The sequence below is a fragment of the Clostridium tunisiense TJ genome (genome assembly GCF_000300195.1).
GTDB classification, from domain to species: Bacteria; Bacillota; Clostridia; order Clostridiales; family Clostridiaceae; genus Clostridium_J; species Clostridium_J tunisiense.
Map to the genome: position 1 here is coordinate 115343 of NZ_AMQH01000006.1, position 57671 is coordinate 173013.

Below are 57671 nucleotides of genomic sequence, written 5' to 3' on the forward strand. Positions count from 1 at the left end.
TCTTAAGGCTTTAGCTTCTATTTGTCTTATTCTCTCTCTTGTAACATTGAACTCTTTACCTACTTCTTCAAGAGTTCTTGCTCTACCGTCATCAAGTCCGAATCTAAGTCTTAACACTTTTTCTTCCCTTGGAGTTAATGTGCGTAATTGACTAATTAATTGTTCTTTTAACATAGTGAAGGCTGCTGCTTCAGCTGGTGCTGGAGCGTCATCATCTGGAATAAAATCACCTAAATGGCTATCTTCCTCTTCACCTATTGGAGTTTCTAGAGATACTGGTTCTTGAGCAATTTTCATTATTTCTCGAACTTTATCTACAGACATATCCATGTGTTTTGCTACTTCTTCTGGTAATGGTTCACGTCCTAGTTCTTGAAGTAACTGTCTTGAAACTCTAATTAATTTGTTTATGGTTTCTACCATGTGTACAGGTATTCTTATAGTCCTTGCTTGATCTGCAATAGCTCTAGTTATCGCCTGTCTTATCCACCAAGTAGCATAGGTACTGAATTTAAAGCCTTTTCTGTAATCAAATTTTTCTACAGCTTTTATAAGACCTAAGTTTCCTTCTTGGATTAAGTCAAGGAATAACATTCCTCTTCCTACATATCTTTTAGCTATACTTACAACAAGTCTCAAGTTTGCCTCTGCTAATTTTTTCTTAGCATATGCATCTCCTTCTTCAATCCTCTGAGCTAACTCCATCTCTTCCTCAGAGGAAAGTAGAGGTACTTTTCCTATTTCCTTTAAATACATTCTTACAGGGTCATCTATAGCTATACCTTCTGGTATTGAAATGTCTATTTCTTCTTCTTCTTGAACATCGCCTACTACATCAATATCCATTGATTCAAGAACTTCGTAGATTTTCTCTATTTGCTCTGGGCTTAAATCTACATCCTCTAGTTCATCCATTATTTCTTTATATGTTAGAGAGCCTTTTTTCTTTCCCTTTTCAATTAGGGTTTTTACAATTGTTACTTTTGTATTTTTATCTTTCATATCTTTTGTTTCTTTTGTTTCTTTTGTTTCCTTTATGTCTTTTATGTCTTTTATGTCTTTTCCGTCTTTCATCACATTACCTCCTTTCTAAGGTTTATACGTTACTTATTTCCTTTTGTATAGTTATCAGTTGTTGCGCCAAATCCATAGATTCCTCTACTAACCCTTTGGACTCACATATCCTAATTTTGCTCATAATCTCTTTCTTCGACTCCTCTAACTTAAATTTTTTAATCTCTCTGATACAATCATGAATCATTCTCTCCACATCGTATTCGCCTAATTTAACTTGGAGTTCTTGTATATTTATCCATTCTTTTGTGCATTCACTATTCTCTGCACATTTTGTATCGATTTTAGAATTTCTTTCATCATCAGGCAAGTGATGATAATTTACTATTAAGTCATAAATCGTTCTATGACTTTCTACAATAAAGTCTTCTCTATTTATTAAGTTTGTAATAATCTTTAAAAATTCCTTATCCTTGAGCATAAGCTTCAAAAGGGTTCTTTCACCTTTCACATAAGCAGGCTCTAAATATAATTTTTGCCCAAAATCTACATTAATATTAGTTTTTTCTTCGTTTTTTGAAGTTTTTTTGTTAATCTCTCTTATTGTCTCCAAAATAGACTCTTCACTTACTCCAGCTTTTTGAGCAACTTGTTTTACATACACTTCTCTTTCAATAGGTTGAAGTGTTGCAAGTATATTTGCTACGTTGTTCACGTATTTTATTATCATTTCTTTATTCAAGAAATTTATTCCATCTTCTGCTTTTTTTAGTCTATAATCAATAAGAGGTAGTGCATTATTTACAAGCTTTAAAAAAGCTTCTTTTCCATTAGCTTTAATATACTCATCAGGATCCTTACCTTGTGGCACTTGTAATACCTTTATATCAAAGTTCTCCTTTTTCAAGATTTCAAGTCCTCTTAAAGTTGCATTTTGCCCTGCAACGTCTGCATCAAAGGAAATTATTACCTTATCCACATATCTTTTTAAAAGCTTAGCTTGATATTCTGTTAAAGCAGTTCCTAAGGTTGCTACCACATTAGTTATTCCGTGTTGATGAAGGGATATACAGTCCATATAGCCTTCTACTATTATTACTGTTCTATCCATATTAGTCTTAATTGCAAAATTTAATCCATAGAGGTGTATTCCTTTTCTAAATAACGGGGTTTCTGGTGAATTTAAATATTTAGGTTTAGAGTCATCTAAGACTCTCCCTCCAAAACCAATAACCTTACCGTTATAATCAAAAACAGGGAAAATCACCCTATTCCTGAATCTATCGTATATTGACCCCTTAGGACTTTTTACCACAAGTCCTAAATTAAGCAATTCTTCCTCTTTAACACCCTTGGCTTTTAAATAATTTCTAAGGTTATGCCAACCATCAAAGGCAAAGCCAATTCCGAACTTCTTTAAAGTTGAATCATTAATACCTCTATTTTTAAAATATGAATAGGCCTTTTCATCTTTCCTTAAGTTATTATAAAAGAACCTTGCTGCTTCTACATTTATATTGTACATTTTGTCAAATTTAGCTCGCTCTATTTTTTTGTCGTTATTTTCCTCAATGTCAATTCCTATTCTTTCAGCAAGAACTTTTACAGCTTCTGGGAAGGTTACATTCTTTGTTTTCATAACAAAACTTATGACATTTCCAGCCTCTCCGCATCCAAAACATTTGTAAATTTGTTTATCTCTTGATACAGTAAAGGAAGGTGTTTTTTCATGATGAAAAGGACACACGCCGATATAGTTTCTTCCTGTATGTTTTAATCTCACTACATCTGAAACCACATCTATTATGTCATTTTGTTCTTTTACCTTTTGTATGACTTCTTCTGAAAACACTTAACGATTTCACCTGCCTATAAAGTCCATACCTTTTCAATTTCGACAAAAAGTCTTATATTCCTTCTTTTGTTTGAACTTTTTTTATTTTTTTGTAGTAATTGCTATTATTATATTCTGTACAAAGTGTCGTTTTCCTTCAAAAAATTAAATTTTTAATAAATAATATATGTTTTTTAATAAATATGCATGCCTTTAGTTACTAATAAGCTTACAATGCAACAACTTTTCTATTAATATTCCCTTAAACCATCTATAAGATAACATTTTTTTCAAAACCTTATAATCAAAATCTATACAAATGAGCCTTACTAATGGCCATTATTTATCTTGGTAAATATATATCATCAAATAAACTTAAGCAAAATTCATCACTCATTCCAGCAATGTAATCTCCAACACCTTGGGATAATCCTTCTTCCTTTGCAATTTCTCCATAAAACTTTGGAAGTTTCTCTGGGTGATTATAAAAATACTTATACACATGAGTTAGAACAAATTTCGCCTTATCTCTTTCCACTTTTAAAATATCCCCGTTATATACATTTTTAAACATAAAATTCCTAAGACCACTTAATGACTTTTCTACTTCACTAGATAAGGAAACTGAAGGGTTATAGTTTTTTATATTGGCAATTGTGTTATATATACAGTCTTTCACTAGAGTATCAATTCTATCTCCATGAGTTTTTCCAAGAGAACTTATATATTCTGCTGGTATTTCCCTTTCACTTAAAAGTCCAGCTCTTATAGAATCATCTATATCGTGGTTAACATAAGCAATCTTATCACTATACTTTACTATCTGCCCTTCTAAAGTGTAGGATCTTTTAGCTGTGGTTGAAAATCCACTATGATATAAAATGCCATCTAATACTTCCCCAGTGAGATTCAACCCTTTACCGTTTTTCTCAATTCTAGTTAATACTCTAACACTATGTTCATTGTGCTTGAAGCCTTGTGGTAACAATTCATTTAAAACCTCTTCTCCATTATGTGCAAAAGCTACATGTCCAATGTCATGTCCTAGGGCAATAGCTTCTATTAAATCTTCATTAAGACCTATGCCTCTACCTATAGTTCTTGCAATTTGAGCAACCTCTAGAGTATGGGTAAGTCTTGTTCTATAATGATCATTCCAAGTTTTAATATAAACTTGAGTTTTCATCTTAAGTCTTCTAAAGGATTTGCAATGTATTATTCTATCTCTATCTACCATATAACAAGTTCTTATATCATCTTTATTTTCTTCGACTTTTCTTCCTTTTGAATAAAATGAATATGCTGCCTCTGGTATTAATGTGTTTTTCTCAACACTTTCTATTCTTTCTCTAATATTCACAAAAACTCCTCCATAAAACTATATATATTTTTTTAATATATACAAAATGCAATAAAGATACTACTTAAATATATCTAATTCTATTCAGCATTCTCTTTTATATAAGTTGATCAAAATTATCTTACAGTGTATATATGTTCTAATAAATAAACTACATTATAACCTTTAGAGTCATCTATATTTGACAACTTCTTGGATGTAGAAAGTTAATTAGACCTTATATATAAATAATATTGGAACTTATATATATTCTTACTTAAATATGTAATATTTGTTACTACTTTAATAATATACTTGTATTATAAATAATATTATTATGATTAACTAGTTTTTAAAAAATTTAAGCTTAATTTTTATCATTCTGAGTTAGCTCTTTAACACCATTTTGGAAGCTTCAAGTTTGTCATCTTCTCTAAGTAGCAGTTGCTCAGTCTAGGTAAACTACTTTTGTGGCGGTTCAGATCTACTTTCAAAGTAGCTCCACAAAATGAACTTATTCATAACTTAATATGATTAAGCTTAATATTCTAGTGATTTTATTAAGCATATCTTTTATTAATTTATAATAGTTATCCTAGTGAATTTATGAATGAATGTTCCTTATTTATCTTTAGGGTGCTTTTTTTAATGTAGAAATAATATTCTAGTACTGAAAATATTTTTTAAGGGGTGTTGTTATGACTAGTATTGCTAAAAATAAAAACAATATAGAATTATTATCTGAAAAAAATGTAAAAAAATACGTGTTACCCTATTATGGTTTACATAATGCTGAGGTTTCTCAAGTGAAATTAAAGGATACTGACAAGCAAAGAGCAGTATATAGGGTATCTTATAAGGATAAAGAATACTGCCTTAAAAAAGTTTATTTCCCCCTAGAAGAACTTTTATTTGTCTACTCAGCTGTAGAATGGTTATATAGGTATGGAGTAAAAGTCCCTAGAATTTTATCCACCTTAAATCACAGTAGATATGTTAATTATGAAAATATGCTTTTCATTTTAACTCCTTGGATTGATGGTGACAAATGCGATTTTGATTCTATAAAACATGTACTTCTAACTAGCGGCAACCTTGGTAAAATTCATAAAGTGTCTCAAAATTTCAAACCAATCCTAGGTAGTTCAGAGAAAATTGGTTGCACTAACCCTCATAATTCTTTAAATAAACATTATAATAATTTAATGACCTATTCAAATTTAGCTTTTAAACATAACGACAAATTTTCTAGAATTTTTTTGGACAACATTGAAACAAGTCTTTTATTAGCTAAAACTTCTAATAATATTTCTAGCTCTATAAACCTTGATAACTTATCAAAATCTCTATGTCATAATGATTATGTTAGTAAAAATATTATTGTAGATAAAAATGACATTTGGGTTATAGATTTTGATAAATGTAAATACGACTTCTGTGCTCTTGATATTTCCTATTGTTTAAGAAGACTTCTAAGACGTGATGGAACAAAGTGGAATGTGGAATTAACTATAACTTTCTTAAATGAATATGAAAAACACAATCAGCTAACCATAGACGATTACAAGTATATTTTATCTTATTTAGCCTTTCCTCAGAAATACTGGAAAATCTCTAGAGATTACTTTGCAAATATTTCAAAATGTAATAAAAAAGCCTTTATATCTTTAATTGAAAAAGTTGTAGCTCAACATGAAGACCAACTTAATTTTGTTCGCAAGTTTACAGAGTACATCGAGTTTAAATTTGGTGAAACTCTATAAATAGCATATAAAAATATAGGAGTTGACTATTTAAAGCCAACTCCTTATTCTTGTGCTTAAAACCTTAAGTCTTCAATAAGTGAATTTAAACTCACCTTGTGAATAAACTTAGAAATTAACAACATCTATTATATGAATGTTACTATTTTCTTGGGTTTTTAACTTCTGCTTGAGCAGCAGCAAGTCTTGCAACTGGAACTCTGAATGGTGAGCATGATACATAGTTTAATCCTATGTTATGGCAGAACTCAACTGATGATGGGTCTCCACCGTGCTCTCCACATATTCCAAGTTTAATATCTTCTCTAGTTTGCTTTCCAAGTTTTACAGACATTTCAACAAGTTTACCTACACCAGTTTGGTCTAATCTTTGGAATGGATCTGACTCGTAGATTCCTTTGTCATAGTAATGCTTTAAGAAGTTACCAGCATCATCTCTTGAGAATCCGAAAGTCATTTGAGTTAAGTCATTAGTACCAAATGAGAAGAATTCTGCTTCTTTAGCAATCTCATCAGCTGTTAATGCAGCTCTTGGGATTTCTATCATTGTACCAACCATGTACTTAAGCTCTATTCCTCTTTCAGCTATTATAGCATCAGCAGTTCTTGTTACTATATCTTTAACATACTTAAGCTCTTTAACTTCTCCAACTAATGGAATCATTATTTCTGGAACTATGTCATAACCTTTTCTTGTTTTAACATCTATAGCAGCTTCTATAACTGCTCTTGTTTGCATTTCAGCAATTTCTGGGTAAGAAACAGCTAATCTACATCCTCTATGTCCCATCATTGGGTTGAACTCATGTAATGAGTCAACTGTAGCTTTTAACTCTTCAAAAGTTATTCCTAATTCTACAGCTAATTCTTTGATTTCCTCATCTACATGTGGTAAGAACTCATGTAGTGGTGGATCTAAGAATCTTATAGTAGCTGGTCTATCAACTAACTCTTCATAGATTCCTATGAAGTCTTGTCTTTGCATTGGTAATAATTTTTCTAATGCTGTTCTTCTTGAAGTCTCATCTTTAGCAACGATCATTTGTCTGATTGCCATAATTCTATCAGCTTCAAAGAACATATGCTCTGTTCTGCAAAGACCTATACCTTCAGCTCCGTATTTAACAGCTTGAGCTGTATCTCTTGGAGTATCAGCATTTGTTCTAACTTTTAAGCTTCTTATTTCATCAGCCCAAGCCATGAATGTTCCAAAGTATCCGCTTATTTCTGGCTCAACTGTTTTAATTTGTCCTGCATATACGTTTCCTGTGCTTCCATCGATAGATATGTAATCTCCCTCATGGTAAACAACTCCGCCAACTTCAAAAGTTTTAGCTTCTTCGTTAACTTTAATATCTCCGCAACCAGCTACACAGCAAGTTCCCATTCCCCTAGCAACAACAGCTGCGTGAGAAGTCATTCCACCTCTAACTGTTAATATACCTTCAGATGCAATCATACCCTCGATGTCTTCTGGTGAAGTTTCAAGTCTTACTAAAACAACTTTTTCTCCTTTTTCATGAGCAACTTTTGACTCTTCAGCTGTAAAGTAAACTTTACCACAAGCAGCTCCTGGAGATGCTGGAAGACCCTTTGCTATTACTGCAGCATTTTTCATGTCTGTAGCATCAAAGTTAGGATGTAATAATGTATCTAATTGTTTTGGTTCAACTTTAAGAATTGCTTCTTCTTTAGTTAACATTCCTTCTTCAACTAGATCAACAGCTATTTTAAGAGCAGCTTGAGCAGTTCTCTTACCATTTCTAGTTTGTAGGAAGTAAAGTTTTCCTTCTTCTATAGTGAACTCCATGTCTTGCATGTCTCTGTAGTGATTTTCTAATGTATTTACTATATCCATGAATTGTTTGTAAACTTCTGCATTTTCTTTTTCTAATTGCTCTATTGGTTGTGGAGTTCTGATACCTGCAACAACGTCCTCACCTTGAGCATTCATTAAGTACTCAGCAAATATTTTCTTTTCTCCAGTAGATGGGTTTCTTGAGAATGCAACTCCTGTACCAGAAGTTTCTCCTTTGTTTCCGAATACCATCTCTTGAACGTTAACAGCTGTTCCCCAGCTTCCTGGAATATCATTCATTCTTCTATAAACGATAGCTCTTGGGTTGTTCCAAGATCTGAATACAGCAGTTATAGAAGCTATTAATTGCTCTTTTGGATCGCTTGGGAATTCTTCTCCCTTAGCATTTTTGTAGAAAGCTTTGAATTTTTTAACTAACTCTTTTAAGTCGTTAGCATCTAATTCAGTGTCAAGTTTAACACCTTTAGCTTCTTTCATTTCATCCATGATTTCTTCAAAGTGTTTTTTCTCAACTTCCATAACAACGTCAGCAAACATTTGAATAAATCTTCTGTAAGAGTCATAAGCAAATCTTGGGTTTCCAGTTTTATTAGCCATAACTTCTACAGTATTATCATTTAATCCAAGGTTTAATATTGTATCCATCATACCAGGCATTGAAGCTCTTGCTCCAGATCTAACTGATACTAGTAATGGATTTTCTAAACTTCCAAATTTCTTTCCTGAAATGTTTTCTAATTCAGCCATTTTAGCATGAATTTGCTCAACGATTTCTGGAGCTATTGTTCTGTTATCATCATAATATTTGTTACAAGCTTCTGTAGTTACTGTGAATCCCTGTGGAACTGGAATTCCTATGCTTGTCATGTCAGCAAGGTTTGCACCCTTACCACCAAGTAAATTCTTCATTGAAGCGTCACCTTCACTAAAAAGGTAAACGTACTTTTTGTTTTCCATGGTATACACCCCTTAAATTTAATATCTATAGTTTAATAAATAGAGAGTTATAAACTCCTACTCATCTTCACCCATCGTAACGAATAATTGTGTTATTGTAGTCTTTGAAACTTTTCCTACTATTTTAAACACTTCTTTATTTTGTTCTACTACCTTTTGTACTACTGGCAAACTATCAACTTGTCGCTCTATTATCTTTTTTGCCGCATCTAAAACTGATTCATCTTCATATACATAAACTATATTTGGCATTCTAGTCATTATTATGCCAACTGGTACCCTGTGTATATCAACTGTTCCCATTACCATCTTAATAAAATCTTTTCTTGAAACTGCCCCCACTAGATTGCCATTGTTTTCTACAAACAGTGTACCAGCATCATTTAAGAAAAGATTTAAAATTGACTGATAAACTGTAGTTTCTTCTGATACTACAGTAGGTTTCGACATAACATCTTTAACTTTTATGTTTGTGAAACAAGACTTACTTATTTGTTCTGATGGTTTTTTCCCAAATATGTATCCAACCTTTGGTCTTGCTTCTAGGTATCCACTCATTGTCAGTATTGCAAGATCAGGTCTTAGGGCGGAACGAGTTAACCCTAACTTTGCCGCTAATGCTTCACTAGTTATAGGTTGATTTTCTTTTACTAATTTAATTATTTCTTCTTGTCTTGCTGAGAGTTTAATATATTTCGCCGCCTTTCAATATGAACTAAAGCAGATTTACATAAGTTATATGAAGATAGATAAGTTGACATATTTTCCATAGTTTCTATTATACCATGATATTATAACAAGTAATACAATTTTTCAATGTTTTTCTTAAATTAACCATGAAATATTAAGATTTTTTAATGAAAAATCTTAGCTATCTCTTATTTTTGTTAAATAATATAAATTTTATACATTTTATCTTGCAAAACCTCACTAAATGAAAACATTTTCATAGAAATGAAGGTATCAATGGAGTTTTTTAATGTATTTTTTTGTACGTAATAAAATAATTTTTATTAAACTTATATATAGAATACAATAAAGAAACTTCACTAATAATAAACCTACTTTTACATTTTCTTTCGTATAAGTTGCTTTTAATTTATTAAGTAATATAGAACTACTGCTCAACTTATATATTTGCTACATAACTAAATTAGTTTATTCAATTGTTTAGTTATGTAGCAAACTAAAGTCAATACTTAACTTGCACATTATTACTATCTTGGTACCCTTAAGGTTTTTGGTGATGAATGAAGTTCATCATGAGTAAAACAGATATTCACCTTATAAGCCTATATAAAAGCCATAAAAGACCTATGTAAGGTTGTATTGCTTATGTTAAAATCTGCAATTGGTTATAATACAAAATTTAACTTTCTATAACTTTATTCTTCATAATAAAAAGTTAGCATTTCTGCTAACTTTCTTTATGCTCAGTATTTTCTTCAGGTTTTGCAATATCTTCTTCAAATTTTACAGTGTAGGTAAAAGAATTTACTTCATCATCAGCATTCTTTTCCTTTTCACTATTATGACTATTAAACTTATCCTTAATATCTTGGGCAGCTTCATTAGCCTTTTCCTTAGTTTCATTAAATACTGACTTTATGATTTTGTTTACTACTTCAACTGTACCATCTTCTTTTGTTATTTCAACTTGAATCTTAGTGATTATAGCTGCAGCTGCTCCAACCATTAATAGTATTGGTTGTAATAGTGCCACAAGACCTATTGCAATACCTGCATTAACTGGAATATCTACAAGAGTTTTATCTTCTTTTTTAATTTTAATTCTTGTAACATTCCCTTTTTTAACTAAGTCTTTCATGTAAGCAATAAATTCATCCACTGTCATTGATACATCATTCATGAAGGATTTTTCTTCTTTGGTTTCCTCTTTCATCTTTTCATGATAAACCAATGCATCCACCACATCACCATTGCATTTTTCAAGGATTTCTTTTGCTTCGCTGTAACTTAAGTTAGTTCTACTTCTTATGATATCAATTTTCTCTAAGGTAATTTCACTCATAACAATTCCTCCTTTATTCTTTATCCGCACTGACTTCAGGTATTATGTTAAAATAATCTAGCATAGCTAAGCTCTTAGGTTTTCTTGGATAATTTAAAAATATAAAGTTTGTAATAATTTTATATATGTCCTTTTTTGTAGCCTCATTAACAGAAAGTCTAGATATTTTATCTGTATCCACGGAATTTAAAAACTTTAACACATTATATGTGCCCTTTGACACATGTGTTCCATGAACTTTTTCACACTCCCCACAAACTGCACCATAAAATTGCAAGGATATAAAATCAGAGCAACTAATTTTTTTATCACAAATAGCACAATTTTCTAGATGGAGTCCATACCCTGTAGCCTTTAAAAGCTTCAGTTCAAAGGTTCTAGCTAGTAATTCTAAATCTACAGCTTTACTTTTCAATAGGTAAAAAGAACTTACAAGATCCTTAAAAAGACTTAAATAATTTTCCTCTCCACAAGCTATGTCTATAAGCTCGTTAAAGTAGGAACCATATGTTAAGGTTTCATAATCATTTAATATATCCTGAAAGGATTCAATAATTCTTCCTTCATTTAAAGTGTAAAGACTCCTGCCCTTATAAACCACATATTCACCAAAACAAAAGGGTAAAGTTATAGAAAACCCTTTATTCTTGCTCTTTTTAGCTCCTTTTGCAAGTACAGAGATTTTTCCTAAGTCCTCACTAAAGAGCCAAACTAATCTATCATGTTCTTTGTAATCTTGAGTTTTTATAACTACTGCTCTTGTTTTTATAGTACTCAATTAATCAACCCCTACGTTGTTTAGGATTATTTATATCCAAGCTCTTTAAGCATAAATTGGCTGTCTCTCCAGTCCTTTTTAACTTTCACCCAAAGTTTTAGGGTTACAGGAGTATTTAAGAATTTTTCTAAGTCCTGACGTGCATAGGTGGAAATTTTCTTCATCATAGCACCATTTTTTCCTATTATTATTCCCTTATGAGAATCTTTTTCACATAATAGGTTTGCTTCTATATTATATCTGCCTTTTTCATCTTTTTTCATATGAATTATTTCCACAGCAATACCATGAGGTACTTCTTGGGATAAAAGTCTTAAAGCCTTTTCTCTTATGGTTTCTGTAATTATAAATCTCTCCTGTTGATCAGTAATCATATCTTCTGGATAATACATTGGTCCCTCAGGTAAGTATTTTTCTATAAGATCAGTTACTTTATCTACATTTTTACCATTAATTGCAGCCATAGGTATTATCTCTTTAAAGCTAAATACCTCTGAATAATTCACCAAAGTTTTTGCAATTCTATTCTCTGGGTTCTCATCAATTTTATTAACTAATAAAAACACTGGTACATTACACTCTTTTAATTGTTCTAATATATGCATATCTCCAGCATTAACCTCTTCCTCAGGAGTAGTTAAAAATAGTACTACATCTACTTCATTAACTGAATCCTTTGCAACCTTAACCATGTATTCTCCTAGCTTATGTCTAGGTTTATGCATTCCTGGAGTGTCCACAAACACTATCTGATGTTCTTTAGTAGTATGGATAGTTTGTATGTTGTTTCTTGTGGTTTGTGGTCTACTTGAAACTATAGATAATTTCTCCCCCATTATATGATTTATCAAGGTAGATTTTCCTACATTTGGTCTTCCAATAATTGTTACGAATCCTGATTTGAACATAATTCCTCCTTATTTAAATAAGTCTTCTTTAGTAAATGCACCTGGCAATATTTCTTCTAAAGTTTTCTTTACATATTCTTCTTCATTTTTAATTAGTATTATTTCTATATCCTTGCTTGCAAATTCTGCAATTACTTGTCTGCATATGCCACAAGGTGTAGTAAAAGTAGTCATATCTCCTACCACTGCAATTCTTTTTATAACTCTATGACCTTCTGATACAGCTTTAAAAATAGCTGTTCTTTCTCCACAATTTGTAGCACCAAAGGATGCATTTTCAATGTTACAGCCAGTAAATACTGTTCCATCTTCCATTTCAACAGCAGCTCCTACTGGAAACTTTGAATATGGTACATAGGCTTTTTCTCTTGCCTCTATAGCTAATTTCACTAAATTTCTTTCCTCCACAATAATTCCCTCCAACAATCAATCTATGAGTTTCGCTAATACTTCTGCATCATTATTCTTCTTGTTTTTTAACAATCTTACATATATTTTATTTAATTCCCATTTTACAAGCTTATGGTACATAAATTATACCACTACAGGCAATAAATTCAATGTTTAATTTTCTTTAAAAATATAAATTTTTCATGCTGCAAACCTATAGAAAACTAAATTAAAATCTAACTTTTATATAAATGTATCTGGTTCCTTTAAGACTTTTAGCCCTATACAAAATAAGTTATAACCATAGACTCCTAAACTAACCTAAAAACTGATAAAGTAATAGGGTAAGCAGTGATCCAAAGGCTGCTCCAAATATAACCTCTAAAATAGAGTGCACTTCTGAATCTACCCTACTTTGTGCTACGATAGCTGCTAGCAGATAGGAAAGAATCATCACTAGAGGTTCATTGGTTAACAAAGTTATTGTAGTTGCTACAGAAAATGCTATAGCACTATGACCACTTGGCATCCCACCCTTTAGAGGTGTTCCTTCATCGTATATGGCTTTAACTACTACAGTAACAATACTTACCACCACTAGCATAAGGAATATCATATGGGGGCTAGAGTTTTTAATCTTAGACATCATTATGATAGAAAAGGGTAGTACTCTATCATAAAATATGATGTATGCTACTAATACTGCATTTATTGCTGTAATTAATACTGCACCCGCCGCCACATTTTTTGCAATTTTAGCTAAAGGGTGATAATAGTTTGTAGTGGCGTCAATAGCACATTCTACTGCTGTATTTATCATCTCGGCCATAATTACCATGGTAATAGTTATAGTTATTATTAGTAATTCTATCTTACTTAAATCGTAAAAGAAGCATGCAGTAAGTACCAAAAGTGCTACTGCCATGTGAATTCTCATATTTCTTTGAGTTCTAATAGAATATATTATTCCCTCGATAGCATAGTTAAAACTATCAACAAGCTTTTTGACCTTCATTACAAAACCACCTTAAACAAAGTTGACATGGTGCTTTTCACCATGTCAAACACTTATGATTATTTTATCTATTAATATTAAATCTATTCAATATTTCCTCTTCTCTTTTTCTCATAACCACTTTATCTTCTTCTTCCATGTGGTCATAACCTAAAAGATGAAGAATAGAATGAACTACAAGATAGCAAACTTCTCTAAAAAAAGAATGTCCATAGTCAACGCTTTGTTCTAATGCCCTCTCTAAAGAAAGAGCCATATCTCCTAGAACTAAGTTTCCTTCATTTAAGTCAGCAGGACTAAAGTTGTAGTCTAGATACAAATCCTTGAAAACCTTATGTTCTTCATATTCTAGCATAGGAAAGGACAACACATCTGTCACCTTGTCTATATGTCTCATATCATTATTTATTTCTCTTATTTCATCATTATCAACAAAGATAACACTAATTTCACAAGGAATATGAACTTCTTCTTCCTTTAAAGTATACTGGACAATCTCCATAATAGTTTCTTCTAGTTCCTTATTTACCTCTATTTTATCTTGTCTGTTATCTAAATAGATCATTTTCCTACTCCTTCTTTTGCTCTATGCCCTTTTCCTTTGGGTATTCAATTCTTTCATGGTATATTCCAGATAAAACCTTTAAAAAAGCTTCTCTAATATTTTTAATATCTCTAAAGGTCAACTCTGAGTTTGAAAGTTGATTTTCTTCTAGTCTTCCCTTTATTATGTTATCAACCATAGTTTCAATTTTTTCTTTAGTTGGTCCTTGAATAGACCTAACTGCTGCTTCAACACTATCAGCAAGCATCACAATGGCTCCCTCTCTAGTTGTGGGAGCTGGTCCTTTATACTTATAATCTTCTTCCCTAACTTCCTCTGGATTTTCACTATTATTTTTCATTGTAATATAAAAATACTTTACTAAAGAATCTCCATGGTGTTGTCCAACTATATCAACTATAGCTTGTGGCAATCCATATTTTTTTCCTAACCTAACCCCATCCACCACATGAGAAAGGATTATAGATGAGCTTAAAGCTGGTTCAATTTTATCATGAGGGTTATCTATGCCTACTTGATTTTCTTTAAAGTAATAAGGTCTCTCTAGCTTCCCTACATCATGATAATAGGCTGAAACCCTTGCTAACACAGCATTTGCTCCAATGCTCTCCGCCGCCATTTCTGCAAGATTAGCTACTAAAACTGAGTGATGGTAGGTTCCTGGAGCCTCAAGCAGTAATCTCTTCATTAGGGGATGGTTAGGGTTTGATAACTCTAAAAGTTTTATGTTTGTTACTAAATCAAATATATTTTCTAAAAAAGGTAAAATTCCAATAGCTAAGATCCCTGAAACAAGAGCTGATATCCCTGTTGTTAAAGATTTCTTTGCTATATCTAGCATATTGCTACTTAGAAAATATCCTATTATTGCCGTGAATACTATATTTACAATTGCCATAAAAAGGGCAGAGTATATTATATCATTTCTTTGTTGGACTTTTTTCAAAATTATTGGCACTGTTATCACATTTATTAAAGCAATTAAAGTAATATCTATAGAAAATTTACCTAAAAAGGCTATGAATATTACATTTAATGTACTTATAACTATTGATACTTTATCTTCTATAAGAACACTCAATAATATTGGCATACATGAAAACGGAATTATATAGGGAGAGATTATCCCTAAGGTTCTCCCAAAAACCACAGTTAATAAAGTTAAAAAATTGATTAAGATTAACTTGCTTTGGTCTACATAAACACTTTTATTTTTCCCTTTAAGATATATCCATTGAAGTCCTACTACGCCTACAACCATTGCAATTAAACTTATATGAAGAGAAAAACTGAAGGTTCTGTCTTGGTTTAACAGTCCTAGCTTTTTTAGTATATCAACTTGGGCCTGTGTAATTGGCTCTCCTTCACTTACAATAGTCTGATCCTTTTTAATCACTACTGGCTTAACCCCTTTACTAGCTTCTTGTCTTAGCTCCTCAGTCTTTTCATGATCGATAAAGTAATTAGGCTTTACCTGAGTATATCCAATAGCCATACCCAAATCTTTAATACTTTTAGAATAGGCTGAATTATTAAAGGTTGTGGTTATCACCCCTTGTGCCACCGCCATATCTTGTGGTTTATTTTCATAAATTACAGTAGTGTCAAAGAGCTTACCTATAGTTTCTGTGAGAAATTTACTTAAGCTATCTAGTTGTTTATCCTCTAAGCTAACTAATATGTTATAGTTTTCTAGAGAAAGATTTCCAATAGGGCTTTGTTCTCTCAAACTCTTACTTCTTTCTTCTTGAAGCTTTTCTGAAGAACCTTCCTCACCATTTGCAGCATTTGGCTGTATTTCTTTGTTAACCTTTTTAACCGTGTTAAATAAACCCTCTATATTTTGTATGGCATTCTTTTTTACATTGGCATCATAGCTATACATATCTTGAACATGCTTCAAAGCCTGTTCTATATTCTTTTGAGTAGTTATTTCGTCTTCTATATCCTTGGGTGCTCTAATGTCTACCTTAGCAATATCTCCTACAGCTAAATCATATCTTGTGATTATGAGAGAAGAACTTAAAGTAAAATAGACTAAAAGTATAGTAACAAGAAATATCATATACGGTTTGGTTTTCGGAAGATTTATTTTTCTTAAATTTGTGTAACCCATTATTATCACCTTTTCTTTTTGGATAATTACTGATTGGACACCACTTCATCCACTCCAATATCTTCTTCAGCAATGATTAATACTTTAATCAAATACTTATCTTGTAACTTTTCAATTTTAGGGGTTACTTCAATAATCTTTACTGATTTATCTAGGTTTAATCTTATTTTGTTTTCTAATTCCTTTGCTAAAACCTCAGGATCTGTTGGTTTCTCATTTTGATTTACCTCATAATAAACATCACTGTTAATTATTCCCCTATTGTTTTCTATTTTATCATAAAATTCAAAGTTATTTAATGAATTTTTAAGATAATATTTTTTATCCTTAAAGGTCACATAGTAATTTTTTAAAATCTTACCTGTTCTCACCTCTTCAACAGTGGTCATGGGCAATTCAGCAGTTTCCTCATAAAAAGTTCTAGCATAGACCTTACCTTCCGCCTTTATTGTATAAACCTTGCCTTCTTTCCCTTGTTCTCCCTTTACTAACAAATCCCCTTTTTTAACTATCTTACCTGGTTCTGTAACTGCGGTCCCTGATGTGGTATATACCCTCTCTATAACTCCATCCATCTTAGCAACTATATTCCCTGTTAACTGTTGCTCCTTTATCTTAGGAGGTGCCTGTCTTTCTACAACTTCTATAGATAGCTTTGACCCTTCAATTCTTGCTTTAACCCACATAACTTCATCTGTATCTTTAACAATATTATCTTCAAGGTCCTCAACATTCAAGGTTGATTTTTTAATTCCTGGAGTTATACCATAGTTCTTAACTAACATTCTAAGTTCTAAAGGTGTTAAGTGATGTTTTGTTACTATTTCTATTTTCCATATAAAACTACTTAAATAATATAATATACCAAAGAATACTAGTACTCCCCCTAGAAGGACTTTTCTTCCCCTTAGTTTTAATAATAAAAATGTAACTCCCCTTCTTTTCTCTATTTTAATTTTACTATGGGTCTTTCTCACTATCTCTTCTAATATTTTATAATCACAAAGTCTTATTTCTAGCGTCATTGATGCCACATTATTCTTTTTTATGTTCTTTATTTGAACTTCATGCTTCCATAAATAATTTAATATTTTTTCAGGGTTTAAGGTTTGAACTTCTACTGTTATATAACTTTTTCTGTATCTAGTTAAACTACTCATTATCATCAAATACAACAGACTTAAATCTACCGCTTAAAGCTATTGTACTTCCTCCTACAAAGATGATTTCAAAATTCTCCCCTGAAATATTAACTATTCCTATTGAAGTCCTAATTTTAATTTGACTTTCCCCAAAAAATATAACGCCTTTGTGATTCTCTATGGAAATTTCACTATTTGATATTATGGTAACCTTAGGCAAGTCCAAAACCATCTCTCTAGGAAGATCTAGCTTGCCTATCACTGTTTCCTTTACTTTTCTCAATTTATCACTCAAACTTATCACCTCATCCTAATACTGTAACACTATAATTACTCTCTTAAATTTTATGATAAGGTTATAAGATAAATTACTGAAATAAAAGTAGAAGTTAAATTAATTTCTTTCAAAGGTATTCTAAAACTAAGGACCTAACTCTAGCCTGCAAAAATAGTCTTCAATTATGTAAAAGCTACTAATAAGATTTAAAAAGTATATTTATCTAAGTATTACAAAGATATACTTAGGTTACTAAATTTAAAAACAAAAACAAAGGAACTCAGATACTCTGAGTTCCTTATTTATTCAAATATTCTTTAACTATTTGGCTTACTATTTTTCCATCTGCACGACCATTTACTTTCGGTCTAATGTCAGACATAATTTTTCCCATATCTTTCATGCTATTAGCGCCCAGTTTTTCCGCTGACTCAACAACAATTTGTCGAACTTCATCTTCAGTTAACTGCTTAGGAAGGTATTCTAACAAGATTTCAATTTCTGCAACAGCACTATCAACTAAATCTTGCCTATTTCCTTTTTCAAACTCTTGCATGGCATCTCGCCTTTGCTTGACTTCCTTAGCTAAAACCTCAATAATTTGATCATCATTAAGACTTGAACCGTCGGCTTTTTCAGCCATTAGAATAGCAGCTTTAGCCATACTAATTACACTTGCCTTAAACTTTTCTTTTTGCTTAAGAGCATCTTTCCAGTCCTGTTGTAATCTCTCCTTAAGGGATGACATTATTCAACCTTCTTTCAAAAATTCTATTTGAATTTTCTCTTTCTTGCAGCTTCTGATTTTTTCTTTCTCTTAACACTTGGTTTCTCGTAATGTTCTCTCTTTCTTACTTCTGAAAGAACACCAGCTCTAGCACATTTCTTCTTAAATCTTCTTAATGCGTTCTCTAGTGATTCGTTTTCTCCAACCTTAATTTCTGACATTTATATCCCTCCCTCCGCTAGCTCAATTCTAATTTAAATTAAAAGTAGCCAATGCGGGGCCTAAATAGCACAGTATCAATTATACAGTCGGTATATCATATTGTCAAGAATTTCTTAACCTGGTGGCCACCCTAAATTTCTTCCACCTAATAGGTGGAAATGTAAGTGTTCTACGGTTTGCCCTCCCTGGGTGCCGACATTTGTAACAACCCTATAACCATTGCTATCTACACCTAATTCTTTAGCTAGTTTTGCTGCTATAGCAAATATATGACCTACCACTTCTGCGTTATCTTCATTAATCTCATTAACAGAGGTGATATGTTTTTTAGGAATTATAAGCACATGCACTGGTGCTGCTGGATTAATATCCCTAAAAGCTAATATTTTATCATCTTCATAAACTTTTGTGCAGGGTATTTCGTTGTTAATTATCTTACAAAAAATGCACATATTCATCATTCACCTCCATCCTACTTATTTTTTCAATAATTTACAATATTATTCTACAAAAAGAAATTTTTTCCTGCTGCTTGAACAAATAAACTTTAGAGATATACTTCCAAGGTAAAAATGTATTTTAAATTTCACCAATCATATTTTCACTTTCTACAGCTATAAGCTTTGTAGGTATTATTTTGCCTTTCAAATCTACTTCAGCACTAGGAGTCATAACCTTAATATAGTTTGGAGTGTACCCAATATAATAATTTTCTCTTCCCTTTGCCTGTTCCTCGTAAAGTACATCCAATTTTCTATTTAAAAACTTTTCCATATACTCTTTTTCATTTTTGCTGTTAAGTTCTATAAGCTTATTGCTTCTTTGTTCTTTAATATTTCCATCTACCTGAAACTCCATTTCTGCAGCTTTAGTTCCACTTCTTGGACTATACTTAAAAACGTGCATTTTAGATAACTTAATATCACTTAAGAAGTTATAAGTTTCATTAAATTCTTTTTCCGTTTCTCCAGGAAAACCTACAATTATATCTGTAGTAATAGATACATCTGGCATATGTTTTCTTAGGTTTTCAACCACAACTTTATAATCCTCAGCAGTATAGTGCCTATTCATTCTTTTTAACGTAGCATCACATCCACTTTGTAATGATAAATGGAAATGTGGACACATCTTTTTAAGCCCTACAATTTTTTCTATTACCCCTTCAGAAAAGAAGGTAGGATCTATAGAACCTATTCTAATTCTCTCGATGCCTTCCACTTCATGGATTTCTTCTAAAACTTTAACTAAGGACCAATTTCCTTCTAAATCCACTCCATAGGAAGCTGTATGTACTCCTGATAAGATAATTTCCTTGAATCCATTCTTAGCAAGTTCTTTTACTTCACCAATTATTTTCTCAGGGTCCTTACTACACACTGCACCTCTTGCAAAGGGAATTAAGCAATAAGAGCAAAATCTATTGCAGCCATCTTGTATTTTTAAGAAGGCTCTTGTCTTATCTTGATACTCTTCAATAGATAACTCTTCAAACTCTTTATTTTTAAGCACATCGCTAACTTCTACTACTTGCTTTCTTTCTTCTCTTGCTCTATTAACCCAGTATACTATGTCCCCTTTGTTTCTACTTCCTAAAACTACATCTACTCCCGGAATTTGCGAAATTTCCTCTGATGCAATTTGAGAATAACATCCTACTACAGCTACAATAGCCTCGGGATTTTTTCGTCTTGCTCTACTAATCATTTGACGAGATTTTTTATCTCCCATGTTAGTAACTGTACAAGTATTTATTACATAAACATCTGAAAATTCATCAAAGGCTGCAACTTCATAGCCTTCCTTTATAAATTTCTCAGTCATAGCTTCTGATTCATATACGTTCACTCTACATCCTAATGTAGCAAAAGCAACTTTCATTATATATTTCCTCCTAAATCTCCTAATTCATACATTAGAAGGCTTAGTGCAGTGAATCCCGCTGTTTCTGTTCTTAGTATTCTTGGCCCTAAGGTTACTATATAAGCTCCTAGGTCCTTAAAACTTTGGATTTCACTTTCCTCAAAGCCTCCCTCAGGTCCTATTATTATAGCTACATCTTTAATTTCCTTATTCCTAACTTCATTAACTACGTATCTTATCCCTTGTCCCTGTGCATTTTCATAAGGAACTATAATTAAATCATATTCCTTTAAATCTTGAAGTAACTCCTCAAACTCAATAGGTGTGTTGATAATTGGAATCAAGCTCCTTTTGCTTTGTTTGCAGGCTTCTAAAGCTATCCTATTCCACCTATCCACCTTTTTGAATTCTGAAAGCTCACTTTTCACAACCACTCTTTCAGTGATTATTGGGGTAATTTTAGAAATTCCAAGTTCAGTACATTTTTGAACAATTAAATCCATCTTTGCAGACTTTGGCATTCCCTGGTAAAGATGCACCTTTAAATTGCTTTCATTGTTAAGTTCAACCTTCTCTAAAAGCTTCACCTTAACTTCTTTTTTATTAACGTCCTGAACTTCCCCTAGATACTCAGTACCTTCTCCATCATTTATGTTAATTTTATCTCCACTTTCAAGTCTCAAAACCTTGTAAATATGCTTAACGTCTTCCCCTTCAATGATGCAGTTATCACCATGGATATTTTCCTTTAATATAAAAAACTTATGCATAGATGTAATACTCCTATCCTTATAAAGTATCAATTATATCAGAAACTTCTTTCATTGATTATTGTAATTTTAAAGAGCTAAAATTAAGATTATTATATACTTCTTATTAGGTTAGCTCTCTAAAAACATCTTAAATAATAAACATACCCATTTAAAATAGAGAATTTGGAAATGCATTTAAATTATTCTTCCAAAATGTAATTAAAGTCTAGAAATTATGCAAACCCATTCCCCATCTTCCATTACATCCATAACTTCAAAGCCACACTTCTCTAGCTTTTCAACTACAGCTTTTCTCTTCTCTAAAATAATTCCTGAGGCTATAAAGTATCCACCTTCTTTTATAAAGTCCTTTACGCCCTCAGCTAAGAACATTATTACATCAGCAATGATGTTAGCAACTACAATATCAGCTTTTCCTTCAACTACTTCCATTAAGTCTCCATAAAGAATTTCAATATTGTTTAAGTTGTTAAAGGATATGTTATTCTTTGCAGAATCCACAGCTACTGGATCTAAGTCTACTCCTATTACTTTCTCTGCTCCAAGCTTTGCAGCAGAAATAGCTAGAATTCCTGACCCTGTTCCTATATCAAATACCGTAGAATTTGGCTTAACATGCTTTTCTAGGGCCTGTATGCACATTCTTGTAGTTTCATGAGTACCTGTTCCAAAAGCCATACCAGGATCTAATTCTACAATTAGTTCCTCTTCTTTCACATCATAGGTTTCCCAGATTGGCTTAACAACAATTTTCTCCCCAACCTTAGTTGGTTTATAATATTTCTTCCAGTTGTTTTCCCATTGCTCCTCGTTAACCTTTGTTACCGTAACAATACCTTCACCTTTAGCAAATCCGAATTCAGGTAACTTCTCTACACTATCCTTTATATACTGAAAATACTCAGGGAAATTCTCATCTTCCTTAAAATACCCCTTAACTACTGCGCCCTCTTTTATGTTAAGAATAGTTTCATCAAAGTAATCCCAATCACCAGGATTTCTCTTTTTAAATTCTACATCTTCTGAATCTTCTATAGAAACCCCTTTTACTCCTGTGTTATAAAAGAATCCCGACACCGCTTCTGTTGCTTCACTACTTGTAACTACAGTTACCTCTACCCAATTTTTATCCATTTATTTGCCTCCATTTATATTAAAGTTTTATTTACAATATATATCTTCCAGTAATGAAAATACATTTTAATAATCATTAGATAATCTTAAAATCTAAATTGCAAAGCGTAAACTTAATTTCAATATCTATATAATATTATTATCCTTTCCAATTAGAAAATTTCTATATAGATAGAACCAAAATTAAGACTTAACTTGCAAATTACTCCTACCTTGGTTTTCTTAAGGTTTTTTAAAGGTGAATAAGCTAAAATTTCATCGTAGAAACCTATATAGGTAATTAAATTTCCATTAAGTCTCCTTAAGTTGCACCCTATAATGTAAGTATTTTAGTAACTTTCATTCAAGTTATTATTATAGATTTAATTAATAATTAAATCAACCTATATATAAATAAAGATAGTGCCCTAAGTTTAAGGCACTATCTAACTTTAATAATATTTAATATTATTATAACTAACATTATTATTTAGGCATTTGAAAATGCCTTAACTTTAAACTCAACAAGTTTTACTTTTTAAACAAATCCTTAAAAGATTTTTTATGATCTTCAGAACCTTCGAACTGTTCACCACTTGCTTCCATAAACATTCTTAAAGCTTCTTTTTGTTTATCATTTATTGCTTTAGGAACATCCACTATTACTTTCACATAATGGTCTCCTCTACCGGCAGAATTAACTCTTGGTACCCCTTTGCCTTTTAATCTAAATACAGTTCCTGGCTGAGTTCCTGCTGGAACCTTATAAGTTACATCTCCATCTACAGTTGGAACTTTAATTTCCGTTCCAAGGGTAGCCTTAGCAAAGCTTACATGTGTTTCCATATGAATATCAAAACCCTGACGTTTAAAGGTCTTGTGTGGAGCCACTCTTATATTTATATATAAATCTCCTGGAGGTCCACCATTTTCTCCTGCCTCTCCTTGTCCTCTAAGAGGCATTACATTTCCTGTGTCAACTCCTGCTGGAATGTTAATGCTTACTTTTCTTGTTTTTCTTTCTTTTCCTGTACCACGACAAGTTTGGCATGGACTATCTATAGTTTTACCTTTTCCTCCACACACATCACAGGTTGTTTGTGTAGCGATAGTGCCTAATGGAGTACTTCTAGTAACTCTAATTTGTCCAGTTCCACCACATTTTGAACACGTATTTGCTGAAGTTCCTGGTTTTGCTCCAGTACCAGAACAAGTTTCGCATTTTTCTCTTCTTGTTACAGATATTTCTCTCTCACAGCCAAATACTGCTTCTTCAAAGGTTAAATTTAGGTTATATTCTAAATCAGCACCTTTTCTTGGAGCGTTCTTGCTTCTTGAACCTCCACCACCAAATAAATCGCTAAATATATCACCAAAGCCTCCAAAGCCTCCGAAGCCTCCTCCAAAGTCAAAACCATCAAAACCTTGCCCATTGAAGTCTGCTGTTCCGTACTGGTCATATCTTTGTCTTTTTTCAGAGTCTGATAGAACTTGATACGCTTCATTAATTTCCTTAAATTTTTCTTCTGCTTCTTTATTATCTGGGTTTCTATCTGGATGATATTTTAGGGCTGCCTTTTTAAAGGCCCTTTTTATGTCCTCTTCACTAGCATTTTTATCTAACCCAAGCACTTCATAGTAATCTTTATTAGCCATATTTGTTCCTCACCACCTATTTTTCTCTGTTTTATATGATAAGACATATTGGGTATAAATTCAACTGTTTATATCACACTTTCATGGTTTCGGCAAAAACTGCCTCCATACTCAAATTAAACTAGTAAGGGATTAACCCTTACTAGTTTAGTTAATTAATGAATCACAAGATTTTCTTTATCAGGTTATAAGCAAGGTTTATTCCTTAAAAATTAAGGTTTCTAGGGACTTTAGCCTTCTTATTAGTGCTGATAAAAGTTTACTAGTCACATACCGTCAAAGCTGTGATTGTATTAGTCTACTTTGAAATCAGCATCTACTACGTTGTCATCTTGAGGTCCGTTGTTTGTAGCGCCTTGTGCTCCGCCCATATTGTTTGGATCGAAACCTTCTGCTCCACCTTGTGCACCCTCAGTTTGATATATCTTAGAAGATACTGCATAGAATTCTTGAGTTAATTCTTCAGTAGCCTTTTTAATAGCTTCTAAATCTTCGCCATCTTTTATTTTCTTTAACGCTTCAACTTTATCATTTATCTTAGCTTTATCTTCAGCAGAAACTTTTTCTCCAAGTTCAGTTAAAGTTTTTTCTGTTTGATAAACAAGTTGATCCGCATTGTTTTTAGTTTCTATAGATTCTTTTCTCTTCTTATCTTCATCAGCAAATCTCTCTGCCTCGTTAACAGCCTTTTGAATTTCATCTTCACTTAGGTTAGTTGAAGCAGTAATAGTGATGTTTGCTTCTTTTCCTGTTCCTTTATCTTTAGCAGAAACTTTTACTATACCGTTAGCATCGATGTCAAAAGTAACTTCAATTTGTGGAATTCCTCTTGGAGCTGGTGCAATTCCTGAAAGAGTAAATCTTCCAAGAGTTTTGTTATCAGCAGCCATTTGTCTTTCCCCTTGAACAACATTGATTTCAACAGAAGTTTGACCATCTGCTGCTGTTGAGAAGATTTGGCTTTTCTTAGTTGGAATAGTTGTATTTCTTTCTATTAATGGAGTTGCAATTCCTCCCATAGTTTCAATACCTAAAGTTAATGGAGTAACGTCTAATAATAATACGTCTTTAACATCTCCAGTTAATACTCCAGCTTGGATTGCTGCTCCTGCTGCAACGCACTCGTCTGGATTAACTCCTTTTGATGGTTCTTTTCCAGTGAAGTTTTTAACTGCTTCTTGTACTGCTGGAATTCTTGTAGAACCTCCAACTAAAACAATTTTATCTATTTCACCAATGGAGTAACCAGCATCTTGTAGTGCCTTTCTCATTGGCTCTATTGTTCTTTGTACTAAATCATGAGTTAACTCATTAAATTTAGCTCTAGTTAAGTTTAAATCAATGTGTTTTGGACCAGTTGCATCAGCAGTGATGAATGGTAAGTTAATGTTTGTTTGCATTGAAGATGATAATTCAATCTTAGCTTTTTCAGCAGCTTCTTTTAATCTTTGAAGTGCCATTTTATCATTTCTTAAATCTATACCATTTTCTGCTTTGAAAGTATCAGCAATATAATCCATTACTTTTTGGTCAAAGTCATCTCCACCAAGTTTTGTATCTCCATTAGTAGATTTAACCTCGAATACTCCATCACCAAGTTCTAGGATAGATACGTCAAAAGTACCTCCACCTAAGTCATAAACAAATATTTTTTGGTTTGTATCCATTTTATCAAGACCATAAGCAAGTGATGCTGCTGTTGGCTCGTTGATTATTCTCTTAACCTCAAGACCGGCTATTCTTCCTGCGTCTTTAGTTGCTTGTCTTTGGCTATCGTTAAAGTATGCAGGAACTGTGATAACAGCTTCTGTAACTGTTTCTCCAAGGTATGCTTCTGCATCTGCTTTAATTTTTTGAAGTACCATTGCTGATATTTCTTGTGGGCCATATTCTTTCCCATCTATATTTACCTTGTGGTTTGTTCCCATGTGTCTTTTTATTGACATTATAGTTTTTTCAGGATTTGTAATTGCTTGTCTTTTTGCTACTTGACCTACTAGTCTTTCACCATTTGCTAAGAAAGATACTACTGATGGAGTAGTTCTAGCGCCTTCAGCGTTAGGTATGATTACTACATCTCCACCTTCCATTACAGCAACACAAGAGTTAGTTGTTCCTAAGTCAATTCCTATTACTTTTCCCATATTAATTTACCTCCTAAAGTTAATTTACAACCTTTACCATACTATATCTTAAAACTTTGCTTCCTTTTTTGTATCCCTTTTGGAATACTTCAGCAATTTGGTTTTTACCTAGATTTTCATCTTCAGCATGCATTACTGCATTATGAAGATTTGGGTCAAATTCACCACTTGCATCAACTTCTTCTACCCCAAGTTTTTCAAGGGAGTTGTTGAATTGCTTTACTGTCATTTCTATTCCTTTTTTAAGATCTTCAGCACTTCCATCTACCACTAAAGCTCTTTCAAGATTATCAAGTACTGGTAGCATATCCTTTAAAACATCTTCACAGGCATCTGTATAAATGTTTTCTTTTTCTTTAATACTTCTTTTTCTGTAGTTGTCATATTCAGCTACAGTTCTAAGTAATCTATCCTTTAAAGAGTCTAATTCCTCTTGAAGTTTTTTATTTTCTTCTTTTAATGATTTAAACTTAATCAACTCATTATCCTCCTCGGATAGATTTTCAAACTCTAAATCCTCATTTATTTCAGCCTCTTCTACCGTTTCAGTAGAATCCTCTTTAAGTTCTTCTGATGCATTTAGAGTTTCTTCAGTAACATTATCCATGTTAACTTCAGAACTATTTACATTTTTTTCATCCAAATTATTATTCAAACCTTATTCCTCCAATCCGGTCTTAATATAATAGGTTATGGTGAATTGTCATATATTTTTGATATATTATTATTTATAACATTTACTACACTATCAAGAACGGATATTACTTTAGCATAGTGGATTCTAGTAGGTCCAATAACCCCTATAGTTCCTAATGTGTTTCCATTGTAGCTATAGGTAGCTGTTATAATACTACACTCTTTAGCACATTCTATAAAGTTTTCCTCACCAATCTTTACAGACAACTTACCTTGTATATTACCTTGATCTAGTAAGTTTTTAAGACTTTCCTCGTTATTAACTAATCCTAAAAACTCTTTAGCTTTATCAATATTGTTGTACTCTGGATAATTGAATATATTAGTTGAACCTTGGGTATAAACCTGGTCATATTCATTATTCACAAGACTTTCATACAATACTGGAATAATAGCATCAAAAATCTCTTCATATCCACTTAATTGTTGTTTAAGATTGAATAAAAAATCAAGTGATATTTGCTGTATTGTGATCCCTGCTAAAGACCTATTAAGAATATTATTAAGAGTTAAAAGCTTATTAGTATCAATTGTATTGCTTATTTTGATCAAGTTGTGCTTTATAATACCGCTATCTGTAATTATTGTAGATAGTATGTTGCCTTTCTCCAAGCTCATGAGCTGTATAAGCTTAATGGAACTTTTTCTAACAGAAGGTGACTTCACTATAGATGTTAGTTTAGTTAATTCTGAAAGGATATTTGTTGCAACTCTGACTATCTTATCAACTTCATAAAAAGCAATGTCTACTAAGTAGTTCTTAATGGCTTCTTCTTCCTCAAAGGTAAGATTTGATATTTTCATCAACCTATCCACATAAAGTCTATATCCCTTATCTGAGGGCTTTCTTCCAGAAGATGTGTGTAATTGTTCAATAAACCCCATCTCTTCTAGGTCTGCCATTTCATTCCTGATAGTAGCCGAACTTATGCCTAAGTCGTATTTTTTAGCAATGGTTCTGGATCCCACAGGCTCACCATAATTGATATAATCATTTATTATAGCCTGAAGTATTTTGATCTTTCTTTCATCCATCTCCATACTATCACCTCATTATTAGCACTCATCACTTGTGAGTGCTAACTACTATATTTTTAATATATTACTAAGGAAATTAATTGTCAATAGTTTTTAATATTTTTTTACAACAAAAAATCTGACATTACAATATTGGATACTTCAATGCCCCTATGAGTAAGATATATTCTTTGATTTTTACTATTTAACAATCCTAGTTTTACATATTTCTCAATAATACTTCCATAAACACTTTCTATTTCTACATCAAATCTTTCTTTAAATTCTAAAGTGCTTATACCCTGGGTTTTTCTTAATCCTAAAAACATAAATTCTTCCATGTTTTCTTTTTTTGAGTTTAAATGCTCCTCAATGATGGCATTATTTTCATCTTCAATTTTACAAGTATATTTTTCTATATTTTCTTCATTTCTATACCTAATTCCATTTAAATAAGAATGAGCTGCACTACCACAACCTATATAGTTATCTAAACTCCAATAAATTAAATTGTGTCTGCACTCCTTGCCTTCTTTTGCAAAGTTTGAAATTTCATATTGAGTATAGCCATTTTCTTTTAAAATATTTACCGTATCCTCATACATTTGTCTTTCCGTGTCTTCCTCTGGAAGTTTCAACTGATTCTTTTGGTAAAGATTATAAAAATGGGTACCTTCTTCGATTATTAAGCTATAAGCAGATATATGTTCTGGATTTAAACTTATAACCTGTTCTAGTGTTTCTTTCCATTGTGTTAAGGTTTGGCTAGGAATTCCAAACATTATATCTACATTTATATTTTTAAACCCATACCTTCTTAACAAATTAAAAGTATTTCTAAAATCCTCTAAGGTATGTATTCTTCCTAAGGACTTTAAATGCTCTTCTTGCCAAGCCTGAAGTCCTACAGATATTCTATTTACCCCCATATCCTTAAAAAGTTTCAATTTTTCTTCTGTAAAGGTTTTAGGATTTCCTTCTATAGTAAATTCTATGTGCTCCTTCTTAATTTCATCTATAGCCTCTTTTATAATCCTCCACCCATGTAAAGATAAATAGGTGGGAGTTCCCCCACCTATAAATATAGTTTTTATATTCTTTTCTTTACACTTTATACGGATTTCTTTAGAGAGAGCTTTAGCATAGGAAGTCATATTATCTTCTTTTCCACTAAAGGAAGGAAAATCACAATAGTAACATTTCATCTTACAAAATGGAATATGAATATATAATCCTGCATCTTGCATTGTTTCTCTTCTCCATCCATCATATTTTATTAATCTACTTTTAATACTGCCATGAAGGCTTCTTGTGGAACTTCTACACTTCCCACTTGTCTCATTCTCTTCTTACCTTCTTTTTGTTTCTCAAGAAGTTTCTTCTTTCTTGAAATATCTCCACCGTAACATTTTGCAAGAACGTCTTTTCTCATTGCTTTAACTGTTTCTCTTGCAATGATTTTTGAACCTACAGCTGCTTGAATTGGAATTTCAAACATTTGTCTTGGGATTATTTCCTTAAGTTTTTCAACCATAACTCTTCCTCTATGATATGCTCTTTCTGAAGGAACTATCATTGATAACGCATCAACTACATCTCCATTTAAAAGAATATCAAGTTTAACAAGTTTTGTTTCTTTGTAACCCTTTAGATCATAATCAAAGGATGCATATCCACGAGTTCTTGATTTTAATGCATCGAAGAAATCATACACTATCTCGTTTAGTGGCATATCATAGTTGATAACAACTCTTGTTTCTTCAAGATATTGCATATCAATAAATATTCCTCTCTTCTCTTGGCATAGCTCCATTACTGCTCCTACATATTCTGATGGTGCTATGATAGATGCTTTTACCAAAGGCTCTTCCATATGAGTGATTTCTGTTGGTTCTGGAAGGTTTGTTGGATTTGTTATTTCTAATAACTCACCGTCAGTTTTCATTACTTTGTAAATAACTGAAGGAGCTGTAGTAATAATATCTAAATTAAATTCTCTTTCAATTCTCTCTTGAATGATTTCCATATGAAGTAATCCTAAGAATCCACATCTAAAACCAAATCCTAAGGCTATTGAAGTTTCTGGTTCAAAAGCTAAGGCTGCATCATTTAATTGAAGCTTTTCCAAAGCTTCTTTTAAAGCTTCATATTTTGCTCCATCTACAGGATAGATACCACTAAACACCATAGGAATTGCTGGTCTATATCCTTCTAGTGCTTGCTCTGCTGGTCTATTTGCTTCTGTGATTGTATCTCCAGCTCTTGCATCTTTTACATTCTTAATTGATGCGCTTAGGTATCCAACATCTCCTGCCCTAAGTTCTCCAATTGGAAGTGGTGAAGGTGTGAATACTCCAACCTCTGTTACATCATATACTTTATTTGAAGCCATAAGCTTAATTTTAGTGCCTGGTCTAACAACACCATCAAAAACTCTTATATAAGTAACTACGCCTTTATAACTATCATAATATGAGTCAAATATTAAGGCTTTAAGGGGTGCTTCTTCGTCACCAGTTGGTGCTGGTATCTTCTTAACTACAGATTCAAGGACATCTCCTATGTTTAAACCTGTTTTTGCCGAAATAAGTGGTGCATCTTCTGCCTCAATGCCAATAACATCTTCTATTTCTTTTTTTACTTCCTCAGGTCTTGCACTAGGTAAATCAACTTTATTAATTACTGGTGCAATTTCTAAATCATGATCAAGGGCTAAATAGCAATTTGCCAAGGTTTGTGCTTGTATTCCTTGCGTTGCATCAACTACAAGAATTGCTCCTTCACAAGCTGCTAAGCTTCTAGAAACCTCATAATTGAAGTCTACATGACCTGGAGTATCTATAAGATTTAATATGTATTCCTCTCCATTATTTCTTTTGTATACCAGTCTAGCTGCTTGAGCTTTTATTGTTATTCCTCTTTCTTTTTCCAGTTCCATATTGTCTAGTATTTGGGCTTCCATTTCTCTTTCTGTTAGGGTACCAGTTTTTTCAAGTAACCTATCTGCAAGAGTAGACTTACCGTGGTCTATATGTGCAACAATGGAAAAGTTTCTTATGTATTTTTGTCTATCACTTTGCATGAAAATTACCCCCGTAAATGTATTATCTATTCTATAGTTAATCAATTAGTATCCATATTCTTTGAATTCCTATTGATTACATGCTTCGGTTATATTCTTAGAGTAAACCATTGTAAATTATATCATAGATTTAAGGATTTTTGTCAATATTTAAGCACAAAGAACTTATAATTTTAAAATTCTTACCTTTTTAATGACACAACAGTGTCTTTTATAGCATCATAAATTACTGCTATGCCATCTTTAAATTCCTTAAAAACTTTAGTGCTAAAAATTACGTGGTTTTCTCCTAAATCAACTACAACCTCTGGGGGATTATTATTAAAGCTTACTAAAAAACTTGACTTTTCTCTTATAACCTCTGCTAAATTTACATTTACTAAGGTTATTCCATAAACTAAAAATATTATAGATAAAATTATAAGTACCTTATATTTAAATTTATTTTTATTGCTTTTATCACTATTATCATCCAATTTATATTCCATAATAAAAAGAGCACCTCCTTTTTAAAAGGATGTACTCTTTTATATGTTTTTATACAAACCATGATTTTAAAACCATATAAAGGTTTTTTCTAATTCTTCGAAGTCTTATTTAAATGTTCGCTAAGTACTCTACTAAAATATTTCATACTATTTATTGCTTCCTGTAAGGTGTTTGTGGTAGCTCCTACCTCTATCAAAACTGCATTATTGCTCAAATCTTGATTATAATATTTTACTCCTGTTGGATTTTCGTATAAGTTTCTCTCTCTAAAAAGACCTGGACAAACATCTTTGGAAATTTCAAAGATAGACTTAATATTATTTATATGTGACTTGTATTTTGGATTTTTTGTTGTGGTTACAAACATAAGTCTTGCAATGTTTTGACCCTCTACATTTGCTGTTACATGCTTTTTATCTGGACCTGCATCTCTATGCATATCTATTACAAAATCAAACTCCCCATATTTGCTATAGTACTTACTAACTGTTTCTCTTGATTTATAATAAGACTTATTATAATCGATGTCATGAATTGTTTTATCGTGGATTACAGTAAAGCCTTGTTTTTCTAGTTCCTTTGTTAAGGCTTCCCCTACAGATACTATATTTCTATTTGGATCAGTGGTTCTCGTTTCTGCTGTGGAGTAGGCTTCACTGGTATGAGAATGATATATAAGTATTTTTTTCTTAGAATTATCTGCAGGATTACCAACTGTTTCAACCTTTGGTTCTTGCTTAGTTATTTCCCCTTCACTTAGATTGAAGGGATTTATTACTATTTGCTCTACAACCTTAGACTTTTCTATTACTTCCTCTTTTACAAATTCTTCTTTAAAATTTTTATTATCTAAATAGCTAACTTCATTTTTTACTACACTTAAAGGATTAAAAGAAAACATACCTGAAAGACTAGTGTCATCATTCCTGCCTACAGATTTAAATACAGATACTGCATTATCTATAACCTTACCCAATAAAGTGGCCTGTCCTTGGTCTGTATCTCCATCATAAGCCTTAGTTTCTTTAGGTATAAGCATTGACAAGGAAAGCACCCCAACAAATAAAATTGTTGCTAATTTAGTCCTGACTCTGGTTAACTTTATATTTTTTTTACTTTGGTATTTCATTTTACACCTCCTGTTTGTACATGAGTAATGAAATTACTTCTCTAAATCTATTCCATATATATGAGATGGCTTTGAAATTTATTACAAAAAAACTTAGGAAGGAATTACAAACTTCTATTGCAATTTCTTCCTAAGCAATTTTATAACCATTATATGCTTTAAATTTTATCTATACAATCTTCTTTATTTTAGTAAGGTTATTACCAAATAACATTGTATTAGTTTAAATATTTATTTATATCATCTAGTGTTAATGCAGGTTGTAGAGCTATGTTTATTCCATTTGCTATAATCCTAGATACAGATTCTATTACTTTATCAATATCCTTTGGGGTCACCACTAAGCTGCCTAAATCAGGATCGAGGACTTCTTGAATTAGCCTTTGTTTTTCATTTCTATCTAGCTCCCTTAGCATTTTATAGAATGGTCCTCCTGTGGTTGCTTGCTGTGAAAGTTCATCTATAACTAAATCAATAGTATCATTAGCTAAAGTGCCTGCATCAACTACTGTAGGAATCCCTATGGCAAGCACTGGTATACCCAAGGTTTTTTCACTTAATTCCATTCTTTTATTTCCAATCCCTGCTCCTGGTGAAATTCCAGTGTTACCAATTTGAATAGTTCTGTTAACTCTTTGAGTTTTTCTTGAAGCTAGGGCATCTATACAAATTACTAAATTAGGTTTAATTTTCTCAACTATGCCTCTTATGATCTCTCCTGTTTCCATGCCTGTAATTCCTAAAACTCCTGGTGCTATAGCACATACTGGTCTTACACCTTCATCTATACTATCTGGCACGTACTCCTTCAAATGTCTTGTAACCATTATTTTTGATACAACCTTTGGTCCAACTGCATCTGGAGTAATGTTCCAGTTTCCAAGACCAACCACTAAAGCTGTCATGCTATCTTGAAGTTTAACTAATGGAGATAACTCCTTTGCAACGGATCTGCTTACTTCATCAATACTTTCTCCATCATAATGCACAAACTCTGGGAATTCTAAAGTTACATAGGTTCCTTTTGGTTTACCAATAATTCTTTCCCCTTCGTCATTTACCACTTCTACCCTTGAGATTCTTACTTTTCCCTCTGAAAATTCATTGACTTTTATTCCTGGCACATCAGTATTATTTTTCTCTGTATAATACTCCCTAGCTTCTAATGCTAAATCTGTTCTTACGCTAACAAATTTATCACTCATTCTTTCACCTCATTCAAAAGTTCGTAATTTTGTATTTATGTTTACCAAATTACTCTATTACTATTCTTTGCTTATCCATAGCAAAAGTCATTGATAATTAAAAAGTATCCTATATTCATAAATTTAACTATTAATTAATGAACAAGTTCATTATTTGAAGCTGCTTTGGAGGATGATTTAAACTAAACAAAGATATTTTTGTGAATAAACTGTGTTTGTTACACTAAAGCAGTTTACCTAGGCCTAGAAACTTCAAGGTTGGTCAGCTGACCCTTAATGAAGATTGCAGACTTGAAGCTTCCAAAATGTTATTAAAGTTGTATATTTAGTTATATATCTTAGTATTTTTAGGAGTTATAAAATATAAATTGGTAATATATTTTTAGAGGTATAATTCTATAGCTTTTAGTCAAATACTTATTAATAAAGCCTTCATCACTGCTCACAGCTACAGTTTTTAATAAATTAGGTTTAATTTATATGTAAAAATCTACTTGAAGTGGTTAAGAAATAATGTTATAATAGCTTTTGTTATGTAGAACTCATACGCAGACTTCCCCAAAGCTGCTGTGACGTGATAAAAATACAAGGGGGTGAATTGATAATGGCAAACATTAAATCAGCTAAGAAAAGAATTAAAGTTACTCAAGCTAAAACTATGAGAAATACAATGTTAAAATCTGCTTTAAAAACAAAGATAAAGAAGTATGAAGCTGCTATAGCAAGCCAAGACCTTGAACTTGCTAAAGAAAGCTTTAAAGTTGTAGTTAAAGCTTTAGATATGGCTGCATCAAAAGGAATAATACATAAAAATAAAGCAGCTAGAAAAAAATCTAGATTAGCAACTAAATTAAACAGCTTATCAGCTTAATAAATAAACCGGTGAAATTTCACCGGTTATTTATTTTGTTCTTTTATTCTTTTTATTTATTTTTCCATATATAATTATTCTATTTGAAGAAATTATTGATAAGTAAATTGGCCCATGGCATTTTAAGCTAAGGACTAATCATTAATAATTTGTTTTATTTGTTTATCATACTATTTATTATAAGCATTTCTAAAGCTGTTTTATCATCTATTGAAGTAGATTTAATTAGACTTTCCACTTCTACACAAAGCTTTAAATTCTTTCTTAAAGCTTCCAGAGTGAACTTTTGGCTCTGTTTAACCATTTTTTCCGCAATAAAAGGATGAAGTTTTAAGTTTTTAGCTAGGACTTCATATCCCTTTCCACCTTCATTTCCAACTCTTAAAGCTAATAGCAACTTAAATTGTCTCTCAATCATATATAAAATTATTGAAGGTTTGTCACCCTTATAAATTAATTCATTTAGAATGTCTATTGATTTTTTTATATTTCTTTGAGATAAGTAATCTACTAGATTAAATATGTCATTTTCACTTTTAGGAGGCATTAGGGTAATAATATCTTCTCTAGCTATATCTCTTCCTTCTGTATAACAAATAAGCTTATCTATTTCATTGCTTACAATATTCATATTGTTATCTATTATGCTGCAAAAAAAGCTCAATTCTGCTTTGTCAATTTTCTTACCCCTACTTTGAAATATTTCCTTTACCTTATTTTGAAGAGATGCACCTTTTAGCTTATCTACTTTTACTACGGTAGCTTTTCCCTCTAACTTTTTTACTCTCCCACTTACCTTGTCTCTCTCACTTTCAAATATATAATACATGACAAGCACAGTATAAGACGGTAGTGTTGTGATATATTTAGATAATTCATTAAAGTCCATGGCTTTTCCATCCCCTGAACCCTTTACATTCCCATCCTCTAAAAACTTAGCTCTGTATACTTCCACAATCTTCTTGTCTGACATAAAAGGTAAGGTTTCACAAGAGTTTAAAAGCAAATCATTGTTTACCTTAGCTCCATCATATCTTACATAATTTAAATCCTTAAAAGAAGGGTCTATTAACTTACTTACTATATTATCTATGGATTCCCTTATAAGATTTTCGTCTGTTCCACAAAAAATATAACAATTGTCTATCTTATTGCCTTTTAAATTCTTCTCAAAATCTGATAGCTGAATCAAATTCAACACCCTCCCCCTAGTAAAAAAATCCTAAACTTTTTCTTTAATTATTTTTAATGTATATAGGTCTCAAAAGCTTTTCCATTAATTATTTTAAAACTTTTGAAATATCGACCCTTAGGATTTAATTCTTTATCTTTGACAACCCTTATTATATCATAAGGCAGGTTATATTCACTATAGAAAGGTTTCTTATCTCCCTGTTTTTCCTCTTTTTGAAGCTGTGAAGTTTCTTCCCTCATCATCACTTCTATGGCCTTACTTTCCTTAACTAAATCTTCTTTAATTTTGTCTTCTTTATTATAAACCATAAAACTAATATAATGATTTTTATTAAATACCTTTAACACTATATCTTTATTTTCTTTTATACCCTTTATCTTATATTTATCATCCAGTTGAATTTCAACTTCTTTTTCAAAGTCATCATAAATCTCATGAACTGTTATAGGCTCATAAACTTTGCTTAACTTAACTCTTTGAGATGAAAGCAAGATTCTCTTATTTTTATAATGAACACTTATAATATTAAAGGTCCCACCATTAATGTAGCTAACCTCTGGAGTAAACTTATACTGATTAATTCCTATTAATACACATAAAGCTATAGGCATATATAGCAAGGCTCTATGCCCCCTCTTTACAAGCATATAGGTAGGATATAGCATGATTACAGCTAACCCTTCCATATAGGTCAGTTTTAAAGGAACAGGTAATATATCTATGAGGAACTTTTGGCTAGTGTTTATTATACTAAAAATAGATACTAACATATTAGTGCAAATATTGAATAGGGGTTGAACTTTATGTATAACCAAAGCCATGTTTCCAATTATAACAACAAAAGTATAAAAAGGAATAATTATTAAATTTGCTATTAATCCACCTAAACTAAAGGTCTTAAAGATAAATATTATATAGGGCATAGTAAAAAAAGTCGCAGCTAAAGTTAAACTTATAGACTCATTTAAAACCCTTGTCAATTTATAAAACTTTCTTCTCATAGGTTTATATAATAGATATAAACCTAACATCCCTAGAAAACTTAAGGAGTATCCTGCATCTAATATATAATAGGGTTTAATCAGCAATAAGAGGAAGGCTGCAAAGGAAAGGGCAGAAATGCTATCATAATTCCTTTTTAACTTTTTTGAGAGCACTAGCGTTACAATCATAATAAAAGCTCTCATAGTAGCAGACTTTGCCCCAGTAAAAACCACATATAAAAACAATATTACAATTGATAGCTTATAACCTAAAATTACACTTATTGCTCCGTAAATCAACGAAGTATGTAATCCCGACACACTAATTACGTGAGAAATCCCCAGTACATTAAAAGCTTCCATTTCATCATAGGATAAGTAACTGCTATCTCCATAACAAACTCCCATAAGTACAGAGGTATTATACTTACCTAATTTTTCACTGTATTTTTTAAATAACTCCCTTTTCAATTTATAGGTATTGCTAATAAAGTCTACATCCATTTCTTCAAAGCCCTTTACTTTAAAATCACCTATAATTCCTCGTCTATAATCAGCTATTTCTTCAAAGTCGCCGTACAGAACATATCTTCTTCCTAGCTGAAATTTATCTTTCGTATTTAGAACTTTTATCTTTCTTCCATTAAAATCTCCTATAAAATAATAGCCCTTATCCTCCACAATTCTAGCCTGAATAGTTTTATCAGGTGCGCTAAAGTTAAAATATAAGTTAAAAGAAATTACTCCCAGTGCAAAATAGCATAAAATAACATAAGTAACTCTTTTATCTAAGGTTTTAATGAGTATACAAAAAAATAGTAGGCTTGAAATCACAGAAGTTATTATATTATGATAAACATAGAGTATACAACTTGCTATCCCCATAAATAATCCACAAAACAAATATACAAACGGTCTGTCCACTAATATTTCACCTCAGATAAAATAATACCCAAGAAAATGTATTTTAATCTCTGTTGGGGCACTTATAGACAATTCTCTATTTTTCTGTATAATATCAGCATAAATGTTTAATCTGCTTATGTACTAAAATATATTTAAAGACAAAATAACAGAAAGTCTCTTTGATTATTTAATTTTCCTATGTATTTTGAGAGAAACATTTTGGTGCAAATACTTAAGTATTTAAGTTGTTTCCCTATAACCTTTTGGAACTAAGAATTATTTCTCTTCACAGTAGCTTGTATAATTAAATAGGAGGTACTGCATTACACAGTTACCTCCTATTTTATATTTTGATTTTTAATTAATTCATTAGATAAGGATCTATACTTTTTAACAAGTACTGGTGTTTCTATTGAAGATTTGCTGTATTGCATAGATAAAGTGCTTATTATAGCTGAGCATCCAATAAACATTATTCCTGTTTGGGGTGCCATTATTGTAAAATCCACAAGACCATGTCCTATTATTAACACCTGAATCCCAGCTAACATGGGAGCCATTCTACAGTTCTTATGGTAAAGAAGCTTTATACTTTTATACAAATTAAACTTCATATATAAGTAAATAAATAATCCTACGCCTCCAATAGTTGCAGTAAAGGTAAGCCAAATATTATGTGCATGATATAAGGTTGTATAATAATAATCATCTATATATCCGTAATGAGGATTTAAAAAAGTCATCATTCCCCACCCAGTAACTGGTTTATCTTCTATCATTCTTATGGCGCCTAGCCATATACCTAGACGACTATTTACAGATGCATCAACCTCATGGTCTTCTTCACCACTATCTAGATTTTCCCCACTAGTAACTTGATTATTTGTTTGCTTTTCCATAGTATCATTAAAGTCCAAAAGATTTGTTGGTATAATAATTAATGTGGCTGCAAACAAACAAATTAAAGAAACAGTTAGTATATCTTTTTTATTTTTCTTTAAGAACCAAAATACACTTAACCCACATAATATACCTATATAAGCACCACGCGAGCCTGTAAGAAACACTGAAATAACAAACAAAATTGTTACTATTGAATAAAGTGTTTTCTTTCTTTTTACACTAATATCAGTAAAGTACACTGACAGAATAATCATTATTCCAAACCAATTTCCCGCTACATTTGGATTTCCAAAAGTGCTATAAATTCTATTTTCAAATACGGGCTGTGAAGTTAGCTCCAAAATCCATCTCCACAGACTAAAGCCCCACCCTAAATATAAAATTTTCTCAAAAAGACCCAATAATGATGAAAATATTGAGATATGCACTAATGTTCTATATATTTTTTCTACTATGCTTTCACTTGTACAATAGTTGTTCAAAAAAACACTAAAGCAAAAATATACTAGAAATGCGAAGGATGCCAAAAATGACATCATATTACGATTAATAATACCTACTATCATTGACCATATGAATAAAGAAAATAATCCCATATTCCAATAATTCTTATGTGAATTTATTCCTTTAAGTAAAGTTATATACGTTGCATAAATCATAGGTAAAATTGCGGTATAAGGGGAAATAACTATGAGTAGTATAAAGGCAATTATAATAAACCCCCTCCTTTTCATTATTCATATCTTCTAATAATAAATAAATATTAATAAAACTTCAACAAAAACTTTTACTATTAACATATTGTTTATAAAATAACCTTTAAAGTATGATTATTTATATACATAATTAACATATTTATAAAACTTCAAAACAAATGGGCTTGACACTAATCCATATTAGCACAGTCAAACCCATTTCATATGCTTATATTTGGCGGGAGTATGTGAGAATCGAACTCACCCGTCGTGGTCTTAGCACGGCAACACAGTTTTGAAGACTGGCAGGCACACCAGCACCTATCTACTCCCATAGGTTTTAAGCACAATATGTATTTTAGTACATAATAGATAAAAAATCAAGTATTATTTTTTTTAATACTATTTCTTTATACAAATTTTGACTATATTTGACTCATATTTTATAGATTGTAGAATTGTTTTTATATTAACTTTTAGCTATAATAAAATTCTTCATATATAAATTGTACTTTTTTTCTACTTAAAATTGTGCTGAATTTATATTATATAAAGTCTTTAGCTAAATGTCTTACTAATTTCTTAGTTTTTTCTTAATTGTACCTTTTTCCTAAATTATAATCTATATTTTATAATTTATGTTCCCACTATTAAGCTCATAATAGGATTATGGCAGAAGAATAGAAACTTCTACCGCATCCTACCCTAAAGTTAAAAACTACAATTTAAAACAACACTCTGTCGTTGTCTATACGTTTAGTGAACTTAATACTATCTAAATGCTCTAATATAGCTACAGCATACTTTCTATTTGTATTTAAAAGTTCTCTAGCAGAGCCCGCTGCTATGCTACCATTTTCCATAATATACTTTTTAATCAATTCTTTACAACTATTATAATCTTCATTAAGCAAAGTACATTCCTCATTAAGTCTTATTATTATACTTTGATCTATCAATGAATCATAAACCATTTTGAAGCCAGCTTTATCCTTTTGTTTAGCAACCATATCTGTATATTTAGGCGGAGAAAATTTTAAGTTTTTAAACTCCTTGATTATCTCTTCCTTCATTTTCTCCTGCTCTTTAGTAAACTTAATCTTAAATTCATAATTAGCTATAAACTTCTCGCTAAGATTTATCTTTTTTCGTTGAACTAAAATATTTAATATTTCATCATATATCTTTTGTTTAATATTCTTTCCAAAAATTTTTGTTTTAATCTCTTCTTTCGACATTCCAAATTTCAAAGGATTTTTCTTATGGAATTCCTCTAGTAGTACTTCTAATTCAGCAGTTCTATCTTTTAAATATTTATTATGAATAAATATAGAGTTATCTAGTACTTGCACTTGTACTATTTTCCTATCTTCAACTAATAGTTGAAGATTTTCTTCAATATCCTCCATATTTTTTCCCAAGTTTTTTAGAATCTGCTCCTTATCAGGATACTGATGGCTTAAATTTTTTACAGTGTTTTCTAATATATTTTCACTTTTCCCACTTTCTTTAATTTTTAATTCTTCCAAATGCTCTGAATCAAACCTTCTGGCCTTTTTAGCCACTGGCTCTATAACTGTTCCACCAGCGATAGTAAACATTGGAGAATAATTTCTTATTACATATCTATCATTTCTTTGAGCAGTAATAGGTTTTTCCAATCTTAATTGAACATAGGCATTTTCACCTGGTTTGATTTCTTCTCTATCCAATATTACTACCCTACATAAAATCTCTTCTGTTCCGTGATAAAGTCTTACTCTTTGTCTATTTTCTAGAGGCTTTTCCATGGTCTTTAAATAGTATAGGTTGCAATCAACAGTATAGGAAGGTTCCATTATTCCTTCTCTAGCTAATACATCTCCTCTTTGCACTTCTGATAGCTTTGTGTTAGCTAAATTTATTGCACATCTTTGACCTGCTTCCCCAAATTCTGAGGCCACTCCATGAATTCTTATTCCTCTAACTTTAGAAAGTGTTTTTGATGGATATACTTCTACATTATCTCCCACATTTACTCTTCCACTTATAATAGTACCTGTAACTACTGTACCAAATCCACTTATACTAAAAGCTCTATCCACCGGAAGCCTAAAATGCCCCTCTGTATCCTTAGGTTCTATTTCTTCGGTAATTTTATCAATATCTTTTATGAGTTCTTCGAAACCTTGTTTATTTTTTGAAGATACCGCATGTATAGGAGCATTTTGGAGAAAAGTTCCTTTAAACTCTTCTTTAATATCTTCTGTAATCATTTCTATCCAATCACTATCTACCAAATCTGCCTTAGTTAAAACAACTATACCCTTTTTAATATTTAATAATTGTAAAATTTCAAAGTGCTCTCTTGTTTGAGGCATAATTCCTTCATCTGCTGCTATAACCAACAAAACTACATCTATGCTACTAATACCAGCAAGCATATTTTTAACGAACTTTTCATGACCAGGAACATCAATAATTCCTGCTCTTCTCCCCGATGGAAGATCGAAATAAGTAAACCCTAAATTAATAGATATTCCTCTATCTTGCTCTTCTTTCAAAGTATCTGTTTCTCGGCCTGTTAAAGCTTTAATTAATGTAGTTTTTCCATGATCTATATGTCCAGCTGTTCCTATAATTATATGCTTCATATAGTGCTTACACCCCTTCAATTATAGTTTGCAAGCCATAGTAATCCCATGGCTATTTATGAGAAGCCTAAAATTTATACCAACTTTATGTTCGAGAAACATTGAACAATAGTATCAAAATCCTTCTCAAACAAGGTTCTTCCATCCAAGATAAGTTCATTGTTGAAAATTCTGCAGATTATAGAAACTTCGCCCATTCTCAGTTCCTTCTCCATTTCTTGCGGAGACAACTTGTCACTTTTAACTTTAATTACATAGGTTGGTATCTTTTCAGTAGGCATTGAACCTCCACCTACCATAGAGTAGTCACTATCAATTGTTAACTCTAACCAATGAATCTTATTCTGCAACTTTTTTTTCAACTTTACGCACTTTTTCTTTACATCTTCCTTTGAACACAAAATCATATTCAATGAAGGTATATTCTTTATAGCCTCAGCTTCATCAAGATAATATCTAAAAGTTCCTTCTAGTGCTGCCAAAGTCATTTTATCTATTCTTAGTGCTCTTGTAAGTTGATTCTTTTTCATTAGATCTATGTACTTTTTTTTACCAGCAATAATTCCGGCTTGAGGACCTCCTAACATTTTATCTCCACTAAAGGTAACTACATCCACGCCTTTTTTTATACTTTCTTGAACTGTAGGCTCATAGGTAAAACCATATTTAGAAAAATCTATTAAAACTCCACTTCCTATATCTTCAACTACGGGAATATTTTTTTTATTTCCTAAGGATACAAGCTCTTCTAGTGATACTTCCTCAGTAAATCCATAGATTTTAAAGTTTGAAGTGTGAATTTTCATTAGTACCCCTGTACTGTCCGTTATATTATTTTCATAATCATATACATGGGTTCTATTAGTAGTACCAACCTCTACAAGCTTAGCTCCACTAAACTTCATAACCTCTGGCACTCTAAAAGACCCTCCAATTTCAACAAGCTGTCCTCTTGATACAATTGCCTCTTTATCTTTTGACAAGGTGTCCAATACTAACATTATTGCAGCTGCATTATTATTAACTACCATAGCAGCTTCAGCACCTGTAATCTTCTTAATCAAGTCCTCTATATGAGAGTATCTAGAGCCTCTTTTTCCGCTATCTATATCATACTCTAAGTTATTATAACTGCCTGCCACAGTTACTACATTTTCTATAGCCTTTTCCCCAAGCAAGGAACGTCCTAAATTTGTATGAATTACAGTGCCCGTTGCATTTATAACTTTTCTTAAGTTAGCTCTATTTTTTTTACTTAATAGGTTAAGAGCATAATTTAAAACCTGATTTTTTTCTAAACTTTGTATTTTATCACTTAAAATTTCTTTTCTAAACATATCTATAGACTCCCTTAAAGCCTCGACAACTAAAACCCTTGGATTATAGTCTATAGCATTTTGGACTTCTTTTTCTTTTAGTAGTTCATCTATTTTAGGTAATTTTCTTAACAACTCGTTATTCATACATATCTCCTATTATTCAACTATAATATATTTTTCTCCTTTTGGAATTACTTCTCCAATAATCTGACTTGGAATTTCTAGCTTTGATAGTTTTTCCATCAGTATTTTACCTTCACTAGATGGTATTGAAATTAGCAGTCCTCCTGAGGTTTGAGGATCAAATAATACATCTTCTAACCAAGGTTCTATATTTTTAAGTTCATATTTACCCTGAAGATATTTTTTATTATTGTAACACCCTGCTGGAATTAATCCCATCTGGGCATATTCCTTCACTCCATTAATTAACGGTAGCTTATCCTTATATAATTTAAAGGTAACCTCTGAAGCAGATGCCATTTCAAAGCCATGTCCCATAATTCCGAAACCTGTAATATCTGTACATGCAGTAACATTATGCTCAGCTATTATTTCTCCTGAATACTTATTTAAGGTACTCATCACCTTAACTGCTTCATTATATACATCCTTTGATGCCATTTCTGCCTTTATTGCCGTGGTAATAATTCCTGTTCCAATGGGCTTCGTTAATATAAGCACATCACCAACAACTGAACCATAGTTTTTTAACACTTTTTGTGGATGAACCATCCCCATTACAGATAAACCATACTTTGGTTCATCATCTTCCACTGTATGTCCGCCTATAACCACAGCTCCGGCTTCTATTACCTTGTCTGCTCCTCCCTTAAGTATTTCTCCTAGTACTTCGATATTTAAGCAGTTTGGAAAACAAACAATATTAAGTGCTACTGTTGGCTTTCCACCCATAGCATACACATCACTAAGAGAATTTGCAGCTGCAATAGCTCCATAGGTATATGGATCATCTACCACTGGAGTAAAAAAGTCTAAAGTTTGAATTACTGCAATATCCTCTGTTAATTTATAAACTGCCGCATCATCAGAAGTTTCTATTCCAACTATTAGGTTTTTATCTTCCATTTTAGGTAATTTATCTAATATCTTTGAAAGGGTCTCCGGCCCTATTTTTGCTGCTCATCCAGATGTTTTTGAAAGCTCTGTTAATCTTTTTTCCATCTAAAGCACCTCCATCTATTAAGTAATTATTTATTAACTCTTCTTGAAACTTAGTCAACTTTTTGTATTTTCTTATTTCCATAATTCTTTAATAATTTTATACTAATACTCATTTTATGTCTACCTTATCTCTTAATTTGTCAACTGTTTTACCACCAATACCATCAACATTGCCTAAATCGTCAATGGACTTAAATCCTCCATTTTTCTCTCTGTATTCTATTATTGCTTTTGCTTTAACCTCACCTATACCATAAAGAGTTGATAACTGTTCTTGCGTTGCTTTATTTATATTTATTTTTTCCTCTTTATCACTATTAGGGAATCCAATGGATTTATTTAAATCAAAATCATTATTTACTGCCTCTCCCTTTTTATAAATGATAATGCATTCTTCATCTCTTAAAACTTTAGAGAAGTATATGGTATTTTCATCTGCTTCCTCTGTAATTCCACCTGCAGCCTGAATTAAATCTCTTACCCTTGCTCCTTCTGCTAATTTATATTCTTTAGGATTTGCTATGGCTCCCTTAATATCAACGATTATATCCTTTTTCTCTCCTATATCCCTCTGTGAAACCTTGTCTGTTTTATTAGCTTTGTAATCTATAGCGACTTTATCTGTGTTATTGCTATCCACAAAGATTGATTCCTTTTCATTTTCTGTGAAAATTTGATTTTTAACTTCTGCTTCCCTTTTACTTATTAGGTGTCCACTAATTAAAAATACTAAGCTTAATACTAATATGCCAATAGAACCTACTATTTTTTCCTTTAATTTCATGTTTTCTCCTCCTATTTCTTCTTAATTATTACCAACTTTATAAAATTCTATCGAAATACTGAATTTTATTTGATATAATCTATTTATTACTATTTTGGGGAGGATTCTATGAAAAAGATACTTTTAAGCCTTACTTTGGCAGTTTCTATTATGACTTTAAATATAAGCAATGCATTTGCAGCATCTCAGGCACCTTCTGCAAACGCAAATGGTGTAGTTGTTATGGATGCAGTTACCGGTGCCGTAATTTATGGAAACAATGAGGATACAAAATATCCACCTGCATCCCCAACAAAACTGATGACTGTTCTACTAACTTTGGAAAAGTGTAAATTAGATGAAAAAGTTAAGGTTGGAACTATTCCTCCAACTATTGAGGGTTCGAAAATTTACATAGATACTAATGAGGAAATGACAGTAAAAGAAATGCTTTATGCAGTTATTATGGTTTCTGCAAACGATTGTGCAGAAGCTTTAGCTGAACATATTTCAGGTAGCGAAGAAGAGTTTGCAAAACTGATGACTCAGAGAGCTAAAGAACTAGGTTGCAAAAACTCCACTTTTAAAAATCCTCATGGACTATATGATGATGAACATAGAACTACAGCTTATGATTTAGCTACAATTGAAAAGGAATTATTAAAGCATCCTGAGTATTTAGAAATCTCAAAAACTAAGACTTATATGCTTCCAGCAACAAATGTTTACCCTGAACAAAGACCTTTATGGAATGATAATAGATTATTACATAACTATGAGAAGTATTACTATGAATATGCAATTGCTGGCAAGACAGGCTATACTGATGAATCTAGACACTCCTTTGTAGCTTCTGCTACTAAAAACAATAATACATTTATTATTGCTATGCTTTACGATCCAGTAAAAACTTATTTTGCTGATAGTAAAAATTATTTTGAGTGGGCCTTTAATAACTTCCAAACAACTAAATTATTTTCTAAGGGACAAGAAGTTACAAAATATACCTCATCTAATGGAACGGTAATTCCCCTTCTCGCAGGAGAGGATATTTATTATACTAAAGAGCTAACCCTAGAATCTGAACCTGAATTTAAATTTGATGCTAATACCTTAAAAGATAAGTTTTTTCTTAAAGGACAACCTATAGCACAAGGTAATGTAACTTATAATAACCAGTCTTATACTGTGCCTCTAGTTAGTGGTGTAGATTATGAGAAAAAAATACTTCCTGTAGTCGGTGATTTACTAACTACAGAAACTAATACAATTAATTATACTTATTTAGGACTTTTGATCCTTGTAATTGTTCTTTTTTTCTTATTGCTGCTTTTTGCTCTAGTTAGAAATATTAAGAAGAAAAACTCATCAAACCCTAGAAAAAATACTTATAAAAAATAAGTTGAAATTTATTTTTATAAAAAAAGAAGATAATTTTTAATAAAATTATCTTCTTTTTTATTATCTATTCTTTACTATCAATGCACTTGTATTAATTAATATTTCTTTAATAACATATATTTTTTTATTTTATTGCTTCTATCAAACTCTTCATATCCTTAGGTAAATCACTGTGGACTGTAAGTGTTTCACCTGTCCTTGGATGCGGAATAACTAACTTATAAGCATGTAGCGCTTGCCTATTTATTAAACTATTCCCCTCTTCTGTTCCATATAAGGTATCTCCATATATAGGATTTCCTATATGACTCAAGTGTACTCTAATCTGATGAGTTCTCCCAGTTTCCAAGGTTAAATCTATTAAAGAACCTCGATTGTATGTATCAATGGTTTTATAGTGAGTTATACTTTTTTGCCCTTCCTCACAAACAATCCTTTTAATAGTACTTTCATCTGGTCTTCCTATGGGTAAATCTATAGTTCCACTTTTAGGTTGAATTTCTCCCTGTACTACAGCTAAATAAGATTTTATAATCTTATTTTCATCCATAGCCTTTGCTAAATTCATATGTGCAAATTGACTTTTAGCTATCATAATCAACCCAGAGGTATCCATATCTAACCTACTAACTAATCTAACTATGCACTTTTCATTATTTTCCTTAAAGTGATATAATACCCCGTTTGATAAAGTTCCTGTAGGGTGGCTTTTTGTTGGATGAACTACCATAAATGGTCTTTTATTAGCTACCAGTAGGTCAGCATCCTCATATATAATTTCTATATTTAAATCCTCTGGAATGATGTTTTGACTTTCTTCTTTTTCAATTTCAATAGTCACAGTATCCCCACAATGAAGCTTGTGATTTAACTTTACTATGCTTCTATTTACTTTTATTCTTTTTTCCATTCCAGCATTTCTTGTAAATCTACCTGAAAAACTTAAGACTTCAGTCATATAATCTCTTATTTTTACTCCGTCACCCTCCTTGGTAACTTCATAAGTCAAGCTTTTACCCATATAGCACCTCTTAATTTAAAATTAGTTGATTTTAAAAAACCTCCAGAGCCCTGGAGGTTTTTAATTATTATTCTACTATTGCTATAACTTCTATTTCCACTAATGCATCCTTAGGTAATCTTCCTGCTTGCACGCAAGATCTTGCTGGTGGATTAACTGAAAAGTATTTTGCATATACTTCATTCATTGGTACAAAATCATTCATATCTTTTAGAAATACTAATGTCTTAACAACTTTATCTAAAGAAGTACCTGCTTCTTCTAATATAGCCTTTACATTTTCTAAAGCTTGCGCTGTAGCCTTTTGAATATCATCATTGATAAACTCTCCTGTAGCAGAATTTATTGCTAGTTGTCCAGAAGTATATAATAAATTTCCCACCTTTATCGCTTGAGAGTATGGTCCTAATGCTGCTGGAGCTTTAGCTGTGCTTATTACTTGTTTTTCCATTATTATGCCTCCTAAAATTTCAATGTTTTATATTTTATTGTTTAGGTTTTATAAAATCTCTGTCTTCTCCAAGTATAACTTCTACCTCGTAAAGATCATTATACTTAGTTGAATATTCAAGATTTTGTATACCAAACTGCTTTTTAATGTATTCACCGGTTTCTTTATCTAAACCGTATATTACAATTTTAGATTTTGAGTTAATATTAGTATCTCCCAATTCATATCTAGTAAATCCTAACTTATTAATGTACTCACCAAAATCCGATGCTAATCCATCTTTTCCACTACCATTTAGTATCTTAATACGAATTTTATCTGTATCAATATTTCCTTGTACAGAAGTTTTTTCCTTTAAAATAGCATCTATATCTACATTTTTAGTTTTATCAAATATAAAATAGGAAATATCATCAATATACTTATCTTCTCCTCCAATTATATGATATCCTATTTCTTCTCTTTTCGTTTTCGCTACACTCATTGCATATTTAATTATATCGTTAGCATTTAAATCTGTTTCGATGTACTTAGGAAATATTCCTAATATACTTGGAATCTTTGGTATAATTGCCGGACTTTGAACCTTTGCTAAAACAGTATCAAAGAACTTTTGCATATTTCTAATTCTACCCATATCACCTTCTAGGTATCCACTCATATCATTATTTTTTCTCCATCTTATAAAGCCTTCCGCCTTTTTACCATCTAATTTTTGTGGCTGGCTGCTTTTATTTAAATGTATATGAAGATTTTGTGTTGGGTCATCATAATTCATATCTCTTTCAACTACAACTTCTATGCCTCCAAGAGCATCTATAAACTCCCTAAAAGCAACTGTATCTATTTTTACATAATGATCAATTTTAATGCTTAAAAGCTTTTCAACTTCTTTTACTGCTAATGGAATGCCTCCTGATGCATGAGCAGAGTTAATTTTTTTATCCCTACGAGTTGTTTCTATTTTGGTATCTCTTGGAATAGATATTACATCATATTTTTTTGTTTTAGAATTATAATGTACTACCATCATAGTGTCTGTCCTCTTAGGGTCCTTCTTGTTATTCTCATCACCTTCACCTAAGTCTACACCAACTACTAAAATATTGGTTGAGTCACTTATCTCTTCTTGAGGTTCTTCTTTAGAAGCATTGCTATTATTATCTTTTGGCTCATTAATATTTACAGCATTGTTGCTAAAGCTATCTAAATATAAATAAGCCCCCGCTGTAACTAAAACTATAGTGAAAAATAAAACTAAAACTACTATTGGAAACTTTGATTTCTTTTTTCCTTTTTTCTTTTTACTGGCTTTAACATCTTTTTCTTCTTCTTTATTATTTCCCGTTAACCTATTTTCCTTATCCTTCATAAAATCACCTACTATTTTTTATATAAAATAAAGTTTCTAGCTTCAATAGTGTCTATATGCAATAAACTCCCCCTTGAAACTGTATAAGTTATAGTATCATCAAAAGATTTTAACAATACTTTATTTATATCTACGTATGAAAGTCTTCTTAGTTCGCTAATTCCCTTAAAATTTCTTGATGGCTCAATATAATCTGAAATATATATAATCTTCTCAAGAATACTCATATTTTTTCTTCCTGTAGTATGATATCTTATTGAGTTTAAAATATCTTCATCCTGTATCCCAAATATATCTTTACTTATATATGCTCCTACCAGTCCATGTAACAATTGAGGTGCATATAGGTAAATTTCTGATATTTCTTCGCCACTTTCCCTGGCTATAGATATTAACTCCTCTCTTGATAAATTTTTAGCACAATCATGACATAATCCTGCTAGTCTAGCTTTATAAGGATCCTCATTATAATGAAGTGCTAACTTCTCACTGGTTTCCATAACCCCAATACTATGTACAAATCTGGATTCATTTAAATGTTCTTTTATATATTTTTTTATTTGATCTTCCTTCCACATATGATCACAACCTTTATTTGTATATATGGTATCTCTCTATAACCTCTTGTACTCCGCAAGGAAGAAGATAATCTATTTGTCTACTCAGCTTAATCTTTTCCTTTATTACTGTAGATGATATATCTAAAACTGGTATTTCTAAATACATAATTTCTTTTTTATATGTTTTTTCGATATAATTTTTCATTTGGACTATATCTTCATGAGTATATCCTGGTCTAGAAAAAACAGCAAGATTGCAATTCTCTAGAAGAATATCAACATTCCTCCACTTCTTTAAGTCCATCAAGCTATCTACACCAGTTAAAAAGTACCAATCAGTTTGCGACTCCAGATTATTAAAATATTCCATAGTTTTATATGTATAACTAAGATTAGAATTATTTATTTCATAGTCATCGATTTCAAATAATGGTTCTTTGCTAATTGCAGCTTCAACCATTTCATACCTTATTTCTGCTGCTGTTACAACTCTATTTACCTTATGTGGTGGATTACCACTTGGCATAAAAATAACCTTATCTAATTTTAAATTATATAATGCTTCATATGCTATATGCAAGTGCCCCACGTGAATTGGATCAAAGGTGCCGCCAAAGATAGCTTTTCTCATTTCAAAACCTCTTCGTATTATAATACCATATAAATATGGTATTACCAAATTTATAGTATATTTTTTAACACTAGTATTCCTTTATTATAAAACATTACTGTAAAATTTCAATACTTAATTTTAGAGATGATAAAAATCAAACTAGTAAAGCAATGTTTGCCCTACTAGTTTTTTAAATCTTTTTTAAGATGTTGCAGTAAAAGCACTATAAAGTACTCTTCCATTAATCCATTTAGTATACACTAAAAACTATTTAAATATCTAGTATTAATTTATGTTTTTTAAATTTAAACCCTATAACGGCAATTTAAAAATTTAAAAATCTCTTACAAATTATCTAAGATTAAATTACCTAGGTAACTCAATCTTAGGGTTTTTAGAAGACTTTCTGTATAATACTAGTTTACTTCCAATTGCTTGTATTCCATAGCACCCTAATTCTTCACAAATTATATCTGATGCTTCCCTTGATGTAATACCACTATTGTTTAAAGTTTTTATTTTAATAAGCTCTCTAGCCTCTAATGCCTGATCTACCTGCTTTAAAAAATTCTCTTCTATTCCACCTTTTCCCACTTGGAAAATTGGTTCTATATTATTTGCTAATGATCTTAAGTAACTTCTTTGTTTAGTTGTTATCATACTTTCCTCCTATAATAAGAATTCAAATTCAAAGTCATTAAGTCTTACTGTATCGCCATCTTGAATTCCTTTTTCTTTTAACTCATCCATAACTCCTTTATTTCTTAACACTTTATGGAAGTATCTTAAAGAGTCTGGATCATTTACATTTACACTATTTAGTAGTCTGTCTACAAAGCTTCCTGAAACCTCAAAAATTCCTTCTTCTACTTCATTAATTTCAAAAGTAAATCGTTTCTCTTCTGGTATATATCTATCCTCATCCTTAATTTCTAATTCTTGAACAGGAATGGTGCTTAAAAGTTGTGCAGCTTCCTTCATTAACTCTTCTAATCCTTGGTTTGTTGCTGCTGAAATTTTAAATATTCTATTATATCCCATTTCTTCTAGCTGCTTCTTAAAGTTTTCGAAGACTTCTTCATCAAAGAGCATATCCGCCTTATTTGCTGCAATTATTTGAGGTCTATCCCAAAGTTTAACACTGTACTTTTTAAGTTCTTCATTTATCTTGTTAAAATCTTCAATAGGATCTCTTCCTTCAACACCAGATATATCTATTACATGTATAAGAATTCTAGTTCTTTCTATATGTCTTAAGAAATCTAAACCTAAACCAACTCCTTCTGCAGCTCCTTCAATTATTCCTGGTATATCTGCAATTACAAATGGTTGGATTCCTTTTACGGAAACTACCCCAAGGTTTGGTTTTAAGGTTGTAAAATGATAGTTAGCTATCTTTGGCCTAGCTTTAGAAACTACTGATAGTAACGTGGATTTTCCTACATTAGGGAAGCCTAAAAGACCAACGTCAGCTAAAAGCTTCAATTCAAGCTTTATCCATCTTTCTTCTCCTGGCATTCCTGGTTCAGCAAAATCTGGTGCCTGTCTTGTAGGCGTGCAAAATTTAACATTTCCTTTTCCGCCTTTTCCACCTCTACATATTGTATATTTATCTCCAACATGAGATAAATCACACATAATTTTGTCTGTTTCCACATCTCTAATTACTGTTCCCATAGGAATTTTAATTATAAGATCTTCTCCACTCCTACCATAGCACTTAGAACCTTCTCCTTTTCCTCCATTGTCTGCAATAAACTTTTTATTGTAAGCGAAGTCTAAAAGAGTAGTCATGTTGCTATCCGCTTCTAAAATAACACTTCCACCATTTCCTCCATCTCCACCATCTGGTCCTCCTAGTGGTATGTATTTCTCTCTTCTAAAGGATATGGCTCCATTTCCACCATCACCTGATCTTACGTATACTTTGGCTGTATCTATAAACATTTCATCACCCTACCTTATCGTGTTTTTATCAAACATATCATATTTAATATTGGAAACTCCCATTAAATCGCTTACTTTCTAAGAAAAAATTAATGGTTAGTTCTTCTTTGTGTAAAATTAAATATATGAATATAATTTATAGTAATATTATTAACCAAAATAAAAAATTACATCACCATATTTTAAACTATAAGAAATCAAAGTTATAAGTATACTCCACAAGAACTCAGCTTTGTCTGCTTAATACTTTTAAATATGACTAAAATAAAATTTAATCTTAGAATCTTTTACACAACTCTGTGTATAATTGAATTTTATGAGATAACTTAAAAAGTTACTTATAAAAAAGCACCTAGTTAAAGAGCGTACTTTTTTATGCCATAGCCTTAAGCTATAAATATTATCTAACTTAAATTAGATAACTGTTAATTACTTATTTTGATGTTAGTTTAATCAAATGAAATCTATGGTATAAAAAAGCACCCCTTGCAGGGTGCCTTTAAACTATTCAGCTATTGCAACTTCTACATCGATTGGATAAACACTAGCTTTTTTCTTGTCTCTACCCATTCTTTCGAATTTAACAACTCCATCTACCTTAGCAAAAAGAGTGTCATCTCCACCAATTCCTACGTTGTTTCCTGGATGGATTTTTGTTCCTCTTTGTCTAACAAGGATGTTTCCTGCAAGTACAAATTGTCCATCTGCACGTTTAACACCAAGTCTCTTAGACTCACTATCTCTTCCGTTCTTTGAGCTACCTACCCCTTTTTTGTGAGCAAATAACTGAAGGTTCATAATTAGCATAATATTACACCTCCTCTAATTCTACTTTTATATAATCACCATAAGTAAATTCAATACTTTTCAATCCAAGTAACATAGTTTCAAGAAGAACCTGACATCTATCCACATCTTCATTACTTTGATTGTTCAAAGTTAAACTTAGAAATCCATCTTCTATTTTATAGGTTACTTCTATTTTTAATACTTCCAAAATCCCAATTAAGGTAGTTTGAGAAATAGCAGAAATAGCAGCACAAGTTAAATCTACGTCCAAATCCAACTCCCTAGGAGCGGCATGACCATACATATTAAAACCTATAAGCTTATCAGACTTCTTATAAAATTTAACATTAGTCATAATTAAGCTTCAATCTTCTCAATTACGATTTTAGTGAATGGTTGTCTGTGTCCTTGTTTCTTTCTGTAGTCTTTCTTTGGCTTATATTTGAAAACTATAATTTTCTTAGCTTTTCCTTGTGCTACAACTTTAGCAACAACTTTAGCGCCTTCAACTACAGGCTTTCCGATCACTAAACCTTCTTCTTTACCAACTGCTAAAACCTTATCGAATTCTACAGTTGTATCAACCTCAGCTTCAAGTTTTTCAACGAATAAAACGTCTCCCTCTTGAACTCTGTATTGTTTTCCTCCAGTAAGTAATACTGCGTACATTAAATACACCTCCTCAATCCAGTCTCGCCATCTCAGGTACAATTTTATTTACATAAAACTGTTCATAAAAAACCTTATGTGTGCGGTCTACAAAAGCCATTTTAACATATTCATTTATACTTGTAAAGGAATTTATTGCTTTTTTTCTCTAAATATTGTACTCCTTAACTTGTTTAATAACCTAAAAAGGAGTTTTTGTCTTCCAAAATTCTCTTTTAACTTTACAAAATATTATATTCTGCTGAGGATAAGACTGGCTCCTTCTAAAGTATTCTTTAAAAATTAAATTTTAGAAACATCATCGCACTGAAAAATTCTTAGTTTTTCCAAATTTTTTATTTGATTTAAAAATATAAGTGGTTCCACCTTAAAGCCCTCTAAATGAGGAAGAAAACTCACATAAACATTTCTATCTATAGCTTCAATAGAAGTTATAAAACTTATAATATTAGTTTTAATTTCCTTTTCATACATTACATCTAATTCTATAAAGATATCTTTCACATTTTGCTCTGCTTTGATTCTACTAATCTTACTTCTTATAATATTACTTAGGTAGGATAATCTTATTTTATTTCCTCGCCCTCTACAGCTGTTACAAGGTTCTAATATATAATCATATATGGATTTCCCATATCTTTTTCTTGATATTTGAACTAAGTTCAACTCAGTAAAGGGGTACACTGTAGGATTGTTCTTATCTTCTCTGAATCCCTCTTTAAGAACCCTTAATACTTTTTCTCTATCTTTAGCTTCTTTCATATCTATAAAATCTACTAGAATTATTCCCCCAATATTTCTAAGCCTTAACTGCTCTGCTATAGCCTTAGCTGCCTCTAGGTTGGTAGTCACTAATGCATCTTTAAAATGAGCTGTCTTAGTATTTTTAGCTGAGTTTACATCAATAACGTGCATAGCTTCAGTTTTTTCTATTACAATATTGCCTCCATTTGGAAGCATAATTTTACTATTTCTTAAAGCCAGTATTTCAGTTTCCAGTCCATAATAATCAAATAATGTTAAGAACTCTTTATATACTTCTAAGGTACAGTTGCTTATCCCTTTGCTCTCTATGTATTCTCTGCAGTATAAGTAGTCTTCATTATTATTAAAGGTTATTTTTACATTTTCTTGTCCTAAGTAGTTTCTTAAAATTCTACTCAAGGCTCCTTCATCAGTATAAAGTTTACCTAGTTTTGCAGAATATTTAAATCGCTTTGTAATGTCTAGGTAGTTTTTGTATATCCACTGAATTTCACTATTAAGCAGTTCAATATCTACATTTTCTGCTTTAGTTCTAATGACTACACCTATATCTTCAGGTTTAACCAACTTTTCTTTAATCAAAGTTTTAAATTCTTTGTTGTTTATTTTAGGAGAAATACTTACCTGGTTATTGCCATTAGTTAAAACTACATAGGTTCCAGGTAAGGATATTTTGTTAGTCACCTTAGGGCCTTTTTTATCTATTTCCTCTTTTAATATTTCTATTAATACTTCATCACCCTTTTTTAAAGTGTTAGAACTATCCTTCAAATTCATATAACAGTTTTTACTATACCCAATATCTATAAAAGCACTCTTCATTGACGCAACAATGGTTTTTACTGTGCCCTTATAAATTTCTCCAACTTTAGGAGTGTTATCTTCCTCTTCAACATAACACTCCTTTAATATTCCACACTCTCTTATAGCTATTCTTAGTAACTTTTGATTTCTCTCAATAAAAATCTCCTTCACTTAGCTACACTTCCCCTAAAAAAACTTATTAAGAGGAACTAACTTATTATTCTTATAGGCATACATATCTAGTCTTTCAATATCCACAAAGGCTTCCTTATCTATGTATTCTACATGTTCTTTTATATAATCAGCTAAAAGACTTGGTGATAAGTTTTCCCTGCTACCACATGCTATGATTACTTCTAATACTAGTAGACTTTCACTCTCTGTTATTTTTAATTCTTTAACTAGAGGTTTAATATCTACTTCTTTTTCTCCACTCTTAGTCTTTTTCACAATATTCCATTGTGGCGTATTTTTAACTTTTTCTAAAACTTTCATGGTCTCTTTTATGTCGGTAGACTTGAGTCTCATCACATATTCAGCTGCATCAATAATAGCCATAGCCTGAGGTGCCTTTCCCGTCTCACTCTTTTCAACCTTAACCACATCAAGAAACTTAACCCCATTAGGTGCGTTTTCATTTAACTTATCTAGTATAAGCTTTGTATCTACTTCTTCTGTAAAAACTACATCCATGTATTCCCCTTTAGAATAAACACCTACTGAAAGAGGCTGTGCAATGGATATGGTCATGTGAGGATTAAAGCCTTTTGAGTATTCAATTGGAAGACCCGCTCTTCTAATAATCCTTTGTATAGTTCTCATTAAATCTAGGTGAGATATGAACTTTATCTCACTAGCTTTAGTATATTTAACTAAATAACGCACCTTCAAAGCACTTCCCTTCTTTAAAGTTTTTATTTATTCCACAATTTGTACAGTTTCCTCTACAATCTGGAGTAACTACAGCATTTTTAGCTCTTTCATTTTCATCAATTAAGAACTGCTTATTTACGCCAATATCTATAAAGTCCCAAGGAAGTATTTCTTCGTAGGTTCTTTCTCTGTACGCATAGAAATCTCCATCCACATTACACTCTTTTAGAGCTTCCTGCCATAATTCAAAATTAAAGTACTCTGCCCAACCATCAAAACGAGCTCCCTTTTCAAAAGCTTTAATTAGTACATCACAAAGTCTTCTATCCCCTCTTGCAAATATAGCTTCCATATAGCTTAGTGGAGATTCATGCCAATTGTATACTATAGCCCTACTTTTTATAGAATTTCTTAGGCTATATATTTTTTCTTTAACATCAGGCATTTTATCCATTGGTGCCCATTGGAAAGGTGTGAATGGCTTTGGAACAAAGATTGAAGTACTTACCGTTACTCTAAGGCCTCTTTGTCTCACATTTTTAGGTACCATAAAGTATTGGTCCACAACCTTCTCAGCAAGTTCACCAATGCCTAGTACATCCTCCATAGTTTCATAAGGAAGTCCTATCATGAAGTAAAGCTTAAGAGTAGACCAACCAGCTTCAAAGGCACTTTTGCTTGACTTAAGCATATCTTCCTCTGTAACCCCTTTATTTATAATATCTCTCATTCTTTGACTTCCTGCTTCAGGTGCAAAAGTTAGTCCTGTTTTTCTTACCTTTTGGATTTCTTTAATTAAATCAACTGAGAAAGAGTCAATTCTTATTGAAGGTAAGGATACTCCAACCTTCTCCCCCTCATATTTTTCAACTAAGGAAAAAATAAGAT

The 57671-nt window shown here is 31.5% G+C and carries 52 protein-coding genes and 1 tRNA gene (2 of these 53 running past the window's edge); 3 read left to right on the forward strand and 50 right to left on the reverse strand.

The annotated features are described in order from the left end of the window. From rpoD to C661_RS0105995, 3 genes are all read right to left on the reverse strand, one after another. Positions 1-1002, reverse strand: the 5' portion of a protein-coding gene (gene rpoD, locus C661_RS0105985; protein WP_192812651.1) for an RNA polymerase sigma factor RpoD. 51 nt of this gene lie to the left of the window's left edge; the window shows 1002 of its 1053 coding nt (coding positions 1-1002); it begins with the start codon at positions 1000-1002; its stop codon lies beyond the left edge, outside the window. A 94-nt stretch (positions 1003-1096) separates the two neighbouring features. Then, positions 1097-2866: a DNA primase gene (dnaG, locus tag C661_RS0105990; RefSeq protein ID WP_017414408.1), complete on the reverse strand. Its 1770-nt coding sequence runs from the start codon at positions 2864-2866 to the stop codon at positions 1097-1099. 325 nt (positions 2867-3191) lie between these two features. Continuing rightward, the gene (locus C661_RS0105995) at positions 3192-4208 is read right to left on the reverse strand and encodes a deoxyguanosinetriphosphate triphosphohydrolase (RefSeq protein ID WP_017414409.1); all 1017 of its coding nucleotides are present in this window, start codon (positions 4206-4208) and stop codon (positions 3192-3194) included. A 677-nt stretch (positions 4209-4885) separates the two neighbouring features. On the opposite strand from C661_RS0105995, the gene C661_RS0106000 reads away from it, so the two are divergent. Then, entirely contained in the window at positions 4886-5950 is a 1065-nt protein-coding gene (locus C661_RS0106000) for a CotS family spore coat protein (RefSeq protein ID WP_017414410.1), read from the forward strand. Between the two features lie 142 nt (positions 5951-6092). Here the strand turns inward: C661_RS0106000 and ppdK are convergent, their stop codons facing one another. The 26 genes from ppdK to gpr form a co-directional block, all read right to left on the reverse strand. Further along, positions 6093-8726, reverse strand: coding sequence for a pyruvate, phosphate dikinase (gene ppdK / locus C661_RS0106005; protein ID WP_017414411.1), 2634 nt, complete (start codon positions 8724-8726; stop codon positions 6093-6095). A gap of 57 nt (positions 8727-8783) precedes the next feature. Continuing rightward, the gene (ccpN, locus tag C661_RS0106010) at positions 8784-9416 is read right to left on the reverse strand and encodes a transcriptional regulator CcpN (RefSeq protein ID WP_026050961.1); all 633 of its coding nucleotides are present in this window, start codon (positions 9414-9416) and stop codon (positions 8784-8786) included. A 727-nt stretch (positions 9417-10143) separates the two neighbouring features. Continuing rightward, positions 10144-10758 (reverse strand): DUF4342 domain-containing protein, encoded by a 615-nt coding sequence (locus C661_RS0106015; protein ID WP_017414413.1) that lies wholly within the window; start codon positions 10756-10758, stop codon positions 10144-10146. Between the two features lie 13 nt (positions 10759-10771). Beyond that, positions 10772-11536, reverse strand: coding sequence for a DNA repair protein RecO (gene recO, locus C661_RS0106020; protein WP_017414414.1), 765 nt, complete (start codon positions 11534-11536; stop codon positions 10772-10774). 26 nt (positions 11537-11562) lie between these two features. Then, entirely contained in the window at positions 11563-12444 is an 882-nt protein-coding gene (era, locus tag C661_RS0106025) for a GTPase Era (protein WP_017414415.1), read from the reverse strand. A gap of 9 nt (positions 12445-12453) precedes the next feature. Next, positions 12454-12852 (reverse strand): cytidine deaminase, encoded by a 399-nt coding sequence (locus C661_RS0106030; RefSeq protein WP_017414416.1) that lies wholly within the window; start codon positions 12850-12852, stop codon positions 12454-12456. A gap of 298 nt (positions 12853-13150) precedes the next feature. Continuing rightward, entirely contained in the window at positions 13151-13849 is a 699-nt protein-coding gene (locus C661_RS0106040) for a diacylglycerol kinase (protein ID WP_017414418.1), read from the reverse strand. Positions 13850-13913: 64 nt separating this feature from the next. Further along, positions 13914-14414, reverse strand: a complete 501-nt coding sequence (ybeY, locus tag C661_RS0106045) for an rRNA maturation RNase YbeY (RefSeq protein ID WP_017414419.1) — start codon at positions 14412-14414, stop codon at positions 13914-13916. Positions 14415-14418: 4 nt separating this feature from the next. Then, positions 14419-16530: an HD family phosphohydrolase gene (locus C661_RS0106050; RefSeq protein ID WP_017414420.1), complete on the reverse strand. Its 2112-nt coding sequence runs from the start codon at positions 16528-16530 to the stop codon at positions 14419-14421. 26 nt (positions 16531-16556) lie between these two features. Beyond that, complete coding sequence (yqfD, locus tag C661_RS0106055; protein WP_242825979.1) at positions 16557-17690, reverse strand: sporulation protein YqfD; 1134 nt, start codon at positions 17688-17690, stop codon at positions 16557-16559. Continuing rightward, positions 17683-17967 (reverse strand): sporulation protein YqfC, encoded by a 285-nt coding sequence (gene yqfC, locus C661_RS0106060; protein ID WP_017414422.1) that lies wholly within the window; start codon positions 17965-17967, stop codon positions 17683-17685. The genes yqfD and yqfC overlap by 8 nt, the downstream gene beginning before the upstream one ends. Before the next feature lie 280 nt (positions 17968-18247). Beyond that, positions 18248-18697 (reverse strand): GatB/YqeY domain-containing protein, encoded by a 450-nt coding sequence (locus C661_RS0106065; RefSeq protein ID WP_017414423.1) that lies wholly within the window; start codon positions 18695-18697, stop codon positions 18248-18250. A gap of 23 nt (positions 18698-18720) precedes the next feature. Then, a complete protein-coding gene (gene rpsU, locus C661_RS0106070) occupies positions 18721-18897 on the reverse strand; it encodes a 30S ribosomal protein S21 (RefSeq protein ID WP_010292600.1) in 177 nt (58 codons plus the stop codon). Positions 18898-19011: 114 nt separating this feature from the next. After that, positions 19012-19356, reverse strand: coding sequence for a histidine triad nucleotide-binding protein (locus tag C661_RS0106075; RefSeq protein WP_017414424.1), 345 nt, complete (start codon positions 19354-19356; stop codon positions 19012-19014). 121 nt (positions 19357-19477) lie between these two features. Next, a complete protein-coding gene (gene mtaB, locus C661_RS0106080) occupies positions 19478-20779 on the reverse strand; it encodes a tRNA (N(6)-L-threonylcarbamoyladenosine(37)-C(2))-methylthiotransferase MtaB (RefSeq protein WP_017414425.1) in 1302 nt (433 codons plus the stop codon). Then, on the reverse strand, positions 20779-21531 hold the full coding sequence (locus C661_RS0106085; RefSeq protein ID WP_017414426.1) for a 16S rRNA (uracil(1498)-N(3))-methyltransferase: 753 nt from the start codon (positions 21529-21531) through the stop codon (positions 20779-20781). The genes mtaB and C661_RS0106085 overlap by 1 nt, the downstream gene beginning before the upstream one ends. Before the next feature lie 201 nt (positions 21532-21732). Next, positions 21733-22668 carry a 50S ribosomal protein L11 methyltransferase gene (prmA, locus tag C661_RS0106090; RefSeq protein WP_017414427.1) on the reverse strand — a complete coding sequence of 312 codons (936 nt, stop codon included), beginning with the start codon at positions 22666-22668 and terminating at the stop codon, positions 21733-21735. A 510-nt stretch (positions 22669-23178) separates the two neighbouring features. Beyond that, the gene (gene dnaJ, locus C661_RS0106095; RefSeq protein ID WP_017414428.1) at positions 23179-24303 is read right to left on the reverse strand and encodes a molecular chaperone DnaJ; all 1125 of its coding nucleotides are present in this window, start codon (positions 24301-24303) and stop codon (positions 23179-23181) included. Positions 24304-24596: 293 nt separating this feature from the next. Further along, positions 24597-26447, reverse strand: a complete 1851-nt coding sequence (gene dnaK / locus C661_RS0106100) for a molecular chaperone DnaK (protein ID WP_017414429.1) — start codon at positions 26445-26447, stop codon at positions 24597-24599. A 19-nt stretch (positions 26448-26466) separates the two neighbouring features. Further along, positions 26467-27102 (reverse strand): nucleotide exchange factor GrpE, encoded by a 636-nt coding sequence (gene grpE / locus C661_RS0106105; RefSeq protein ID WP_017414430.1) that lies wholly within the window; start codon positions 27100-27102, stop codon positions 26467-26469. Positions 27103-27137: 35 nt separating this feature from the next. Then, entirely contained in the window at positions 27138-28184 is a 1047-nt protein-coding gene (gene hrcA / locus C661_RS0106110; RefSeq protein WP_017414431.1) for a heat-inducible transcriptional repressor HrcA, read from the reverse strand. Positions 28185-28285: 101 nt separating this feature from the next. Further along, complete coding sequence (hemW, locus tag C661_RS0106115) at positions 28286-29407, reverse strand: radical SAM family heme chaperone HemW (RefSeq protein WP_017414432.1); 1122 nt, start codon at positions 29405-29407, stop codon at positions 28286-28288. Positions 29408-29436: 29 nt separating this feature from the next. After that, entirely contained in the window at positions 29437-31242 is a 1806-nt protein-coding gene (gene lepA, locus C661_RS0106120) for a translation elongation factor 4 (RefSeq protein WP_017414433.1), read from the reverse strand. Between the two features lie 182 nt (positions 31243-31424). Beyond that, the gene (locus tag C661_RS0106125) at positions 31425-31730 is read right to left on the reverse strand and encodes a hypothetical protein (RefSeq protein ID WP_017414434.1); all 306 of its coding nucleotides are present in this window, start codon (positions 31728-31730) and stop codon (positions 31425-31427) included. Between the two features lie 89 nt (positions 31731-31819). Beyond that, positions 31820-32860 carry a stage II sporulation protein P gene (locus C661_RS22680; RefSeq protein ID WP_017414435.1) on the reverse strand — a complete coding sequence of 347 codons (1041 nt, stop codon included), beginning with the start codon at positions 32858-32860 and terminating at the stop codon, positions 31820-31822. Between the two features lie 218 nt (positions 32861-33078). Continuing rightward, complete coding sequence (gene gpr / locus C661_RS0106135) at positions 33079-34065, reverse strand: GPR endopeptidase (protein WP_017414436.1); 987 nt, start codon at positions 34063-34065, stop codon at positions 33079-33081. A gap of 604 nt (positions 34066-34669) precedes the next feature. Here gpr and rpsT point away from each other — a divergent pair. Then, positions 34670-34936 (forward strand): 30S ribosomal protein S20, encoded by a 267-nt coding sequence (gene rpsT, locus C661_RS0106140; RefSeq protein ID WP_017414437.1) that lies wholly within the window; start codon positions 34670-34672, stop codon positions 34934-34936. Positions 34937-35090: 154 nt separating this feature from the next. Here rpsT and holA read toward each other — a convergent pair whose 3' ends face one another. From holA to C661_RS0106180, 8 genes are all read right to left on the reverse strand, one after another. Continuing rightward, positions 35091-36137: a DNA polymerase III subunit delta gene (holA, locus tag C661_RS0106145; protein ID WP_242825981.1), complete on the reverse strand. Its 1047-nt coding sequence runs from the start codon at positions 36135-36137 to the stop codon at positions 35091-35093. A gap of 44 nt (positions 36138-36181) precedes the next feature. Further along, positions 36182-37999 (reverse strand): ComEC/Rec2 family competence protein, encoded by a 1818-nt coding sequence (locus C661_RS0106150; RefSeq protein ID WP_017414439.1) that lies wholly within the window; start codon positions 37997-37999, stop codon positions 36182-36184. Between the two features lie 359 nt (positions 38000-38358). Then, positions 38359-39264: an O-antigen ligase family protein gene (locus C661_RS0106155; RefSeq protein WP_017414440.1), complete on the reverse strand. Its 906-nt coding sequence runs from the start codon at positions 39262-39264 to the stop codon at positions 38359-38361. Positions 39265-39854: 590 nt separating this feature from the next. Continuing rightward, positions 39855-39951: transfer RNA gene (locus C661_RS23590), tRNA-Sec, on the reverse strand. Positions 39952-40343: 392 nt separating this feature from the next. Then, a complete protein-coding gene (selB, locus tag C661_RS0106160) occupies positions 40344-42251 on the reverse strand; it encodes a selenocysteine-specific translation elongation factor (RefSeq protein WP_017414441.1) in 1908 nt (635 codons plus the stop codon). A 74-nt stretch (positions 42252-42325) separates the two neighbouring features. Further along, complete coding sequence (gene selA / locus C661_RS0106165; protein WP_017414442.1) at positions 42326-43714, reverse strand: L-seryl-tRNA(Sec) selenium transferase; 1389 nt, start codon at positions 43712-43714, stop codon at positions 42326-42328. Positions 43715-43726: 12 nt separating this feature from the next. Continuing rightward, the gene (selD, locus tag C661_RS0106170) at positions 43727-44755 is read right to left on the reverse strand and encodes a selenide, water dikinase SelD (protein WP_083861630.1); all 1029 of its coding nucleotides are present in this window, start codon (positions 44753-44755) and stop codon (positions 43727-43729) included. 109 nt (positions 44756-44864) lie between these two features. Then, entirely contained in the window at positions 44865-45539 is a 675-nt protein-coding gene (locus C661_RS0106180; protein ID WP_017414445.1) for a helix-hairpin-helix domain-containing protein, read from the reverse strand. A gap of 108 nt (positions 45540-45647) precedes the next feature. Between C661_RS0106180 and C661_RS0106185 the strand changes: the two genes are divergently transcribed. After that, on the forward strand, positions 45648-46919 hold the full coding sequence (locus tag C661_RS0106185) for a D-alanyl-D-alanine carboxypeptidase family protein (RefSeq protein WP_017414446.1): 1272 nt from the start codon (positions 45648-45650) through the stop codon (positions 46917-46919). 124 nt (positions 46920-47043) lie between these two features. On the opposite strand, the gene C661_RS0106190 is transcribed toward C661_RS0106185, so the two are convergent. From C661_RS0106190 to C661_RS0106250, 13 genes are all read right to left on the reverse strand, one after another. Then, the gene (locus C661_RS0106190) at positions 47044-47940 is read right to left on the reverse strand and encodes an RluA family pseudouridine synthase (RefSeq protein WP_017414447.1); all 897 of its coding nucleotides are present in this window, start codon (positions 47938-47940) and stop codon (positions 47044-47046) included. A 67-nt stretch (positions 47941-48007) separates the two neighbouring features. Next, entirely contained in the window at positions 48008-48391 is a 384-nt protein-coding gene (locus C661_RS0106195; RefSeq protein ID WP_017414448.1) for a RidA family protein, read from the reverse strand. Positions 48392-48425: 34 nt separating this feature from the next. Continuing rightward, positions 48426-49763 carry an LCP family protein gene (locus C661_RS0106200; protein ID WP_017414449.1) on the reverse strand — a complete coding sequence of 446 codons (1338 nt, stop codon included), beginning with the start codon at positions 49761-49763 and terminating at the stop codon, positions 48426-48428. A gap of 11 nt (positions 49764-49774) precedes the next feature. Beyond that, positions 49775-50341 (reverse strand): bis(5'-nucleosyl)-tetraphosphatase (symmetrical) YqeK, encoded by a 567-nt coding sequence (yqeK, locus tag C661_RS0106205; RefSeq protein WP_017414450.1) that lies wholly within the window; start codon positions 50339-50341, stop codon positions 49775-49777. 13 nt (positions 50342-50354) lie between these two features. Beyond that, complete coding sequence (gene nadD, locus C661_RS0106210) at positions 50355-50954, reverse strand: nicotinate-nucleotide adenylyltransferase (protein WP_017414451.1); 600 nt, start codon at positions 50952-50954, stop codon at positions 50355-50357. Positions 50955-51302: 348 nt separating this feature from the next. Beyond that, positions 51303-51596: a ribosome assembly RNA-binding protein YhbY gene (yhbY, locus tag C661_RS0106215; RefSeq protein ID WP_017414452.1), complete on the reverse strand. Its 294-nt coding sequence runs from the start codon at positions 51594-51596 to the stop codon at positions 51303-51305. Between the two features lie 9 nt (positions 51597-51605). After that, on the reverse strand, positions 51606-52883 hold the full coding sequence (obgE, locus tag C661_RS0106220; RefSeq protein WP_017414453.1) for a GTPase ObgE: 1278 nt from the start codon (positions 52881-52883) through the stop codon (positions 51606-51608). Between the two features lie 504 nt (positions 52884-53387). Further along, a complete protein-coding gene (rpmA, locus tag C661_RS0106225; RefSeq protein ID WP_017414454.1) occupies positions 53388-53690 on the reverse strand; it encodes a 50S ribosomal protein L27 in 303 nt (100 codons plus the stop codon). A 4-nt stretch (positions 53691-53694) separates the two neighbouring features. Further along, positions 53695-54027, reverse strand: a complete 333-nt coding sequence (locus C661_RS0106230; RefSeq protein WP_017414455.1) for a ribosomal-processing cysteine protease Prp — start codon at positions 54025-54027, stop codon at positions 53695-53697. A 2-nt stretch (positions 54028-54029) separates the two neighbouring features. Then, on the reverse strand, positions 54030-54341 hold the full coding sequence (gene rplU / locus C661_RS0106235) for a 50S ribosomal protein L21 (protein ID WP_017414456.1): 312 nt from the start codon (positions 54339-54341) through the stop codon (positions 54030-54032). Positions 54342-54623: 282 nt separating this feature from the next. Beyond that, positions 54624-56081, reverse strand: coding sequence for an Rne/Rng family ribonuclease (locus C661_RS0106240; protein WP_017414457.1), 1458 nt, complete (start codon positions 56079-56081; stop codon positions 54624-54626). Positions 56082-56096: 15 nt separating this feature from the next. Further along, positions 56097-56801, reverse strand: coding sequence for a TIGR03936 family radical SAM-associated protein (locus C661_RS0106245; RefSeq protein WP_017414458.1), 705 nt, complete (start codon positions 56799-56801; stop codon positions 56097-56099). Continuing rightward, positions 56779-57671, reverse strand: partial view of a TIGR03960 family B12-binding radical SAM protein gene (locus C661_RS0106250; RefSeq protein WP_017414459.1) — the final stretch only. 958 nt of this gene lie beyond the right edge of the window; the window shows 893 of its 1851 coding nt (coding positions 959-1851); its start codon lies beyond the right edge, outside the window; it ends in the stop codon at positions 56779-56781. The genes C661_RS0106245 and C661_RS0106250 overlap by 23 nt, the downstream gene beginning before the upstream one ends.

Bases quoted from the DNA above. Each gene is read 5' to 3' on its own strand.
- C661_RS0106015 (WP_017414413.1), bottom strand. From the start codon at position 10,758: ATGAGTGAAATTACCTTAGAGAAAATTGATATCATAAGAAGTAGAACT.
- C661_RS0106230 (WP_017414455.1), bottom strand. From the start codon at position 54,027: ATGACTAATGTTAAATTTTATAAGAAGTCTGATAAGCTTATAGGTTTT.
- yqfD (WP_242825979.1), bottom strand. From the start codon at position 17,690: ATGAGTAGTTTAACTAGATACAGAAAAAGTTATATAACAGTAGAAGTT.
- C661_RS0106085 (WP_017414426.1), bottom strand. From the start codon at position 21,531: ATGCATAAGTTTTTTATATTAAAGGAAAATATCCATGGTGATAACTGC.
- rpmA (WP_017414454.1), bottom strand. From the start codon at position 53,690: ATGCTAATTATGAACCTTCAGTTATTTGCTCACAAAAAAGGGGTAGGT.
- prmA (WP_017414427.1), bottom strand. From the start codon at position 22,668: ATGGATAAAAATTGGGTAGAGGTAACTGTAGTTACAAGTAGTGAAGCA.
- C661_RS0106195 (WP_017414448.1), bottom strand. From the start codon at position 48,391: ATGGAAAAACAAGTAATAAGCACAGCTAAAGCTCCAGCAGCATTAGGA.
- dnaK (WP_017414429.1), bottom strand. From the start codon at position 26,447: ATGGGAAAAGTAATAGGAATTGACTTAGGAACAACTAACTCTTGTGTT.
- mtaB (WP_017414425.1), bottom strand. From the start codon at position 20,779: ATGAAAGTTGCTTTTGCTACATTAGGATGTAGAGTGAACGTATATGAA.
- C661_RS0106040 (WP_017414418.1), bottom strand. From the start codon at position 13,849: ATGAAGGTCAAAAAGCTTGTTGATAGTTTTAACTATGCTATCGAGGGA.
- era (WP_017414415.1), bottom strand. From the start codon at position 12,444: ATGTTCAAATCAGGATTCGTAACAATTATTGGAAGACCAAATGTAGGA.
- rpsT (WP_017414437.1), top strand. From the start codon at position 34,670: ATGGCAAACATTAAATCAGCTAAGAAAAGAATTAAAGTTACTCAAGCT.
- C661_RS22680 (WP_017414435.1), bottom strand. From the start codon at position 32,860: ATGAAATACCAAAGTAAAAAAAATATAAAGTTAACCAGAGTCAGGACT.
- dnaJ (WP_017414428.1), bottom strand. From the start codon at position 24,303: ATGGCTAATAAAGATTACTATGAAGTGCTTGGGTTAGATAAAAATGCT.
- yhbY (WP_017414452.1), bottom strand. From the start codon at position 51,596: ATGATAACAACTAAACAAAGAAGTTACTTAAGATCATTAGCAAATAAT.
- nadD (WP_017414451.1), bottom strand. From the start codon at position 50,954: ATGAGAAAAGCTATCTTTGGCGGCACCTTTGATCCAATTCACGTGGGG.
- C661_RS0106150 (WP_017414439.1), bottom strand. From the start codon at position 37,999: ATGGGGATAGCAAGTTGTATACTCTATGTTTATCATAATATAATAACT.
- gpr (WP_017414436.1), bottom strand. From the start codon at position 34,065: ATGAGTGATAAATTTGTTAGCGTAAGAACAGATTTAGCATTAGAAGCT.
- selA (WP_017414442.1), bottom strand. From the start codon at position 43,714: ATGAATAACGAGTTGTTAAGAAAATTACCTAAAATAGATGAACTACTA.
- C661_RS0106000 (WP_017414410.1), top strand. From the start codon at position 4,886: ATGACTAGTATTGCTAAAAATAAAAACAATATAGAATTATTATCTGAA.
- C661_RS0106065 (WP_017414423.1), bottom strand. From the start codon at position 18,697: ATGTCATCCCTTAAGGAGAGATTACAACAGGACTGGAAAGATGCTCTT.
- C661_RS0106180 (WP_017414445.1), bottom strand. From the start codon at position 45,539: ATGAAATTAAAGGAAAAAATAGTAGGTTCTATTGGCATATTAGTATTA.
- rpsU (WP_010292600.1), bottom strand. From the start codon at position 18,897: ATGTCAGAAATTAAGGTTGGAGAAAACGAATCACTAGAGAACGCATTA.
- C661_RS0106125 (WP_017414434.1), bottom strand. From the start codon at position 31,730: ATGGAATATAAATTGGATGATAATAGTGATAAAAGCAATAAAAATAAA.
- obgE (WP_017414453.1), bottom strand. From the start codon at position 52,883: ATGTTTATAGATACAGCCAAAGTATACGTAAGATCAGGTGATGGTGGA.
- ppdK (WP_017414411.1), bottom strand. From the start codon at position 8,726: ATGGAAAACAAAAAGTACGTTTACCTTTTTAGTGAAGGTGACGCTTCA.
- yqeK (WP_017414450.1), bottom strand. From the start codon at position 50,341: ATGTGGAAGGAAGATCAAATAAAAAAATATATAAAAGAACATTTAAAT.
- C661_RS0106190 (WP_017414447.1), bottom strand. From the start codon at position 47,940: ATGGGTAAAAGCTTGACTTATGAAGTTACCAAGGAGGGTGACGGAGTA.
- C661_RS0106050 (WP_017414420.1), bottom strand. From the start codon at position 16,530: ATGGGTTACACAAATTTAAGAAAAATAAATCTTCCGAAAACCAAACCG.
- ybeY (WP_017414419.1), bottom strand. From the start codon at position 14,414: ATGATCTATTTAGATAACAGACAAGATAAAATAGAGGTAAATAAGGAA.
- hemW (WP_017414432.1), bottom strand. From the start codon at position 29,407: ATGCAAGATGCAGGATTATATATTCATATTCCATTTTGTAAGATGAAA.
- C661_RS0106185 (WP_017414446.1), top strand. From the start codon at position 45,648: ATGAAAAAGATACTTTTAAGCCTTACTTTGGCAGTTTCTATTATGACT.
- C661_RS0106200 (WP_017414449.1), bottom strand. From the start codon at position 49,763: ATGAAGGATAAGGAAAATAGGTTAACGGGAAATAATAAAGAAGAAGAA.
- selB (WP_017414441.1), bottom strand. From the start codon at position 42,251: ATGAAGCATATAATTATAGGAACAGCTGGACATATAGATCATGGAAAA.
- hrcA (WP_017414431.1), bottom strand. From the start codon at position 28,184: ATGGAGATGGATGAAAGAAAGATCAAAATACTTCAGGCTATAATAAAT.
- lepA (WP_017414433.1), bottom strand. From the start codon at position 31,242: ATGCAAAGTGATAGACAAAAATACATAAGAAACTTTTCCATTGTTGCA.
- C661_RS0106075 (WP_017414424.1), bottom strand. From the start codon at position 19,356: ATGAATATGTGCATTTTTTGTAAGATAATTAACAACGAAATACCCTGC.
- rplU (WP_017414456.1), bottom strand. From the start codon at position 54,341: ATGTACGCAGTATTACTTACTGGAGGAAAACAATACAGAGTTCAAGAG.